We start from the raw sequence: 54,939 nt of genomic DNA, 5'->3' as shown, positions 1-54,939 counted from the left end.
GCGACGGCGCCTTCCTCGAGCGCCAGCGCCAGCTTGAAGATCTCGAGCGGCTGCTGGTCCCACTTGCTGCTGCGCTTGCGCGTGCGCCAGCCGGCATTGCCGATCGGGCGGAACCAGCCTTCCTCCGCGGTCATCGCCGCCTGCAGGGAAGAGAGGCTGTCGAGACCGATCTCGAGCGCTTCGGGCGCGTGCGTCACTCGGTAGGAGCGCAGCAGCGCCCAAGGCAGCACGCCGTTGCCGTAGCTCATCTGCGTCTCGAACCAGCGCCATTCCTCGTCCGAATGGCGGAGGAACGTATCGATCAGCTCGTCTTGAAAACGCACGACGTGCGTCTTGAGCTGTTCACGCCAGCCAGGCTTGAAGGAGATCGCGCCAAGACGCTCGCTTTCGAGCGCGTGCGCGCAGGCTGACAGCGCATATGCCTTTCCGCGCAGCGAGCCGAGTTGCCCGAGCGTCGGCATCGCGCATTCGAACATCGCTTTTGCAGTGTCCTTGTGCGAATCGGGCAAGCCGACCCAAGCGCTGACGCAAGCCCATATCGAGCGTCCCTGACAGTCGTACGAGACCGATTCGGATTCGGGGGAACGATCGTAGGCGACGTTGTTGTGCCACCAGCCGTCTTCCTTTTGCTGCCACAGCATGAACGATAAATAAATGGATGCCAGATCAAGCAACCGATTGCGATCGGCTTCGTTTACTTCCGAGCCGGGCACGTCCCGCAGCCATTCGGTGACAGCCCATAACGAACGCGCATTGTCGTCCGTCGTATAGCCTTCGCGTCTGCGGGGCGTCCGCCCAAGCGCATGCTCGAGCAGCCCCGTATCGTCCGTCATTCGGCGCAAATGGGTAAAAGAGGGCGGATGGCTCCGCCCCTTCGGGTTAGATAACATCGGCCATCCTCCAACGCTTCTCCGCAGCGGTGCGTTCTAGCAGCTGCAGGTATTCTTGGCCCACGACGGGCCATTGCATGCTTTTGCCGATCTCGGCTGCCGTTTTTTCGCACAGCTTGAGCTTCTCGGGGTACGAGAAAAGCTCGATCAGCTTAACGCCCCAAGCTTCGACATCGCCGTACGGCAACAGGAGCTCCTCGCAGCCTTGAAGCAGATCTTTCGCGTAAATATAAGGCGTGCTGAGCACGGGCCGGCCGAGTCCGACCGCATAAGCCAGCGTACCGCTCGTGATCTGCTGCATGCCCGGATACGGCGTTACATACAGATCGCAAGCTTGCAGCAGGGAAGCCAGCTCTTCCTCGGGAATATAACGATCGATCATGCGCACGTGGTGCTGCAGACCGAGTTCCTCGATGAGAGCGTTCAGCTCCTCGCGATAGGCTTCGCCCTCATGTCTGCGAACCTCGGGATGCGTCTGGCCGGCCAGCACGTAAAGAAGGTCGGGTACGGCTTTGACCGCGGCAGCCATGGAGCGGAGGATCAGCTCTACGCCTTTGCTGCGGCTCAGCAGGCCGAATTGAAAGACGACCTTGCGCTGCTCCCAGCCGTATTCGCTGCGCGTCCGGATCCGATCCGCCTTGCTCGGTACCGGCGTTCCGTGCGGAATGTAGGAGATTTTCTCCAGCGGGATGCCGAAGTTATCGTTCAAATAACCGATCGCTTTGCGATTCATGACGTGAATGCGGTCGCTTCGCTTCGCGATTTCGGCCTGAACGGCCGCATAGGGCTCTTGCGGATTTTCAAATACTGTGTGGAAGGTCGTGACGACAGGTTTGTTGAGACGGCTCAGCAATTCGAGCGCATAGGAGCCTGCCTCTCCGCCGAAAATCCCGAATTCATGCTGCAGCGAAACGATGTCAATCGCGCTTCGGTTCAAATAATCCGCCATCTTGCGGTATTCTTCTCTATCGTTTTTGAGAAGAGGATAGTGCCAGCTTTCATTATAGAGCTCCAGCTCGTCTTCGTTGCACATCGCGACGACCGGATCTGGAAAAATGCCGTTGTGCGCAGCGCGAACCGCATCCCGAAGATGATGCGTGTATGTGGCCAGGCCGCATTTCTTCGGTACGTAGGTGCTCACATAGGCGATTTGAAAAGTTTTTGGACTCATTAATGTCGCACCTCCAGCTTATTGTAGCTAATCTCATAACTCATAGAGAAGCTTCGGCGACTGTGGCGCCGGAGCCGGATACACGCTCGCTGAGCCGCGACGAATCGTTGACGACGGATCGCTCAGGAACGATCGTTCTCGAAATTCTCGCGCCTTGACCGATCGTACAGTAGGAACCGATGACCGTGTAAGGACCGACAATCGCTTTGTCGCCGATCCTGGCATAGTCGCCGATCACGACGGGAGGGACGAGCAGCACGCCTTTTCCGATGACCGCGCCTTTGCCGATCCAAATTCCTTGTTCGTTCATTTCCGTACCGCTGATCGAAAGCGGAAGCTTGCGGTCGAGCAGGTCCCAATGAAGCTGGACGTAGCTCTCGGGCGTAGTTGTCATCATGCAATAGGTGTCCGGTATGTAGCCGGAAATCTTGCTTCCATTGCCGATCAGGAGAGGAAATGTTTCGTTTTCCATTGAGACGCAGCGTCCCTCGGGAATTAGCGACAGCGCGGATTTACTCATCATATATACGCCCGAGTTGATAAGGATAGACGGCGCATTCTTGGGGCTTGGCTCCGGGACGAGCGTGAGAACGTCCGATTCTGTCCCGACCGTGGCCACTCCGTAAGGCGAGTCCCGTCCGCCGGGCGTCAGACAGATCGTTGCCATCGCTGCCCGGTTGGCGTGGGATGCCGCGAGATCGTCGAGTCGAAACGCGTGAACGGCGTCCGCATGCAAAACGATGAACCGCTCCTGCAGCAGCGGCTCGGCCAGCTTGATCGCACCTGCCGTTCCAAGCGGCTCTGAGCCGGTCAGGTATGCAATACGCATGCCGTAACGGGTTCCGTCTCCCAGCAAGCTTCTAAGGTCCGCTTCGTCCTGCAACCCTACGGCTACGACAAGGTCGACAATGCCCTGCTCGCGGCCTTGCGCAATCCAGTGCTCGATCCAGGGGCGATTGGCGATTGGGATCGTCCAGCCGCCCGGCAAGCCAGCCGCCGGATATGCGCCGAGTAACAATGCTTGCATGGACGTATCGACCTCCGAAACGGGTATTGCCATCGCGAATAAGGCGCAAGCGGCATGTTCTTAATTAACGCAATTCGGCCGCCATGAAACAGGAATTGTCAGAAAAACAATCTTTTCGCACAGCCTTTCCGAACGATAACGAGGGATGCGCACAACAAAACGGCAACCTTCTCGGAAAAATTCCGCGAAGGTTGCCGTCTGGCGATGCAAGCTATGCAGTCGACGATTTGAGACAAGCGCTTCATCTATAATGGCCTTATATTTGAAGCGTTAATCTATCGGCGACCGTTATAGATTCCGGCGACGGCCGAAGATGAGGGAGATGACGAACAGCACCAGGAACAGGAAGAAGAGGAATTTGGCTACGCCTACGGCTGCGCCGACGATGCCGCCGAATCCGAAGATGGCCGCGACGATGGCTACGAGCAGGAAAATAAATGCCCAGTATAACATAAGAACGCCTCCTAATTTGGATGATGGTCATACCTCAGCGGGATCGTGGCGGGTCGGGAAGGCCGAGCTTGTTCAATCGAACGGCTCTACCGCCTTGCCGAACGGGTGCGGTTCAAGTCCGCGGCGTTTTCAGATCGCCCTGTCGGCCCCGCTAGTTTCGAGCGTCGGTATGATCTTGCTGCATCCTTACCACTGCCCCAACCGGCTGAATCACCTTGGGATCGAGGCAAATTAATCCTACATTAACTTCATGATTTTAAACGCACGAGGGGTAAAAGCTTCGGCGCAGAGAGGCCCCGAACATCGTTTCGCGGCCAGGCGGCAAGGGTAATTGACGATATGCAAGAGAGATTGAAATTCCCCGAGAAAGGAAGGTGATACGCATGAGCAACCAGGCATTGATGGCTTGGAGCGTTGTCGTCGTCGCGATCAGCTTCGCCGCCCTCTGCGTATACTTGATCGTCACCTTGAAGGCGGCCAGGGAGACGCTGGTCTCCGTCCAAGGCACGATCAAGGAAGCGAACCAGACGGTTGGAATGCTGCATACCAAAGTCGAGGACTTGACCAACAACGTCAAAGTCATCTCGGAGGACGTGAAGAACAAGATCCGTTCGACGGACGACTTTTTCCAGGCTGCCCGCAATGCAGGAACGACGCTGAAGGAGACGACGGGAGCGGTAAGGGATATCTCGTCGACCTTGTCGCGGGCGGTAAGGCAGCAGGTGGCAGCGCTTGAGCCCGGCCCGGAGAATAAAAAGACGTGGACCGAATGGTTTAAGATCGGCATGAACGTCGTATCCGCCGTTCGCAGCGCCAAACAGCAGAGCAAGGAAGAAAAAGCGGTTCTTGCTGCCGAACAGCACGAAGAGGAGCACCGTTTGTACGACAGCGCCGCGTATGTGCCGGAACCGTTTCAACCGGGTTCGCACCGGGTATATAACGGTCACAGTCACAACTGAAATTTAAAGGAACGGAATAGTGCAATAACGCAGCCGATACAAGAAGAACGACAAGGAGGAATCTAACATGGATAGAGCGTACGCCAAGCTGGTAAACAACGGACTCGAAGCGTTTGACACGGTAAAGGATCTGCATCGCCAAGGCTACCGGGAAGAAGAAATTTACGTACTGGCGCACGGCGAGAGCCGCACGGACCGGATCGCGGACGTGTCGAACGCCAATACGATCGGCGCTTCCGAAGAAGGCGTCATTCAATCCGTGGCCAACTTGTTCAGGGATCGGGGCGACGAGCTCAGGTCGAAAATCAAGGCGCTCGGATTCGACGCCGACGAGGCGGAGCAGTACGAAGCGGAGCTCGATCGGGGCAAGGTGCTCGTTCTGGCGAAGCATTGAGCATTCTAACTGCGCGGATCGCTTTCCAAGGTTAGGGAAGCTGGGTGACGGGAATAAGGAATGAGAGGCTTTTGCCTGCTCATTCCTTATTCCCGTTTGCCGGCTTTGCTTTACAGCGACCATCGGCTGCGATAACTTTAACGTATGATACAGGCGAGGAGAATTGGACAAATGAGCATTTTGGTCGTAGACGACAATCCGATGAATGTGATGGTTGTCCGGGAGATGCTGAACCGGTCGGGATACGAGGATGTGCAGATCGCCTATTCAGCCGATGAGATGTTCGATATACTTAGGTCGGATAATCGCGGCGCTCAGGCGCCAACGTCGGTCAACCTGATCCTGCTCGACCTGATGATGCCCGGCATGGACGGAATCGAGGCATGCGGCTTGCTTCAGAAGGACGAACGCCTGCGAGATATTCCGGTCATCATGGTGACCGCGATCGGCGACTCCCGCAAGCTTGCGGAGGCGTTGGACGCGGGGGCGACGGACTACGTAACCAAGCCGATCAACAAGATCGAGCTGCTCGCGCGAATCAGGTCGGCCCTTCGCCTGAAGTCCGAGCTCGATTGGCATAAAGAGCGCGATCGAAGGCTGCATGAGGAACTGAGCCTGGCCAGGCAAGTCCAGGAAGCCGTCATGCCCAACGACGTCGATGGCGAGAATCTGAGCGTGGAGGCATATTTCCGGGCTTCCGAGGGATTGGCGGGAGACTTGTATGCCTGGCATGCGCTCGATTCCAAGCATTATATAATTGCCATCATGGATGCGATGGGACACGGGATCTCATCTTCGCTGATCAGCATGTTCACCGCGTCGGTGCTGCACGAAGCGATGCGCACGACCGTAACGCCGAAGCGGATCGTCCAGGAGCTCAACCGCCGCTTGCTGCAGCTGCAATACGAGAACGAGATGGTCCAGTACTATTGCACGGGCATTTGCGCCTGGATCGATTTGGAGAACGGAATCATCGAATACGTCAATGCAGGCCACCCGCCAGGGCTACTTGCGCGAGGCGACGGCGGTACGCAGCAGTTGAGCGCGACGGCGCCGCCGATCGGGATGTTCGAGCAGATGGACGTGCAGATGGAGACGGCGAACATTCGGACGGGAGATGTCCTTCATTTATTCACGGACGGCTTGCTCGATCTGTTCCCGGGCGACATGGAGCAGAGAATCGAGCAACTCATGGGTACCATTCTCGAAGCCGCGGGCGATCACAAAGCGCTCGAAGACTTGCTGGTCAGGGAGTCTCTGGACCGGCGGCCGGACGACCGCTGTCTGGTCCGAGTCGAGGTTAAGAAGGCGCTGCGTTAAAGCAGCATAGGATCACCGGCAAATCTACATAGCAAGCTAGTCCGATCAATTGCAAAGACGCTGTCAAAGCGAACGGCTTTTCTCAGCGGCTAAAGGTGCGTGGTATTACAATGACCGATTTTTTAGATATAAGTCCGTATGACGAGCGCCTGGAGAAAATAGAGATCGAAGGCCTTCTCGAAGCGTTGTTTAAGCGTTACGGATACGATTTCCGCAACTACGCCTATCCGTCGCTGCGTCGTCGAATCTGGCATCGCGCATCGATCGAGCAGCTCGATACGATATCTTTGCTGCAGAATCTGGTGCTTCACGATCGCGAGGCTTTTGAGCGGCTGCTGGCGGATCTGGTCATTCCGGTTACGGAAATGTTCAGGGATCCGGGGCTGTTCAAGGTTCTTCGAGCGCGCGTAATGCCGATCCTGAAGCAAGCCTCATTCATTCGGGCCTGGCATGCGGGATGTGCGACCGGCGAGGAAGCGTACTCGATGGCGATCCTGCTGGACGAGATCCAGATGCTGAACCATGCCCGCATCTATGCGACGGATATCAGCGAGGCAAGCTTGCAGCGCGCCCGGCAGGGCTTGATCTCGCAGGAGCGCATGAGCCTTTACGCGCATAACTACGAGTTGTCGGGAGGCAACGCACGGTTCGATTCCTTCTACGAGACGAATCACGGGCAAGCGATGCTGCATGCCAAATACCTCGAACGAATCGTCTTTGCCGAACACAACCTCGTGACGGATCGTTCGTTTAACGAGTTCCAGATCATTTTTTGCCGCAACGTCATGATTTACTTCGATGCCGGACTACGCGAGCGCGTCCATTCGCTCCTGTACGAGAGCTTGTCTCCCGGCGGTTTTCTCGTCTTGGGCAACAAGGAATCCGTCGCCTTCACGAGCTTCGCCGGACGCTACGAGACGTGGAACGACGAGTACCGAATTTATCGCAAACCGCGCTGAATACAGCCGCGATCGCGCTTGGCGAACGGTTCAAAGGGCCTTCCCTCGGGTAAAATTACAAAAAGGCGAAGGATTCGTTTGCCGCCTATAAGGAGGGAATGGCCATGGGAATCACGATCGGTATTTTTGAAAGTGAACAACGTGTCCTCGACGCCGTGGAGCTGCTGCGCGCGAACGGCGCGCATCAGGGCGATGTCCGCGTCATCGTCAAGAGCGAGGAGAACGTGCCGCTTCTGTCCGGCAGCGACGCGATCCAGGTCGAGAGCATCACCGGAATCAAGGAAGCCAGGGACCGCTCCTATGGCGACCGCGATGGCGACGGTTCTTGGGGCGACGAGGGCGTAGTTCCGCTTCCGGCAGCCGGCCTTCTGGCGACCCCGCAGGTCAGCGGAACGGGCGGATACGTAGGCGGCGTCATTCCGGCAGGCGTCGCGGCGGCGGGCTTTGCGGCTCCGTCCGGCGGATTGCTGGATTGGGACGGCGACGGTCCGGACACCGGCGACGTACTGTCGGATCTCGGCTTGCCGGACCGTGACGCGAGCCGGTTGGCCGGCGAGGTGAATGACGGCCGCTATCTTGTCGTCGTTGGCGAGCGTCCCGACGATCAAGCGAGCAGCTTGCTGAGTCAAGCGGGCGCTGTCGAAGTGCTCCATTGACAGCAAGCGCCATAAAAAAGAACCGGTCTGCGCTACTTTGGCAGACCGGTTCTTCGATTGCGGAGTCCGACGAGATCGTCCAGCGGATGCGCTATGCCCTGCACGGCGTCAAGCAGCACTTCGCTCGCGAGCATGCTGTATACGGCGCCGTTGCCTCCGTATCCCAGCGCCGCGTATCGTCCAGGGCGTTCGGGGTCTTCCCCGATCCAGGGCAAGTTGTCATTGGATTCGCCGAACGTGGCGTTCCAAGCGAATTCGGTTTCGAGCGAGAGTTCCGGAAACAGCTTGCGGGCTTCCTCCAACAGTTGCTTCGCATTCTTGTCCAGATCGCTCTGTGAGGTTACGGGCATTCGGATATCCTCGTCGAAGCCGCCGAACACGATGCGGCTGTCCCGCGTCGTCCTGGCATACAAATAAGGCCTTGCCGTCTCCCACAGCAGCCACCTTTGATGCCAATCCGCCAAGGAAGGCACGATTCGCGTCGCGATCGCGTAGGTGCGTGCGAGCTTGACGCCGAGGCCGCCGACTCCGGCGATCTCCGGTTGATAGCCGACTGCATAGATGACAGAGGACGCCTTAATCGTGCCGCCTGACGTGTGGCACAACAAATCGCCCTTCGGTCCTTCGACGGATCTCAGGGCTGTACGCTCGTAAACGCGCGCGCCTCTCCCCTCCGCTTGCTCGGCGAGTCTGATCGCCATTCGGTGGGGGTTCACCTCGCCGTCGCCGTTCGTCACGATGGCCGCAGGTTTGGCAAAAGGGAAAATGGCGCGAATGTCGGCCTCTTCCAGCCAATCGACGCTGAAGCCATTCGCACGGAGCGTTTCGTATTCTTTTTTGAGCTTCGGGACATCGGCGGCGGAGCTGGCAAAATAAAGACTGCTGCGCCTTTTAAACGCAACGTCCTCTGGGAGGGTTTCCGCAAGCTGGCACAGCCGCTCCACGGCGCTTTTGCAGGCGCTGTAAAATTGCACGGCCCGATTGTCGCCGAGCTGGGACAAGAGGTCCGTCAACATGATATCATTGGAATATTGAAGCAGGCCGGTGCTGGCAGCAGAACTGCCCGAGCCGATCTGTCCTTCGTCGATCAGGACGACAGACAAGCCGGCAGCTGCCAGAGCACTGCCGACGAGCGTACCGGTCAAGCCGCCGCCGACGATCAGAACGTCGCACCGCTCGGATGTGCCGGAGAAGGGCGGATACCGACCGGGCTCGCCGCCGGCGGACGGCCAGAGCAAGGAACCAAAGTGTAGCGGTAGCAATGGAACGCCTCCGTCATTAGGGATTCGTCCAAGTATGTCCGAAACTGTCTTGGGTTAGACGAGAGGCAGCAGGTAGTAAATAATCAAGTAGAGCACGCCGAAGAAAATAATCAAATATGCGGCATACTTGATAAAGGTCGACCAAACCATGCTGGAGTCCGACTTTTCTTGCACCTCGTGCCTTTCGATGTCGACGTCCTTGTTCATGATGTTCAGCTCCCTCGTGATAATTTTATCCAGCGTTGGGTTATGCTTCTTTACCCGGCCCCGGACGGCCCCAAACAACAGGTATTTCGCTTAAAAAAGCTGTTTCAATAGACAAGGTCGATGGGTAATAAAATTTATGAATAACGGAGAGGGGTTTCGTATGCAAAACGATAAATTGACTTTTCAAACAGAAAATCTTGACGGCCTTACCGTCGTTCGGATCGCAGGCGAGCTCGACCTCGAGGTTGCGTCGCAGATGAGATCCGTGATGGAGCCCTTGATGGAATTGTCCGACCGCAAGCTCGTACTTAATCTTCGGGATCTCAAATACATCGATAGTACCGGCATCGGCATTTTGATCAGCATCGTGAAGGCTCGCCATTCCCGCAATGCCCCGTTCGGAGTAGAAGAAGTGCCTTCGACGATTCAAAAATTATTCGACATGACGGGAATTACCCCGTTCTTGGCCGCTTCTCCCAATGCTTAACGCGAGCGAGCAATTACATTCCGAAGGGAACGAGGACGAAACAACGATGAGAAACGATGGGACAGTGACGCTTACGGTACCCGCCAAAGCCGAGTTCGTTGATATTATCCGATTGACCTTGTACGGCATAGCTGCAAAGATGAAGTTTTCATTCGAAGAGATCGAAGATATGAAGGTTGCCGTCTCGGAGGCTTGCAACAACGCCGTTTTGCACGCCTACGACCATTCTCAGCCGGGCCATATCGAGGTGTCTTTCACCATCATGAACGAAGACCGTCTTCAGATCGCGGTGAGCGATTCCGGCGTCAGCTTCGAACAGGTGACCGATCGGTCCACTTCCACCTTGCATGGAAAGTCCATCGATGAAATCCAGTCGGGCGGATTGGGACTTTACCTGATGCAAGCTTTGATGGACGAAGTGGAGATTCGAAGCAATCAAGGCACAAGCGTCATCCTAACAAAACGGCGGCTGGCGCAAGAAACGGTATGAGTCTTCAATCGAGCGCCCGTCTGCCCGACGACGCGATCTTGAAGCTGTTGGAATACCAAAAGACGCTGCGAAACGAACTGGCCGAAGAGCTGATACGGCACTACGAGCCGCTCGTTCGCATGGCTGCGCATAAAATGTCGCGCAGCCATCTGAGCTTGCAAGAGGATCTGTTCCAGGTCGGCCGGATGACGCTCTTCAGGCTGCTCAAGCAGTTCGACCCTGATCTGGGCATGCCGTTCGAACCATACGCGATGAAGAGCATCGTGGGACAGATGAAAAATTATCTCCGCGACAAGTCCTGGTACATTCAGGTGCCAAGACGCATCAAGGAAAAGGGACTCGTCGTACAGCAAGCGATCGACGAGATGACCGTACGCCTCGAGCGTTCGCCGAGCGTCGAGGAGATTGCCGAGTTCCTGGAGATGAGCGTCGAGGATACGCTTGAGGTGTTGGCCGGACGCGAGCTGCATCATTACGTTTCCCTCGACACCCCCGTTTCCCAGGAAGAAAATACGGCTACGCTCGGTGAATTGATCGGCTCAACCGCCGACGATTTTGCCGGCGTCGACCGCCGTATCGACCTGCAGGAAGCGATGATGAAGCTGAAGCCCGAAGAACGGCAGGTGCTGCTGCTCCTGTACGAAGAAGGGCTGTCCCAGCGGAGTGCGGCCGATCGGCTCCAGGTATCGCAGATGAGCATCTCCCGGATTCAGCGTCGCGCCATCGAAAAGCTGAAGGGCTGGCTTACCGAACCCGGCGAGGACGAAGACTCCGATTAATTTCCAACTCCATAGACTGTTTCTACCGTCCGTCCGCCGGGTAATAATCGGTAAGCTACACCATTCACTTCGCCGAAGGCGGTGGACATGATGACAGTCAAATATCGAATCGAATGCTTCGAATGCGACATCGTGGTCAGGCAAAAAGACGAGGCCCATACACTTAGCATCCAATCCCGCAAAACGCCACTTGGCAACGGCAACCGGTTAGCCGAATATGCATCCGAGCAAGAAGCTGTACATGCTGCAGATCAGCTCTGCCAGTCGTACACCATTGCGAGGGAATTCGGCTACCATCTCTCAGGAGGAGAATTCGTCAGAGACGGCGTTCCTTCCATCGAAGTCGTATCGCTGCTCAGTCAGGAGCTCGACGCATCCGATCTGAAGTCGCTTCTCAATAGGGAAGCCATCAAGCACGGCATTCAGGAGACAGGTTGAAACCGGTTGCAACATAAATGAGGGCCTCTGCGGAGGCCCTTTTTTAATGCTTTTCAGTCCATTTTTTAATCATTGTAAGGCTTGATTCCCTTGGCTCCCTTTTTAACCTGGGCGGCTGCGAATCGTGGCGGACAATAGCGCGTTCGAAGGGCTTGGGCTTTTAGGTGATTTGGCAGACCAAAAACCTGCATTTGTACATGTATTTTCAACCGATCCGTCGCATGGGATGAAATACATGCAAATATGCAGGTAAATTCAAAGCACAAGCCGGAAATCCGGCTCATTTAGGAAAATAACTGCGCTTTTGCAGTTATCGTATCCAAAAGGGACGACGCCGGCCCAAACAGATGTATATTTGCAGGTATTGTGACGCAAGAACGACACAGGCTATCATAGGCCAAACAATAGGGCTAAACCATGGCAACGGGTGTCCGAATGAATAGCCATCGACCGACGATTCGCGCAAATCCAGATTCGAATATCAGTCGTCAAAAGGCTGGGAAGGCAACGATCGCTTTAGCAGCCACGAAAAGGTCGCGAAGGCAGTCATTGAAGCGATCACTATAGCGGCTTCTCAGGCTTTCTCCTGGATCGGGTCGCTGACGAGGCCTTCCTCGCTCAGCTCGCTGCCGGTCTTGACGCGCTCCATGTCGCGTCCGAGCCGCTTCAGATCGTCGAAATCCTGGACCATCGAGCCGTTCATCGCTTCCTCGACCGGGCGCGTCTCGATCGGGCCGGAGGGCTCGCTGTCTTCTTCGGGCCGGTAAGCGACGCTCTCGCGTTCCGTCTTGTCAGGCTGGATGCCGGCGCCTGCCGCTACGTCTTCCCGTAAGTCAGGTTGTTTGGGTTCGTTCATCTCGATCGCCCCTTTACGAAAATTCGCACAGACAAAAGCCAATCCCGAGCGGGGCTCGGGGTTGGCTTTTGAAGGTTATTCAGTTCGGTTTAGTGGATTCCTGAAGGGACCCGGTAATGTCGTCCTTAGCGGAATTCATGCCGTCCTTCGCGCTCGACAGTGCCGACTTGGTCGAACTGATCATATCTGAAGCTTGCTGGCCGACTTTAGAGGCCAATTCTTGAGTCTTGGTTCCGGCTGTGGAAGCCCATTCCTTGGATTTATCCATGGACTTGCTGTATGCGTTCATCAGATCCTGGCGAGTCTCTTTACCTGGTTTCGGAGCCAGAAGCAACGCTGCCGCTGCGCCAACTACGCCGCCGATTACAACACCTTTTACCATCCCTGCCATGTGAATTCCTCCTTGTAATGGCATCGCCATTTTGTTATATGTGTTATCGTCCTGCATGAGCTTTTTTACCCGGGCGAGTAAGCACTGAATCATTGCGGACTTTCCGCAAGGCGTGCTTTAGACTACAATAGGTAGCAGATGATCAAAGAGGGCGAGGACGTTCATGGAATCACAAGAATACGGCGGCAGCCTGTCTTCGTACAGCTGGAGCCGCAGCGAATCCGAGCGGGACAGAAGGCCTTGGGGCAGGATCGATTTTATTCTGATCGGGATTCTGATGCTCGTCTCGGCCTGGTTGTCGCTTCACGACCTGGGCAACCGGCATGCGCCCCAGACCTTCTGGCGGCCCGACGTATCCGGAGAAGGCTTCGTGACAGACTTTGGAGAGACGCGCCAAGTCGGCCGCATCAGTCTGTACGAGGGACCGGGCGCCGCGGGCGAGACGCAGATCGAATCGTCTACCGATGGCATCAATTGGTCGCCTTATCTCACGGTCGAGCATAAGACCGGGCGGGTATTCACCTGGATGGCGGAGGACAAGCCCGTCAGCGCGCGGTATATGAAATTTACGGCCAAGCGCACCGGATACAGTCTTTACGAGGCCGGCTTTTTCGAGGCGGCTACGAAGGCGCGGATCGCCATCGCGAGTATCGAGCCTGCGGGAACCAAGGGAGAGACCTCGGCTGGCGGCGGCGAGCAGGTGTTCGACGAGCAGGACGAGGCGCCTTACCGGCCGGACTATCGCAACAGCATGTATTTCGACGAGATCTATCACGGTCGTACCGCTTATGAATTCATCCATGAGATCCAGCCCTACGAATGGACGCATCCGCCGCTCGGCAAATGGCTGCTCACGTTCGGCATCCGACTGTTCGATATGACGCCGTACGGGTGGAGGTTCATGGCGGCCGTGTGCGGCACGCTGATGGTGCCCGTGTTTTACGCGGCAGCCAGGGCGATGTTCCGCAGCACGAGGTATGCGTTCATCGCGGCGTTGCTGCTGGTGCTGGAAGGCTTCCATCTCGTCCACTCGCGGATGGCCAACGTCGACATTTTCGGCGTGACCTTCACGATTTTGATGTATACGTTTATGTACAAGTACGGAGAGAGAAAATGGGAAAGCGGCGGCTTCGGTCGAAGCTTCGGCTATCTGGCGCTGTCCGGCATTTTTTTCGGATGCGCTTCGGCGGTCAAGTGGAACTACATGTACGGCGGCGCCGGCCTTGCCATCCTGCTGTTCCTGGCGCTCTTCCGGCGTTGGCGCGAGTCCCGCTGGGAATATGGCAGCTCGTATCTCAAAAAACTAACGCTGACGCTGTTGTCGTGCGTGATCTTATTCGTGGTCGTACCGGCGGGGATCTATGCAGCTTCATACATTCCTTATGAGAAGGCGACCAAGGCGGACGACGGGCTGAAGGATCTGCCTCGCTACCAAAAGGATATTTACAACTATCATAAAGGCGTCAAGGAGAAGCACCCGTACTCGTCCAAATGGTATACGTGGCCCGAGATGCTGCGTCCGGTCTGGTACTACGGCGGCAAGGATCTGGAGAAGGGGGATGCGCAGAGCATCGCGGCCATCGGCAATCCGTTGATCTGGTGGGGCGGCTTGGCGGCCATGCTGCTTTCCTGGTGGCTGGGCGTGCGCAACAGGGACAAGGCGGTGCTGACGATCGCGGTCATGTATTTGTCGTTTTACGTGCCCTGGATGGTTTCGCCGAGGAGTATCACATTCCTGTACCACTACTTCCCGATGGTGCCGCTGCTGATCCTATCCATCGTGTGGATGCTCCGCTGGCTGGAGCAGCGCTGGTATTACGGCAGGACTTTCACCGTGCTCGTCGTAGCCGGCGCCGCCGTTTTGTTCGTCTGGTTCTATCCCGTCCTGACCGGCATGACCATCAGCCGCGAGTGGATGAACTTCGGCATACGCTGGCTGCCGAGCTGGGGATTCTGATCGATATTAGTCCTGAAGTTCAGGCAAGCTGAGGAGGAAACCGCATGGCTGCTGTGGTGACGCTGTCCGTCGTCGTCCCGATGTACAACGAGGAAGAGGTCATTGAGACCACTTACGGGAAATTGACCGAGGTGCTGGAGGCGACCGGGGAGAGCTACGAGCTCGTGTTCGTTAATGACGGCAGCCGGGACAGGACGGCCGCCATCGTACGCGGGATCTGCGCCCGGGATGCCAGAGTGAAGCTGCTGGACTTCGCCCGTAACTTCGGCCACCAGATCGCCGTGACCGCGGGGATGGACCACGCTTCGGGGCGAGCCGTCGTACTGATCGACGCGGATCTGCAAGACCCTCCGGCATTGATCCCGCAGATGCTGGCGCTCTGGCGCGAAGGCTATGACGTCGTCTACGGCAAGCGGATCTCGAGGCAGGGCGAGACATGGTTCAAAAAAACGACCGCCAAGTGGTTCTATCGCACGCTGGCGGCGATGACCTCGGTCAATATTCCGGTCGATACCGGCGACTTCAGGCTTATGGACCGCAAGGTTTGCGACGCATTGAGCGGCATGCGCGAACGGAGCCGTTTCATCCGGGGGATGGTGGCCTGGGCGGGATATCGCCAGATCGGTCTCGAATATGCGCGCGAAGAGCGTTTTGCCGGCGAGACCAAGTATCCGCTGCGCAAGATGGTCCGGCTGTCGCTGGACGCGATTACCTCCTTTTCGACCAAACCGCTCAAGCTCGCCGGCATCCTCGGGTTTCTGCTGTCGGCTGCGGGCTTCATCTACCTGATCGTCGTCATTTGCCAACGCATCTTTACCGACACGACGACTGCGGGATGGACATCGCTTATCGTCATCAGCCTGTTTTTTCACGGAATCACGCTATCGCTGCTTGGCGTGCTGGGCGAGTATATCGGCCGCATCTACGAGGAGTCCAAGCGGCGCCCGTTGTATCTGGTGGCGGACAAGCTGAACTTCGAGGGTGCGGAGGACGTTTCTCGCGCGCCTCGGGAGCTCACGCCTTACGAGCTGCGCAGGTGATTGCGCCGAAACCTATAAAAACGGGACATCGCGAGCGCTATACGCGCCGTCATGTCCCGTTTTTTTGCTTACTTATAGCGCTCTCTGGATGGCGTCATCGCCGTCTTGCCCGGCCGCTTCGCGCAGCAGCTCGATCAAATGGCGTATCGCGGGATCGCGCCATTTTTTGCGGTGTATGACGATCTGGGTATAGAAGGTGATGTCCGGATGCGAAAAAGGAAGCCGGATCAGCCTGCCATCCTCGAGCTCCCGCACGACTGCGATGCGCGGCAGCAAACCGATGCCGAGGCCGTAGGACACGCACTGCTTGATCGCCTCGAGGCTGCCGAATTCATGGTGCACGTCGTATGAGACGCCGTGCTTGCCCAACAGCTTTTCGAAGGCATTGCGATAAGTGCACGTATGCTCGGTCGCGATATAAGATTGGCCGTTCAAGTCTGCGGCGCAGATCTGGACGGCCTGCTGCAGCCGGTGTCCCGGGCTCGCGACGAGCACCAGCTCCTCCTCGCGCAGCTTGATCGTCTCGATGTCCTCTTCCTGGATCGGCTGGTCGAGGACGATGCCCAGGTCGATCTCGCCGGCCTTGATCAACTGCAGAATCTGGGTCTCCGTGATCGGATGCACCTGAAGATTGATCTCGGGATAGACGCGGCGGTATTGATGGAAGACCGGGGGCAGGAAGTAGGAGAAGAGCGATTCGATCGTGCCGATATCCAGATGTCCCTTGGCGGGCCTGGAGATCAGATGCTTGGAGCTCTCGTACAACGCCAGGATCTGCTCGAACGTATCGCGCAGCTGTTCGCCGGCCGAGGTCAGGCGCATCGATCTGCCGAATCGTTCGAACAGGACGACGCCGTACTCCTGCTCCAGCTTCTGGATGTGCGTCGTAACGCTGGACTGCACGTAGCCCAGATTCTCGGCCGCCTTGGTGAAGCTGTGGCAGCGCGCTACCTCGATGAACGACCGGATATAAATAAAGTCCACATTTGCCACCACCTGTCTGAGGGCGGATCAGTGCCTGTGCAGCGAGCCGAGCAGCATCAGCGCCAGCCAATTAGCCGGAGGCTTCGGGCGGGGGCGCTTCGTCTCGTGAGGTTGACGTTCGAATGCCCATCGCCGCTCGTATTCTTTGACCGCGTTATCCCATATTCTATAAGCCGCGTGGTCCTGGATCAACAACTAAATCGCCCCCTCGGTCTTTTGTTGAGGAATATCTTATCATCCTCGCGGGACCGTGGGTTATCGAGCGATTTGCATGCCGATTATCGATAATATCGATGGAAACGCCATCATTGGGCGATACCGATACGCGCAGTGCCGCACCGGCTCGAGTCAGGCAAGTCAGGGGAGGGCAGGCAGGGCAGGGCAGGGTAGCGCAGGCAGGACAAGTCAGGGCAAGTCAGGGCAGGATAGCGCAGGCAGGCAGGGCAGGGCAAGGCAAGGCAAGGCAAGGCAAGGCAAGGCAAGGCAAGGCAAGGCAAGGCAAGTCTGCTCAGGAACGCAATGTATCCGTCCGGTAGCCCGTCGGCGTCGCGCCGAAAGCGCGTCTGAACTGCTTGGAAAAATACAAGGCGTCTTGAAACCCGACGGAGGAGGCGACCTGCTCGACCGTCAGCTCGGGCCGCTCCCGCAGAAGGCGTTTGCCGCGGTCGATCCGGATGCGCGTCAGAAAAGCGATCGGCGTCACGCCGGTATGCCGCTTGAACAAGCGGGACAGATAAGCCCGGTTGTAGCCGAGCGTCTCCGCCATCGACTCGATCGACACCGGCTCGGCGTACTGGGTGGCGAGATAGCCGATCACCTGGCGGACGAGCTCTTCGCCGTGCGTGTCTGCCATCGGCGGCTGCTCGGCACGCTCCGCTCCTGCCGTCATCAAGGAAGCGAGCAGGAGATGAAGCAGGCCCGCGGCTTCGAGCGATGCCGAAGCACTACGCGCGCGGAAGGAAGCGTAAATCTCTCGGCATCGCTCCGCGGGCGTCCGCGAGTCGCCGCTGTCGACGACGAGGCGTTCCGTGCCCAGGCCGGCCTCGGCCAGCAGTTGCTCCGCCCGGTCTCCGGCGAAGGCGACCCAGCGGTAGCGCCAAGGATCGTCCGAGTCCGATTCGTAGCTGAACAGGCGTTTGGGCCGAATCAGGAATGTGTGTCCGGGGCCGAGCGCGTGAGCGCGGCCTTCCGTCTCGAAAATGCCGTGTCCGGAAATCACATGGTGCAGCAGGTAATAGTCGACGACCTTCGGACCGACGCGATGCGTAGGCCGGGTCTGGCTCTCGCCGGCGAAAAGAGCGGCAAGTCCCTGCGGAAGCGTAGGCGCGGGATTGGAGGCCACGCGGTAGTCGGGCGCTTGGGTCATTGGGATCCGGTCTCCTTGTTGTGCATCTATTCGCGATTGTACCTCACAAAGTCACATTTCTCCATAGAGACCGCATTTCAAGCCATTTCCCGTTCGCGCCTTCCGGCGTTATACTGATAGTAAATCGCAGCCCTAATTCAGGAGGAATCCCATCATGCCTCATTATCCGACGCTTCGCGAACAATTCATCACCCGCCTCGGCGAGGGCGAGTCCGACATCCGCATTTTCGCTGCGCCGGGCCGCGTGAACCTGATCGGCGAGCATACCGATTACAACGGCGGTGCCGTCTTCCCGGCCGCGCTGACGTTCGGCACGACGCTGCTGATTCGGCCGCGCGAGGACCGTCAGCTGCATCTGGCGTCGACGAACTTCCCGCAGTCGCGGCTCGTCCCCGCGGACGATCTCGTCTTCTCCGAAGAGGACGATTGGACCAACTATCCCAAAGGCGTCGTCTGGGAGCTGGCACAGCGAGGCATCTCGCTGTCGCGGGGCTACGACATTCTCTTCCATGGCGAGATTCCGAACGGTGCGGGGCTGTCCTCGTCCGCTTCGATCGAGGTCGTTACCGCGTTCGCGCTGCTGACGCTCGAAGGCCGCAAGACGGATACGGTGGAAATCGCGCTGTGGTCGCAGCATGCGGAGAACGAGTTCGTCGGCGTAAAGTGCGGAATCATGGATCAATTCGCGGTCGCCAACGGGCGCAAGGATCATGCCATCCTGCTCGATTGCGACACCTTAAAATACGAGCTCGTTCCATTCGAGTCGGGCGACTACAAGCTCGTCATCGGCAACACGAACAAGCGCCGAGGACTCGTGGACTCCGCTTACAACGAGCGGCGGGCGCAGTGCGAGACTGCAGTCGCCGATCTGAAGGCGGCGTTCCATGAACTGACGCTGCTGGGGCAGCTTACGCTCGCCCAGTTCAATGAGCATGCGCATCTGATCGCCGACGAGACGGTCAGAAGACGCGCGCGGCACGTCGTAGAGGAGATCGACCGCGTCGGCCGCTCCGTGGAGGTGCTTCGCCAGGGCGATCTGGCCGCCTTCGGGCAGTTGATGAACGCGTCTCACGACTCCCTGCGAGACCTGTACGAGGTGACGGGCGCGGAGTTGGACGCCATGGTGGCAGCGGCGCGCGAGGTGCCGGGCGTGCTCGGCTCCCGCATGACGGGCGCAGGCTTTGGCGGCTGCACGATCTCGCTAGTGCACAAGGATCAGGCAGAGCGCTTCATCGCCGAGGTCGGCGAAAAGTATAAGGCGGCGACGGGATTGACGGCGGATTTTTACGTATGCGACATCGGCGACGGCGTGCACGAAATCAAGGAGGCGAACTGATATGGCGGTATTGGTGACGGGCGGAGCGGGCTATATCGGCTCCCATACGGTTGCGGCGCTGCTGGACAAGGGCGAAGAGGTCGTAGTACTGGACAATCTGTACCAAGGGCACAAGGAAGCGCTGCTCGGCGGCAAGCTGTACGAGGGCGACCTGCGCGACGAAGCTGTGCTGGACCGGATTTTTTCCGAGAACGAGATCGACGGCGTCATCCACTTCGCGGCCAACTCGCTGGTCGGCGAGAGCATGACGAATCCGGGCAAATACTACCATAATAACGTATACGGAACGCTCGTGCTGCTGGAGGCGATGAAGAAGGCGGGCGTCTCCCGCATCGTATTCTCCTCGACCGCGGCGACGTACGGCGAGCCGGAGAAGGTGCCGATCGACGAGTACGACCGCACCAAGCCGACCAACGCCTACGGCGAGACGAAGCTGGCCATGGAGAAGATGATCTCCTGGTTCGACGTCGCGCACGGCATCAAAAACGTCTCGCTCCGCTATTTCAACGCGGCGGGCGCCCATGAGAGCGGCAAGATCGGCGAGGACCATACGCCCGAGTCTCACCTGATCCCGCTCGTGCTCCAAGTCGCGCTCGGACAGCGCGAGTTCATCTCCGTGTTCGGCGACGATTATCCGACGGAGGACGGCACTTGCATCCGCGACTATATCCACGTCAGCGATCTGGCGGACGCGCACATCCGCGCCCTGGAACGGCTGCGCGGCGGCGGCGAGAGCGCGATCTACAACTTGGGCAACGGTACGGGCTTCTCCGTCAAGCAGGTGATCGACGTTTCCCGCGAGGTGACCGGCCATGCGATTCCCGCCAAAATCGTGCCTCGCCGCTCGGGAGATCCTGCGGTGCTGATCGCTTCGTCGGAGCGGGCCCGCGCGGAACTCGGATGGACGCCGAAGTTCGCCGATCTGCGCCCGATCGTCGAGAGCGCCTGGGCTTGGCATTCGGCGCATCCGAACGGGTACGGCAAATAAATGGCTGTCGGCGGCGCGTAGCGTGAGGCGATTGGACGTAAGGCGAGTGCATATATCGAGCGAGTGCAAATCGATTGACTGCATACCGGGCGAATGCATACCGGGCGAATGCATACCGATCGAGTGCATACCGGGCTAGTGCAACGTCTCGCGTAGCGCATGGCGCCAGGCAACAAGCGAAGCTATAGCAGACGAAGGGATGACGAGATATGAGCATCAAGGGCGAGACCGCGGACGGGAGCGGCATGACGGAGGCGAGCAGGGACGAGGTCGGTTCGTTAATTCGCAGATTGGTGCGCTTCGCGCTGAGGCGCGGCATGATCGGCGAGCTGGACGAGGACTATGCGCAAAACGCGCTGCTGGATTTGTTCGGGCTGGCGGGACCTGCGGGCGGACCGCTGCCGGAGGAAACGCTGGATAGCCCGATGCCCGTGCTGGAGCCGCTGCTGGACGCGGCCGCCGCGCTCGGCCTGATCCCGGACGACACGACGACGCAGCGGGACCTGTTCGACGCCCGGATTATGGGGCTGCTGATGCCCCGTCCTTCGGAGGCGTTGGCGGCGTTCGACCGGCTGTCGGCCGCGGACGGCGTGCGCGCGGCGACGGATTGGTTTTACCGGCTGAACATCGACTCCAACTACATCCGAATGGACCGGATCTCAAAAAACGGCTATTGGCTGCATCCGACGGACGACGGCGAGCTGGAGATCACGGTCAACTTGTCCAAGCCGGAAAAGGACCCGCGGGAGATCGCGCTGCTGCGCAGCCTGCCGCAGACCAAAGCCGAATACCCGAAGTGCCTGCTCTGCCGCGAAAACGTCGGCTATGCGGGCAGGCCCGATCATCCGGCAAGGCAAAACCTGCGGATTCTGCCGCTGGCGCTGCGGGGCGAACGATGGTTTTTCCAGTACTCGCCTTACGTGTACTACAACGAGCACAGCATCATCCTGCGCGGCGAGCACGTACCGATGCGGATCGTGCCCGAGACGTTCGAGCGGCTGCTGGACTTCGTGGACGCGTACCCGCACTACTTTGTCGGCTCGAACGCGGACCTGCCGATCGTGGGCGGCTCGATCCTGAACCACGATCACTTTCAGGGCGGCAGACACGTGTTCCCGATGGAAAAGGCGGGCGTGGCGGCGTGGGCGACGCACGGTGCGGAGCGCGCTGTACGCGGAGGCATCGTACAGTGGCCGATGTCCGCGCTGAGGCTGCGCAGCAAGGACAGGGCGGCGCTGCTGCGCACGGCCAACCGGGTGTTGGCCGACTGGCGCGCTTATAGCGATCCGTCCGCCGAAGTGTACGCGGCGAGCGGCGACGTGCCGCACAATACGATCACGCCGATCGCGAGACGCGCGGAGGGCGGCGAATACGAGCTCGACCTCGTACTGCGCAACAATCGTACGAGCGACGAGCACCCGGACGGCATCTTCCATCCGCACCGGGAACTGCATCATATCAAGAAGGAAAACATCGGCCTGATCGAAGTAATGGGCCTTGCTGTGCTGCCGGGACGTCTGGATGCGGAGCTGTCCCGGATCGCGATGCTGCTGACTGGCGAGACTGCCTACGATGCATCGGCAATCGGCGGCGGTCAAGGCGATGAGGCTTCGCATCCGCTCGCGAAGCATGCGGACTGGATCGCGGAGCTCGTCGCCGCGCACGGCACGGCGATGGCGCCGGACGCCGCGCGGGCCGCGCTGCAGGCGGCCGTGGGCGACAAGTTCCACGCCGTGCTGCGCGACGCGGGCGTGTTCAAGCAGGACGCCGCGGGCCGGGCGGCGTTCGGCCGGTTTCTGGCGTCGGCAGGCTTCGAGCCCGGCGGCGCGGAGTAGGCTGTATGCGGCTTCGAGCGTAGCAAAAACGCCTTTGTTGCCTGGCGGCGACAAAGGCGTTTTTTTGCTGTAAGGTGCTGGCTGTTCGGCCTGTACGGCACGCAATAATAGTCATCGACACTACGCTCAAAGCCTCGATAGTCTGCGAATAAGGATGTGCGGCATCGTTATTGCGCCCGGATCGTCCGTATGCTGGCGAATAAGGAAGTGCGGTTTCGTTATTGCGCCCACATAGCTCGATTGCTTGGGGGGGAGAGTCTGGCTCAACTCTACTGCATGCACACTATCCGTTTCCTACGAATAAGCGTTTGGAACATCTCTACTACGCCCGCTTTTTGTATCCGCCTGTTATCCGCCAGTCATCCGCAGCCCAAGACACGGCCCCATTTAACCCCGCAGCTTGCCGAGCTCCGACACGAGCGCTTCGACCTCGCTGATGCTGAACCGGTCCTTGGAGGCGACCATATCGTAAATATCCTTGAGATCCTCGTAGCGATCGGCATTGAAGTGCGACGCCTGCATCGCGGCCCCCGAAGCCATCCGCAGCTTCGTCTTGATCGCTTCGATCATATATTCTACGTTCTCTTGTGTCGGCTTGGTAAGATCCATTCCCGCAGCATCCTCTCTCGATATAAGCTCATCCCATTGTATCACAGCGGAGCCCGCTCCGCGCTGGCATAACCGGACGGCGCATGATACGCTGTAACCTGAAGAAGCCATCATCGAAAGGAGCAGGACGATGACCGCGAACCGCGTCCCAGGCGCATCGCCTCTATTTTTTGCAGCCTCCGGCGCGCAGGAGCTCGAGCGCTTTTTTCGAAGCGCGTTCGAACGCCATCCCGGCGAGCCGATCGTTTTTCTCTGCATCGGCACGGACCGCTCCACCGGGGACAGCCTCGGTCCGCTGGTCGGCACGATGCTAGAGGAGCGCGGCGTAAGCGGCGTGATTGGGACGCTGCGCGAGCCTTGCGACGCGGACAGGCTGGGATACGAAGCTTCCGCGCTGCCCGCGGATGCCGTCGTGATCGCGATCGACGCTTGTCTCGGACGACCGGAGAACGTCGGCAGGTTTCTGCTGGGACAAGGACCGCTTCAGCCGGCAAGGTCGGTTGGCGGGGCGCTACCGCCGGTCGGGGACTATAGCGTCGCGGCCGTCGTGGGCGAATTCGGTCCCAAACCTTATATTACGCTCCAGACGACCTCGCTGTACGCCGTGATGGAGATGGCGAAACGGATCGCCGATGCCGCAGCAGCCGCGCTTTACGGCGTTCGTCCCGAAGCATTCGGCGCGCGCGAAGCCGCAAGAGGCGCGGATGCATTTGAGTTCAATAACGATCGTTCGTTAAAATAAAATAAAAAAAACGGCGGAAGGATGTGCGCGATATGGCTCGCAACCGATTGACATTAACAAACGGGCTCGAAGTCTCGTATTTGGACGAGGGACGGGGCGTTCCTTTACTGCTGCTACACGGCTATTGCGGAAGCGCTGGTTATTGGGACGACGTGCTGCCCCTGCTGACGGCCCATGCGCGGGTCATTGCTCCAGATGCGAGGGGCCACGGAGAGACTGCGGCGACCGAAGGGACGTACTCGATGGAGCAGCTCGCGGGAGACGCGTTGCAACTGCTGGACGCTTTGAATATCGGGCAAGCGTTCGTGCTCGGTCATTCGATGGGCGGCTATACGGCGCTGGCGTTGGCCGAGCGCGCATCGGACCGGCTGCTGGGTCTGGGCTTGCTGCATTCCACGACATTTGCCGACGACGACAATGGCAAGGCGAACCGGGAAAAGGTGGCGGCGCGCATCTCCCGGGAAGGCATGCAGGGACATATTCGCGATCTCGTGCCGAAGCTGTTCTCGCCGGATAACCTGGCTCCGCTGCAAGCGCAGGTCGACCGGGCGCTGTCGATCGGCTGGGGCACATCCGCCGAAGGCGGCATCGGAGCGGCACTCGGCATGAAGGAGCGTCCCGACAGGCGCGGCGTACTCGAAGCGCTCGAGGCGCCGATTTTGCTGCTCGCGGGCGAGTCCGACAACGTGATAGGGCCGGACAAGCGGTTTCCGGTCGACGGCCCGGGCGTGACGCACCGCTTGCTCGAAGGCGCGGGGCATATGGGCATGATGGAGCAGCCGGCTGCCTTCGCGGAAGCGATCCTGGCATTCGTCGCCGCAGCGAAGCGAGGAGATGCCGATGTTTGATCGCGACTATTTCATGCGCATGATCAATCAGATGTCGGTCGCCTTCGGCGCGTTGATGGGACTCAAGCAGCAAGGCAAGCATGAAGAAGCGCTGCTGATGATCGACGAGTTCATGAGCAAAGAATTGCGCATGCGGGCAAGGCTGGCGCTCGGATTGTCGGATGCGGATCTGATCGCGATGTTCGGCGGCGGGGGACGCTCGGATGCCGAGGCGATCGGGGCGATCGGCGCCTTTTTGCAAGAAGAAGGCGACATTCTGGCGGACATGGGGCGCGAAGCGGAGAGCCTGCAGCGTCTGGAAAAAGCATTGCGCCTGATCGGTTACGTGCTGCGCACGCACGGCCCGGTCGAAGGTCTCGATTTGGAGCGGCGGATGGAGCAGCTGGTCGAAGGACCGGCGCGGCTGGACGGTTCTGCGCTGACGCTGCGCGCAGCCTGGGAATGGCAGGAGCACGACGGACGTTATGCGGATGCCGAAAACAGCCTGTACGAACTCTTCGACGCCGGCAATGCCGGAACGGAAGAAGGTTTGTCCTTCTATGATCGGCTGCAGACGCTGGATGACGAGGCGCTGGGGAGCGGCGGACTCTCGCGCGACGAGCTGCGCGAAGGCGTCCGTCAATGGAACAATCTGACGAAGGAGACGGCATCATGAGCGCGGAGACGATAACGGAGGAATTGAACGTCCTCGTCCGGGGAGCGATCCAAGAGGGCAAGCTGATCCAGGCGACCGTCAGCCAGCCCCGCAGCAAGACGGAGGAGACGCGAAAGATCGCCGTCCGCCCCGTCCTGCTGAAGGGCGAGCTGCATTATCAGTTCGAACGGTTCGCCGGCGCGAAGGCGCTTCATCAGAACCTGGCGCCCGGCGAAGCGGCGGACGAGCTGCTGCGCCTCGTCGAATGCGATTACCGGCAGGCGTTGCTGAAGACGCCTGAGAATGACATACAGATTCTCGTCAACAAAAAAGGCAAAGCCGCCGTTCTCCGCGGCGCGCCGACGGCCAAAACGGCGGGGGGCGGTGGCGTCCTTGCGTCGCCGCCTTCGCACAACCGGACCAAAACGTATGTGCTTCCCGAGGGAGAGCCGGTGCCTTTCTTGGAAGCGCTCGGCGTCATGACGCCAGAGGGACGGGTGATCAAGGCGAAATACGATAAGTATAGGCAGATTAACCGTTTTCTCGAGATGGTATCCGACGTCATCTCGCATTTGCCGGCAGACAGAGAGCTGACGATCGTCGACTTCGGCTGCGGCAAGTCTTATTTGACGTTCGCGCTGTATCATCTGCTTGCGATCAAGGAACGTCTGCCCGTGCGGATCATCGGACTCGATCTAAAAGCCGACGTCATCGAGGACTGCGCGAAGCTGGCCGACCGGCTGGGGTGGGACCGCTTGCGATTCGCGGTTGGCGATATCGCGGATTATGCCGACGCGGACCGTTTGGACATGGTCGTGACGCTGCATGCCTGCGATACGGCGACGGACGCCGCGCTGCTCAAGGCCGTAGGGTGGCAGGCTTCGGTCATCTTGTCGGTGCCTTGCTGTCAGCACGAGCTGATGCGCCAGATCGAACAGCCGGTGCTGAAGCCGCTGCTGCGGCACGGTATTTTAAAGGAACGATTTTCCGCACTCGTCACTGATACAGTGCGCGCTCAGCTGCTTGAGGTATCGGGCTATAAGGTTCAAATGCTGGAATTCATCGATTTGGAGCATACGCCCAAAAATTTGCTGATCCGTGCCGTTCGCAGCGATTCGCCGGTCTCCGCGCAAGCTTTGCAGGATTACGAAAAGTTCCGGGATTTCTTATCCATTTCGCCTTATATGGAAAATAATATGGAATTTAAGCAGGAAACGAAATAAATTAAAAATGTTATATTTACAAAGTTTGCCATTCATCTTGTCGGCAAATTCCCGGCTATGTTAGAATAAATCAATTGCCCCGGGTTAAAGGGTTAGTCCTTCCATGAAAAGGTGAGCCGATTGGAATTTCTACGGCCAGACTTTCTGTTATTCGTTTGTCTGTTTGTGCTGCTCGGCCTTTTCATTGCCTTGAATCCGATTTCCAGAACGCACAAGGCTTATCTGGCATTTCATTTTATTATGATGCTCTGGCCGCTCGGACAGGTCGGCGTGCGTTCTACGGACATCCCCTCCTACCAGCATTTCTACTTGACCGTATCCTTTGTCGCGCTTAGTTTGCTGGGGCCGGGCTGGCTCGCGTTCGTGCTGTTCCTCACGAGGCGCACGCATTATTTGCGAAGGCCGCCCCGTTTGCTCGCGTTTCTCATGCCAGCGTTTCTCTGCGCGGCGTCCGCGATCGTCAATCCGTTCGGCCAATTCCTGAGGCCGGAGGACGGGCAGTACGGAGACCGCGAATACGGTCCGCTTTTTTGGATCATGACTTTCGTTCAATTCGCGTATTTCTTTATCGCGCTTCTTCATATGTTCAACGCTCACCGGACGGTGCGCTCGCTCAACGAGCGCAAGCAGCTGGCGACATCCTTGCTCGGCATGTTCGTGCTGACGGTATTCGCGGTGCTCGATCTGCTGTTCAACGTCGTGCTGTCGCCTTGGCTAGGCGTGGTTCAAGGCCTTACCTCGGCCGGCATCGTTTTGTCGGACATCTGCTTCGTCATTGCCATCTACCGGTACGGCGTGTTCGATCTGGTCGATACTGCGAAGCACAAGATTTACGAGCAGGTAGAAACGGGAATCATCGTTATCGACGAAGGCTGCAAGGTATTGGACTTCAACCGCAGCGCCGTCGGCTTCGCGCAGCCCGTGAAGGGAGAGACCTTCGATCTGGAGCGCTTCTTGATGTCCGGGCAGCCTGCGAACGACGTGAGCGATTTTCTGTTCAGATACAGGCATCACCCCGAAGACAGAATTCGCACGGAGATTTTGTTGACGGACGGTCCCTACAGATCGGTCTCCCTGCAAATATCGCCGCTGCTGGATCAATTCAAGAGTTTGCAGGGACGGATCGTCGCCTTCTTCGACGTCACCGAACAGCGCAAGCTGATCGACGAGATGAACGAGAAGAACGAGGCGCTTCACGAGCGGAACCTGGAGCTGATCGCCATGCAGGACGAGCTGTACCGTGTCAACAAAAAGCTGGAACAGGCTGCGATTACGGACGGTTTGACCGGGTGCTACAACCGTACCTTTTTCCAGCATTACGTCGAGCACGAAGCCTTTCTATGCAAGCAGCGCAACGTTCCTTTTTCCATCCTGCTGTTCGATATCGACCACTTCAAGCAGATCAACGACCGGTACGGCCATCTCACCGGCGACGAGGTGCTCCGCGCGACGGCCGAAGCCGTACGCTCGACGCTCAGAAGTTTCGACCTGCTGGCGCGCTACGGCGGCGAAGAGTTTACCGTCTTTCTACCACAGACAAGTCAGGACGAAGCGCAAAAAGTGGCGGACCGCATCATGGCTTCCGTGCTTAACAACAAAGTGCGGGTTGCCGGCGAGACGATATGCGTCACGATCAGCATGGGGATCGTTACAGACGAGAACGATGAAGAGGCCGCTGCGGCTTCGGATAACTGCACGGGCTCCGCTGACATCGGAGGCGTTTTGCAAGCGTTATTTTCCAAGGCGGACGTGGCGCTCTACAAAGCCAAAAACGAAGGGCGCAACCGGGTCGTCGTCTCGTAATACCATGAGGCTGTGGGAAGGAGCGATCGGCAAATGGATCATCGCGGACTCCTGACCGGACTGGCCGCCGCTGCACTGGTAAGCGCGGCCGTCGGCGCGGCGGGATTGGCACAACGGTATTTGGCATCGACCGGGAACTACGCGTTGTGGGAAGCCGCAGGCTTCGCGCTCGTCCTGTTCCCCGCCTTCGGCTTGCTTGGCAGACGATACGACCGGTTGAAGCGGCGCGCGGACCGCGACGGCTTGACCGGCTTGTGGAACCGCAGCTTCGCGCAGCGCTGCATCGGCGGCCTCCTGAAGCAGGCCGAGGCGCGGCGCAAGCGTCTGGCGGTCATGCTGATCGATCTGAACGATTTCAAGCTGATCAATGACGGACTCGGGCATGCCGAAGGCGACAGAGCGATCTCGATGGCAGCCGCCGCGCTGGAGGACGCTGCCGTCCGCGGCGAGATCGTTTGCCGCTGGGGCGGCGACGAATTTTTGTTGTTATGCCCTTATGCGGACCCGCAGGAAGCGGGCGCTCTGAAGCGCGCGATCGACGAGCGCATGGAGAGCTTGTCCCTGCACGGCGGGTTCCGCTTATCGGCGTCTAGCGGGTATGCCTTCTATCCGGATGACGGCACCACACTGGCAGAGCTGTCGGATTCGGCGGACCGGCGATTGTATGACAGCAAGCGTCAAGCGAAGCTTCAGCCGGAGCCGCGCAGGCTCGAAGCGTAAATCATGGCCCCAGATTTTAGGCGGTGCAGCTTATGCCCTTTTCGTAGACGGCAATCGTCCGTCACCGGAAGGGGTTATTCGCATGCGCGAGGGCCGGAAGGGTGGCCGTGCTTGCGGCCGGCCGGCAAAGCCGCTACGCTAGAGACATGACGCTGACCGAAGCGGGGACTTTCCATGATCTATAAAGGTTTGTTGCGGCTGTCGACCATGCTTGCCGGCGGCCTGCTCTTTGCTTTCTATTTATGCTGGGCGGCATACAAGCAGGGACTGTTCTACGATGCCGACTTGTATGGCGCAGAGGCGGCACTGATCGTCTTGGCAGCCGTGGCGGCTGTCGTTTCGGCGATCGGGTTCGGACGAGCCCTTCCATGGTGGGCGCTGGCACCGCTGGGTCTGGCGGCCGCCTACGGCTGCGCCTGGCTGGCGGGTCCGGCGTCCGTCAAGGGGACGGCGGACAGCCTGCTGAGATGGTGCGCATACGGCGCCTGGCTGACGCTGTCGGCGCTGCTTGCCGCAAGGCGCGGCGGAAGAGCGGCGGGCCACGCTGCCTTGCATGCCGCTGGCCTATTCTTCGTATGGGGCGGGCTGGCAGGCTGGTACGGATGGATTCGCTATCCGGACATCGTCTACCGGTCATCGGATGCCGCTCTGTCGATGACCGGCGCGCGGCTGGCCGGTTTCCTTCAATATCCCAACGCCTGCGGCGTCGTTGCTGCTTTTTTCTCAATTGCCCTATGGCAGCTGCTTAACCGGCCTGGACGCGCGGCAAGCGGTTTTGCGGCCGTCTCTTTCGTGCCGGCATTAACCGCGTTGCTGCTGACCGAGTCGCGCGGCGCCATGCTGGCGCTTGCCGCCGCAGGGGGCGTGTCGCTGATCGCGGCATATCGCAGGGGCAGCCGAGGCTATGGCCTCGCGGTCGCGGGAGTTGCCTTGTTGTGCGCAGCGATAGCCGCCAGGTTCGCATTCGATGCGATGGAGGCGGGGACGCCGGGAGAAGGCATCTGGGCGCTTATCATTTCGGCGGCGGTATTCGTTGTGACGGTGTTGGCGCTGCGTTCGCCGGAGTCGCACCGCAAGTCGGAGGGCGTAGCTGGACTGCGCCGGTTGCTTGCCGGGACATGGGGCGGATCGGCTGTTTTTGCGATTTGCGCGATAATCGCATATCTGCTGCTTGCTTCCGGCAGCGGCTCGGGCGGACGCGCGGAAGGCAACCTGGAGACGGCCGGCGCACGCACGCTTTATTATGCGGACGCGCTTCGCATGTTCGCCGACCGTCCGCTGCTGGGCGCGGGAGGAGAAGCCTGGCGCATGCAGGTGGGCTTGTACCAGAGCGGACCGTATATCGGAAACGAGGTGCACAGCGGCTACCTGGAAGTACTCATAGACGCGGGAGCGGTCGGCTTTGCCGCGTTGCTTGTCATGCTGGCCGGCTTTGCGGTTATCCTTTGGCGGCGTATGGGAGCCAGGCAAGCGTGGGGACCCGCAGCGGTTCTGCTGCTGCACGCGGGCGTCGATTTCGATTGGTCGTATGCTTATATTTGGCTGCTGCTGCTCTTCTGGCTGGCGCTGCATTTGTCGCTCCCGGCGCGGGAGCCAGCGCCTGCGCGACCGCTGGCGTCCATTCGCGCCGGTGTCGCCTTTAAGAAGATGCGCGCCGTTGGGCTGGCCGTTCCGGCGCTGCTGCTGCTTGCAGTAGCGATCGCCGTCGCGGCGCCGGCCATCCGCTACAAGTCGGCGGCCGGCGCATACGCGGCAGCGCAAACGGCCAGAGGCGACGCGGCGAAGCTTGCGCTGCTCCGCGAAGCCGAGCGGCACAACCCGCCTTGGAACCGGCCGCGCCTTGAAGCATCGCAGCTGCTGCCCGCGGCCGAACGGGCAGATTGGCTGCTGGACGGGCTGCGCTATGAGCCGGATTCGCCGAATGTGCATTACGCGCTCGGTATGGCATTCGCGGACGCGGGCGAGGTTGGGGAGGCGGAGGCGCATTTACAGGAGGCGCTGCGCCTTGCGCGCTTCGACCGCGATTCGCAAAATGCGGTCATCGCCAGATTCGCCAATCTTGCGCAGCGGCTGAAGGACGAAGGAGACGGCGAAGGCGCGTATCGCGCGGGACTCGCGGGCATCGGCTTTTTTGAAAGGTACGAAGCGCTGTACGCGCGGCAATATGCCGGCAAGTCCAATCCTTGGTCCGGCACGGATCTGTTCGTCTCCGCCAAAGTCAACGCCGCTAGATGCGCCATATTGGCCGGTCGCCGCGATGAAGCGGAGCCATGGCTGCAGGAGGCGCTGCAGGATGGAGACGCGGATTGGCAAAGAGAGGCGAAGGCCTTGCTTGATACCGATTCCGAAGGCAATTAAAATAAGGCCCGGCAGCATCCGCATCGTTTTCGACGCGGCGTTGCCGGGCTTTTATCTGCTGACATGGCCGGAGCTTAACCGCCGAACGCGTCACGAAACGCCCGGACGAGACGCTCTTGGTCGAGTTCCCACAGGCTCGCGATATCGGAGGCCACTTCGGTTTCCCACCAGTCCGCCAGCTTTTTGCGGTCGCTGCGGTGCTCGTGAATCCACAGCAGATTCAGCATCACGCGACGGACGTACAATTCCTCCGCTTCCTTCAATTTGGCGTCAGGCACATATGCCTTGAGCCGCTTGACGGTCCGGTACAGTTCATTGCCGCACGCGCGCCTGATGACCCTGGCGGTAGGCAGCGAGCCGGCATGCTTGCCCAAGTCGTTTTTCATGCGGAAGCGCTCCTCTCCGCGTTAATCTATGCGGAAGAGGAGCGCGGGGTTACGAGGCTGCCAGCTTTGCGGCGGACGATCGCGACGTTTATTGAACGACGAGATATCCGACCATCGGGACGCCGTCCTTCGGATCGCTATGCGTCTCGCAGACGATGGCATAGGTGCCGGCTTCCTTGGGCGTAAAGCGGACGATCGTCGTTTTTCCTTTGTTCACGGTCGCCTTGACGCCGAGTCCTTCGATGGTGAAGGGATGCGATTGGCCGTTGACGCCGGTGATCCGAAGCTCGACGGGCTGTCCTTTCTTGACCGGGATCGTGCCGGGATCCCAGCGATACGCCTCGATCTCCTGCCCGCTTTCCGTTGTCGAATTGAATTCGGTCGTTACGATGTAACGGACCTGCACGTCAGACGGCGGCGGCGCGGAAGCCGCCTGCGTCCGGTGCCACCCCGCGTAGGCTGCGCCAAGCACGACGATGGCCAATGCTGCGATGTACCACTGAATTCTTTTTTTGCTGATAAACATGACTCTGCTCATATCCGTTCGCTCCTCTTCGGCTTTGTCCTATTGAATTTGTATGCACGGGCCCGTCCCCGCATGACATCGTTTCTACCGGGACCCCGGCCAAGTAGAATCGGGATGCGCGGATATGCTAGAATAAAAAAGGTTCCGGCCCCTACTTATATCGCGTTTGTCCCACGACGCAAATACGATGAAGAGAGCAGGTACATAAGATGGATACGATTCACGAATGGCTTAACCAGTTGCTGCAATGGATTGAAAGTCTCGGATATTTCGGCATCGTGATCGGGCTCGCCATCGAGGTCATCCCCAGTGAGATCGTGCTCGGCTACGGCGGTTACCTGGTCTGGAAAGGCGACGTCAATTTCTGGGGCGCAGTCGCCTGCGGCGTAATCGGGGCGCTGATCCAACAGTGGATTTTGTACGCAATCGGACGTTACGGCGGCAGACCGATCGTGGACCGCTACGGCAAATTCTTGCATCTGAAGCCCAAGCACGTCGACAAATCGGAGCAGTGGTTCCAGAAGTACGGGCCGATTATCGTGTTCACCGCGCGGTTTGTGCCTGTCATGCGACAAGTCATCTCCATCCCGGCGGGCATGGCCAGGATGAATCTGGCGTTGTTCAGCGGCTTGACGCTGCTCGCGTCCATTCCTTGGTCGATTTTGTTCGTCTGGCTGGGCAAGTCGCTTGGAGACAACTGGGAGCAGATCGACGAGAAGGCCGCGCCTTACGTTCGTCCGATTATTCTGATCGCGCTAGCGGCACTGATCGTTTATTTCGTTTATATCTTTTTGCGCAAGCGGGGCAAATCCATTTAACGGATTTGCTTTTTTTTCTTTCGCAAGGTTTTCCTTTTGACGCTGGGATTGCTACAATAGGATCAAGTTCATTCATGTTGTCGAAACGAGGGATATCGCATGAGCCAACAGCTCGCACACAAGTTTAACCAGGGCATCTCGCCGCGCGCTTTTATGGACGGGATGGAGAAGAACAAAGAAGACTTTAATGCCAATTACGACAGCTTCACATGGCCGGACGCGAAGAGCCAGGCGTATTTCGAATCGCTTAACAACCGCGACGACCTTCGCGCCATGATCATTACCGCGGATTGGTGCGGCGACGCGCTGCGCAGCGTGCCCGTCGTGTTCCGCGCATTCGAAACCGCAGGCATCCCGACCGAGGTCATGATTATCGAGCAACACTTCGATCTGATCGACCAGCACCTGACTTTGGGCGGACGTTCGATTCCGATCGTTCTCGTCACGGACACGGGCGGCGCTCTTCTGGGCAAGTGGGGACCCCGTCCGCAGCATGTCCAGGACGTCATGATCGCCTTCAAGGAAGCGAACCCGGACAATCAGGCATCTACTTATCAGGACAATCTGTCCGTCGCGCGCAAAGAGATCGTCAAGCAATACGGCGATGCTTCCGAGTACACGCCTGTTATCCTTTGGGAGCTGCAGGACGTGCTCGAGCGCGTCTAAGGGAGTATCGCGATGCTGACTTTTCAAGCCTTTCCGCTCGGTCCGCTCCAGACCAACGCTTACGTGGTTGTCGACTCGGCGCGAACGCGGGCAATCGTGATCGATCCGGGCACTGCGGATCCGGCGCTTTTGCGCAAGGTCGCGGGTCTTAAGGTCGAAGCGATTTTGCTCACGCATGCGCACTTCGACCATATCGGCGGCGTGGACGAGCTTCGTGCAAAGTGGGGCTGCCCCGTCTATCTTCACCCGTTGGAGAAGGATTGGCTGACCGATCCGGCTAAAAACGGCTCCGCCCGTTGGAGCGACGTAACCGCGCCGGTCAAGAGCGGTCCGCCCGATCATACGCTCGAGGACGGGCAGAAGCTGCAGCTGATCGGCGAGACGTTCGAGGTGCGCCATACGCCCGGGCATTCGCCGGGGAGCGTCAGCTTTGTGTGCGGGGATCTGCTGTTCGCCGGCGATGCGCTGTTTCGGCGTTCCGTCGGACGTACCGATTTGCCCGGCGGCCATCAGGATACGCTCACGAAGTCCATTCGGGGCAAGCTGTACTCGCTCCCGGACGATACGCTCGTATTGCCCGGACACGGTCCAGAGACGACGATCGGAGAAGAAAAGCGGGAAAATCCGTACGTTCCGGCGCTGTCTTAAGCGACGATTTTTCCTGGATTTCCCGGGAAATTGTCGAACAATGGAAAAAAGGGGTTTACAACTCCTGCATTCCTCTGCTATATTGGCGGTACGAAGATATATGTTATAGCAACGGCTGCGAAGAACGCAGGCGACAGAGAGCTAAGTCTCTCTTGCGCCTGCGTTTTTTTGTTTGCCGTCGTCAAGGGAGGCTAGTCGTTTGAACAGAGGGAGACAGATCCGAATCAGCGTTTCCGCGGCCGTACTATCCGCCTTGCTTGTCTACGGCGTTTATATGCTGCAGATGAGACAGATCAGGCTGACGGAGACGACGGAGGTTGTCGTGCCGAAGCAGTTCGTGCCCGCCGGTACGTCGCTGGGCCGGGAGATGCTGACGAAGCTTCGCTTGCCTAGCGGCGCAGTTACCGATGAGATGATCGTCGCCATGGACGATGCGGACGGGCTGGAATCTTCCGTCCCGCTGGGCGGCGGAGAGCCGCTGCTCAGGTGGAAGCTGGACAAGTTCCGGCTGCTGCCGCGAGTCGGCGAGGCGACCTTTCAGGTGCCGCGGGACTACGTAAAGTCCGTATCAAGCGGCATCAGGGCGGGCGACCGGGCGATCGTGTACTTGTCGGCGGAGGGCGGCGCTTCGCGGAGGTTGTTCGCGGAGCCGGTCGTCGTGGCGGCGGTCAAGACCGCTTCCAATCAAGAGATCGACAACCCGAAGAGCTCGAATCTGCTGTCCATGGCCGAGGGGGACAAGGAGCGGATGTATGCTTCCAGGCGGGATGCGAACGGCAGCATCGACGCCGTCAACCTCAATTTGACCGAAGCGCAATGGCTCGAGCTGGACACCGCATGCAAGGACGGGAAGTCCAAGCTGATCGTCGCCTTCGACGCATCGTCGTTCGAGTCGGGGGAGGCGTCCGGTTCATGAGCGGCCAAGGGGGATCGCTGATCGCGTTCGCGGGGTCGACGCCGAATATCGGCACTTCGCTCGCGGCTTTCGGAACCGCATACCGGATCGCTTCGGTGACGGGCAAGCGTGTAGGCTATCTGTGCTTGAACTTGAAGAGCGCCAAGACGCATCTTTATCTGGGTATCGATCGGCCCGAGATCACGCTTAGCGGCATGCGGCCGGAGCTGAAGTCGGGCACGCTGACGGGCTCGAAGCTCAGGCAGTACGCCTTCGCGCCTTCGAGGCTTGAGGGCCTGCACGTGCTGTTCGGCAACCTGGCGCGGGACCAGGCCGAGTATTATGAGCCCGAGCAGATGGATGCGCTGCTTGCGGCAGCGCGAGACGCATTCGATGTGACGGTAGCGGACGTGAGCGCCTATTGGGACAACGCCGCGACAGTATGCGCCATGCGGGCCGCCGAGCACCGGTGTCTGGTAACGACCGGCAGCCTGACGCACTTCCAGGAAGACGTGAACCGGTGGACGGGGCAGGTCGGCTCGCAGTTCGGGCTGTCGCTTGCGAACTATCATTTAGTGCTGATGCAGAACAAATACAGGCGCGCGGGAGGGTTTGGAATGAAGGAAATTCGCAAGGAAACGGGAGTCATTTCACTATCCGAGCTGCAGCTTGCCGAGAGCGTGCATTTGCAGCTCGACAGCGGGCGTCTGGACGAATGGCTGGCGGCGGACGAGCGCCATGCCTCCGCGTTCGATCCGGTCGCGGGCACGCTGCTGCGGCAGTTGAATTGGGAAGAACGGTTAAAGCGAACGGATCGGCCTTGGCTGCGCAGGCTGCTGCAGCACAGGAGCAGAAGCCGATGACGACTGTTTATCCACAGATCGACGAGGAACAGGGCGAAGGGCGGCCGGATGCATCGGCCCGCTTCTCAGCGGCGGCTTATGCGGCGCAGCTGCAAGAGGGCAAGCAAGGTCTCGTGCCTTACGGCCCCTTGGAGGAGGTCGGCCCCCCGGGCTCCGGCGGTCAAGACTTAGGGGCTTTGACGGAAGAAGCGCGGCACATGCTGGCGGCGCCGCGAGGCTTCAGCGAAGAGGATCGAAGACGGTACGCGGAAAAGCTCAATCGGGCCGTAATCGGATTTCCGCAGGAACGTCAGGAGCTGCTGGCCATTTTGTCCGACTGGATCATTAAAAAAAGACTGCAGCATGCCAGCTTCGGTCCGCTGCCGTACGGCTCGCTCGCCGAAGCGCTGTTCGCGGAGGTCATCGGCCTGAACGTGCTTGAACTCGTCCTCAAGAACCGCAAAGGGCTCGAGGAGGTGCAAGTCGTCGGCACGCGCATTTTCGAGGTGAGGGACGGCGTTGCGTCTCGTTCCCCCTTCAGCTTCAGCTCGATCGCGCAGGTGGAGCGGATCCAACAGAATCTGGTGCTGTTCAACGACGATTCGATTAGCCCACGCAAGCGGTGGGCGGAGGTGCTGCTCCAGGACGGCTCGCGGGTGACGATGACCGGCTTCGGGTTTACGGCGCAGCCCTCGCTCACGATCCGTTTTTACACGGTCAGGCGCTTCGATCTGCAGACGCTGCTCAGACCGGAGTATCGCTCGATTGACGAATCCGTGTACAGGCTGCTCCACTGCATCGTGAAGTCCCGCTTCAACATGGTCGTGATCGGGCCAACCAATACGGGAAAAACCCATCTGATTAAGGCATTGATCGCTGCGATGCCCGACGAGGAGCGGATCGTAACGATAGAGGGAAGATACGAGCTGCGGCTGCAGCGGGATTTTCCCGACAAAAACGTCATCGAATACGAGGCGGACGAGGATGATCCGCAGCACGGCCCGCAGCAGGCATTTAAGCTGGCGCTGAGGCAGTCGCCGCAACGTATCTGTCACGCCGAGATCCGGGACGCGGATGCCAATATTTATGTTCGCGCCTGCACGCGGGGACACGAAGGGAGCATCACGTCCGTCCATGCGAACAGTCTTGAGGACGTGCCGGACGCGATCACGGACATGTGCATGCAAGATGGCAGGGCCATGAATGCAGCAAGGTTAACCCGAAGGGTCGCAGAGCATGTCACGCAGATCGGGTTTGAGATGCGGATGGTCGGCGGCAGCCGCAAGCTGGTTAGAATCGGGGAGTACGTCTGCAGCGGCGACGCGTTCGAGGTTCGGGATTGGGCGCGTTACGACGAAGCACGGGATGTTTGGCTGCTGAAGGCGGAGTTATCGGAGCGGGCTTGGGTACGGATCGGCAGGCTCGATCCCGAGAGCTTGGCCTGGCTTCGCAACGAACGAGAGGCGAATTCGTGTTGACGGCGTGGCTCTGGACGGCGGGCTGCTTGTTATTTTTGCTGCTCTTCGCCGCGCTGAGGGCAATATTTGCTCTGGCTGAGGACAGCCACAGCCGTACAAAGCGGCTTGGAAGGGACGAAACGGCGGATCTTCCCCTAGATACGAGCATCGTATGGCTTCGGCCGTTGTTCATGCACTTGGGGGACATTCTCTCGGCGTCCGGATGGCGGATCAAGCCGAACGCTTTTTGGAAAATGGCCTTTGGGCTTGCGCTAGCGGGCCTCTCGGGAGGCGCTATCGTTTTCCAATCCTTTCTCTCCGCCGCACTGCTGGGGGCGATGCTCGCTGTGCTGCCGTACAGTTTCTTGCGGATGTCGCTGATCAACCGGCAGCTTTCCGCCAGGCTTAATTTTTTGCCTGCTGCCGAACTGTTTTATCAATGCTACCTCGTGAACGGCTCCCGGCACGTTCGCACCGCGCTGCAGCGGATGGTCGAGGAGAGGCAGCTGCCGGGCGATACGCAGGCCATCTTCGAAGAACTGTATCGTCAGCTGAACATCCACCACGATGACGAACGCACCTTAAGGCGGTTTTCGATGTCTATCGGGCATATTTGGGCGGATTATTTCTCGAGCCTGCTAGGCGTCGCTTTGAGCGAAGGCAACAACATTGCGGACAATTTGCGGGAGCTCATAGACGATATGCGAAAGGCGCGCATGGACGATCATGCGGAGCGCCACCGGCTGCTCGAGATCCGCTTGGCCAATTTTACGCCCGTATTTTTCCTTGCATTGTTCTTAGCGATCAATTTTCGGCTGAATGCCGAAGCCAGCACGCTATATTACTTGTCCGACCCTGGCGGACGAAGCATGCTGCTGAATGCCTTGGTGCTTATTTTCGGATCGTTTCTTATGGGGCTGTACTTGTCGAGGCGGAAGATGTGAGGGCGGATCGCCTTATCTGTTCATGAAAAGGCGCTGTATTCCGCAGTGGGATGGAGGTGGACAAGGTTGGCGGGAGTGAGTCAGACCATTTACGAAGCCGTGTTATGGCTGGTCCAATTTTTAGCGGGCGCCGTCGGCGTTGCATATGTATTGCAAGCACTCACTTACCGCAAGCCTCGTTGGCGCGTCTCATTTGCCAACTGGCGAAAGCGCGGCCCGCCGCAGTGGTGGCTTCGGGCAGCGGGTTGCGGAGCCGAGAGCTCCGCCCTGCAAGAAAGACGACTGCTGCTCGCCGGCTGCGGCATTCGAATCGATCCGGCTATCTATTTGGCAGCGCGAAGGAGCCTCATTTTCGTTTGTGCGATGGCGGCGGGAGGATCGGCTGCCTGCGGAACAATCGGCCTGCTATCCGGCATCTCGCTCTGGAAGGCAGTGCCCATTATCGCGGTGCCGGCAATCGTGTCGACGTTCGACAAGACGTTGCTGGATTCGTTCAGGCGCTACCGGAGCGACCGGATCCGCCGGGAGTTGATCGCCGTTATGAACCAACTGATCTATTACATGGGCTCCCGTCTGCACCTTCACGGCAAGCTCATGCGGTGCATGTCCTATACCCGGATCATCCGGGGAGATTTTCAACTGCTGCTGAACGAATGGTACTACGATGCGGACAAGGCGCTCCTTCGCTTCAAGGAGAGGCTTGGAACCTCCGAGGGCTACAGCTTCGCCGAGACGATGCGATCGATGCGGCTGCATGAGAGCGACGAAGTATACCGGATGCTTCGCGACGTGCTGGCCGAGTATAAAGCCGGAATCGAGCTTGCCAAAGCGGGGAGAAAAGAGACGGCCTCGTACGCGCTGTTCGTGCTGGCGGGCCTGCCGATCCTATATACCTTTCAAATCTTTCTGTATCCTTGGGTCCAGGAGTCTCAGAAGCTGTTTGAAGTGTTGAAACCGTAGCGCATGCTAGGACGCTGCCCGGCAAAGAAGGGAAAGGAGGTGCTTCTATAATGCGGAATATCCTGATCACTGTCATGATGCTGATCGTAGTCGCTTTGATGTTCAACGGCATCGTCGCCAACGATTCGACGGGCACGAGAGCGCGTATCGAGACGCATGGCACGACTGCCAACACGACGCTTGGATCGATGGAGCCTTAAGGAGCTATGCCCCGGGGCAAGGAGGAGTTCATCATGAGACAGCTGCTGATGACCGTGATGCTTATCCTGACCGTCGCGCTCATCTATATGAACGTAGCGGAAGGGCATGAAGGCACCAAAGCCACGCTTCGCGATTCAGGCGCGGGCATGGCCGGCGCGATCGCGCGAATTAGTCCATGAAGCAGTTGCTCGTCTTTGTATTGTTCGCGACATTGTTCTGCTGGCTGATGTTCTCTCCGGTCTACAAACATGTGGTCGTGCTTCGACAGTCGCTGCTGCAGCAGGAAGTCGATTATATGCTCGAGGTCGGAGCGAGCGGGCGATACGGATATATCGATGCGACCATGATCGGCGACTCGCGTACGCGACTGTCAGGGTACGGATTTAAGCCCGAGATTCTCGAATACCAGGTGACGACGACAAGCGGCATGCCCGGGACGGATCCCGCGTCGCCGCTCGAAAGGGGCGACGGTCTGCGGCTTGTCATCCGTTACCCGTACGACGGTCTGATGGACATCGACCGGCTCATCGGCGTGGCTCCGCCTTCCGGCACGGCCCGAATGGCGGCTGCGGGCATGAAGATGAGCGAATTCGTGCCTTAATGCGAAGGGAGAGCTTCGCCTGTGCATAAGTTGTTTTTCAGCTTCCTTATGATCGTTCTCTGGTGGCTGCTGCACGCCATGCAGCTTGAAGAGGAAACAGCGCTTGGCACGTTGCACGAAGGAAAAAGGGCCGTCGACAGAGCGGCGCATGCGGCAGCTCAGCAGGTGGACGAGCCGAGTCTGGAGGCGGGCACGCCTTCCATCGATCCGGTGCGCGCGGAAGCGGCGGCACGCGCGTATCTGGCAGCCAACCTGCGGCTCGCGTCCGATTTGTCTCCCCTTAATGGGGGATGGTTGGAGTCGGCGCCCGAAATCGTCGATTTCGCCGTGATCAATGAACGCCATGCCTTCCCTTATACATATCGCAATGAGGCTTACGATTACGAGGTTACGCTTCGCCGGCCAGGCGTCGTTATGATCGTTCATCTCTCCTGTCCGCGCATCTTCGGGGTCATCGATCCGATCGAATGGGATTTAAAAGGGGCGGCTGAGCTTGTCTTCGCTTGAGCGTGAACAAGCACCCGTATGTGATAAACTAGAGAAAAGCACATACGATAGGGGCAATCCGATTTGAGCGAGACAACGCATCGCTTGGCTGATGAGCTATTGGAGAGACGTCTCCGTCTTCAACGGCAGATGAACGCAGAGGGCCTGCAAGCTTGTTTGATCACACAGAACGTAGGTATGTATTATTGGTCCGGCTCGATGCAGACCGGTTATTTATTGATTCCCGCGCAGGGCGAACCGACTTATTATGTCCGTCGCAGCTTGAACCGGGCGATCGGGGAAGCGACCGTCAAGACCGTGCCGCTAGGTTCGTTTCGCGCGTTTGGCGACACGCTAGCCCGCGATTACCCGGAACTGTTCGCGGATGGCCGCCGTCCGACGGTTGGCGCAGACCTGGACGTGCTTCCGGCACAGACGTATCTGCGGCTGCAAGAAGCGGCTCCGAATGTGGAGCTGCGCGACGGATCTGCCGTGATGAGGCAGGTCCGCTCGGTCAAGTCGGCTAGCGAGATTGCGATGATCGAGACGTCGGCCAAGGCTGCCGCGGCTGCGCTCGATCTGGCGCTCGGTCTCATTCGCGAAGGCATGACGGAGCTCGAGGTCATGACGATTCTGGAGGGAGAGATGCGTCGGCACGGGCACATCGGTCTCATGCGAATGCGCGGCTACAATCAGGAAATTATGACGGGGATGGTCGCGGCGGGAGAGGCGGCTGCCGAGCCCTCTTACTTTGACGGGCCTGCCGGGGGCAGGGGCTTGACGCCGGCAGCGCCGCAAAGCGCAAGCCGAAGGCCGATCGGAACGGGCGAGCCGATATTGCTCGATATCGGATGCTGCATCGACGGCTACACGATCGACCAGACCCGGACGGCAGTCATCGGCGAGCTGGACGACGAGCTTTCACGCGCGTATGAAGTCTCGGTGCGCATCCTGAGGCATACAGAATCGCTGCTGCGCCCAGGCGCGTCACCGGAATCGCTGTATGCGGAGGCTCTACGGCTGGCGGACGAAGCAGGATTGGCGGCGCATTTTATGGGCTTCGGCGCGGATCAGGTCCGCTTCCTCGGCCACGGAATCGGACTTGAGATCGACGAATGGCCCGTCCTCGCCCACGGGTTTTCAGATCCGCTCGAACCGGGCGTCGTGCTCGCGATCGAGCCCAAGTTTACGTTCCCCGGCCGCGGTGTCGTTGGCATTGAGAACACTTACGCGATTACCGCCGACGGCTTTCGAACGCTGACGGCGTCGCCTGAACGGTTGTATCGGCTTCCTCTCCACCCCTGACAAGTCTATTGCTCTTGGACAATCACTGCGTTATCTAGTAGGATAGTAGGATAAGCAGCTACGATTTATGTCCGCTTGATCAGGGGAGGGAGAAACGGCATGCTGAAGCTGGGGGAGAAGATCATCATCGTAAACGACCGTTTCGAGCAGAATATGCCCGTCGGCGAATACGGCTATGTCATCGCCTATGACCGCAACAACGACAGCGCCTTCGACTATATCATCCGGGTTCCGAATGCGAACCGTCAATATTACGTGCCGGCATCCGACGTCGAGTTGGAGGAAGTGCTGCTCGAGCTTGAAGCGGAGCGGATCGGCCGCGAGGCGCTCATCGACTATGCGCTGGCAACGCACAACGCAGAGTTGTTCAAGCGCATTATGAACGGCGAGCTTGAAGATGAGACCGAGGAAGAGGCGCCGCGCGAGGTGCAAAGCCGCGAGGAGTTCATTCGGCTCGTCAACCTTAAGGCGTGGATCTAACTGCCCTAACCGCAAGAAAAGAAGCTTCCGAATTCGCCCTGGCGAATTTCGGAAGCTTCTTTCATAATTTGCGTATGACGCTCGTGTTCATCGCTGCGGCGCGGCCGATTTGATCTCGACGTCGATATCGCCGCGGGTCGCTCTGGAGTAAGGACATACTTGATGCGCTTCGTCGGCCAGCTGCTGAGCCTGGGCCGCATCGACGCCGGGGATGGACACGTTAAGCGTGACGGAAAGTCTAAAATCCGCGCCGTCCCCTTTGAACAGGGATACCTCGGCAGCTACCTCAGAGCCTTCCGTCTCGATTCCTTTATTTTTGGCGATCAGCTTCAGCGCGCTGTGAAAGCAGGCTGCGTAACCTGCAGCGAACAATTGCTCGGGATTCGTCGCGCTGTCGGCGGAAGCCGACGGCTGGGACAGCTTTAAGTTGAGCTTCCCGTCGGACGATTTGACGAAGCCTTCGCGGCCGCCTCTCGAAGTCACTTGTGCCGTGTAGATTTTGTTCATTTTCACATCGCTCCTTTAATGGTTAATGACGGCTCAGACGGAAACGGTCGAAGCGGTTCGCTCGAACCTGACCGGCATCGGAACGGGGGACGGGCGGCCGAACAGATAGCCCTGCATGAGCGGTACGCCCGCCTCCCGCAGATAGCGCCATTCTTCCTCGCGCTCGACGCCCTCGGCCAGCACGACGCCGTGGAAGCGGGAAGCCCGCTCCAGCACATCCTCGATCCGGCGCTGCTTGTCCGCATCGCCGTCGCAGCCCGCGACCCACTTGCGGTCAAGCTTGATGTAGTCCGGCTGCAGCTGCTCCATCGCTTCGACCGTGGCGAATTCATCGCCCAAATCGTCCATCGCAAGGCGGATGCCCATGTTGCGGTATGCCGCAAACACTTTATTAAGATGCTTTACATCGTCCAAGCGCTCCGTCTCCACGACCTCGAACACGAAGTCGGCCGGATCCATGCCGCTCATAATGATGCGCTCGAAGGTTTGCTGCAGGCATTGGTCCGGGCGGTAGATCGAAGACGGCAAAAAGTTGATGAACTTCTTGACGCCTGCCGGCAACTGCCGCGAAGCGACCCGGATGGCGCTATTCCGCGCCTCGCGGTCGAGAAAGGAGTGCAAGCCGGCTTCGCGAGCCGCCTCAAACAGCTCCGACGGCCGGAACGGCGGCTGTTCGGGCAGCGGACGCAGCAGCATTTCATAGCCGATGGGCTTGCCGCTTAATTGCACGATAGGCTGCATATAGCTTGAAAATCGCCGGTTCGCGATATAATCGACGACGCGATGGGAACCGAACCCGGTTAGCAACCTCGCCGCTTGTACCCATCCGTCGCTCTCGTCCGTCCCCGACGGTTCTGAAGGTTCTTCGTAGAAAATTCTGCATTCCACCGATTGCTTCTGCGCGTCCGTCAGTTTGCGGTCCGCGGCGTTAAGCAACTGAAGGAGCTGCTGGTATTGGTCGTATCGGACGCTCCAATAGCCCGCTTCTCCCGGAGGACCGAGCAATTCCGTCAACGTCCGGACAGCGCCTGCATCGCCGTCCGCTTTAAATTCGACGTAGCCGCTGTCGCGCAGCGGCGCCTGCCGTTCGAAGGCTTGACGAGTCAACATCAAGACAACCTCCCTATTTTTATAAATGCGATTAACTCCCGACTACCCGCCTATTCGATCTAAGTATTTCCCCGATTATCGCTCTTATGAAACAATTCGGAATGCCCGCGCGCATTGAGTTCCCCCGGCATGTCCGATATAATAATGAGAATTGAAAGGGTATTGAAGCAAAGGAGAGAAACGGCCTATGAGCATCACCACGAAGGACGTCGAACATGTCGCCAACCTGGCGCGCTTGACGCTTACCGACGATGAAAAAGAGCAATTTACAGGACAATTGAACGCCATCCTTAAATATGCCGAAAAGCTGAACGAGCTCGACACGGCCGGCGTCGAACCGACAAGCCACGTTTTGCCGCTCTCGAACGTTATGCGCGAAGACGCGCCCAAGGCTTCTCTGCCGATCGAAAAGGTGCTGCGCAACGCGCCGGAAGCCGAAGACGATCAATTCAAGGTTCCGGCCGTACTGGAATAGAACAACTCCGAGGAGGAAGCTGCATTGTCGCTGTTTAACCTGAGATTGTCCGAAGTGCACGACAGGCTTCATCATAGAGACTTATCCGTTCAGGAGCTCGTCGAGGCTTCCGTCGCCCGGATTTCCGAGACGGACGCGAAGGTCGGCGCGTTTCTGACGCTGAACGAAGAGGGCGCGCTTGCCCAGGCCAAAGCGATGGATGCCTCCGGCGAGACCGAACGAGGGCTTCTTTACGGTCTGCCCGCCGGGATCAAAGATAATATCGTCACCGAGGGACTCCGCACGACTTGCGCGAGCCAATTCCTGTCCAACTACGATCCGATCTACGACGCGACGGTCGTTGAGAAGCTGAAGGCTGCTCAGTCCGTCACGATCGGCAAGCTGAATATGGACGAATTCGCCATGGGCGGCTCCAACGAAAACTCTTCGTTCCAGCTGACGCGCAACCCATGGGACTTGGATCGCGTGCCCGGCGGTTCAAGCGGCGGCTCCGCGGCTTCCGTGGCAGCCGGTCAGGTTTATTTCTCTCTCGGCTCCGATACCGGCGGCTCGATTCGTCAACCCGCGGCTTATTGCGGCATCGTCGGCCTGAAGCCCACTTACGGGCTCGTCTCTCGTTACGGCCTGGTCGCGTTCGCGTCGTCGCTCGACCAGATCGGGCCGCTGACCAAGAACGTTGAGGATTCGGCGTACGTCCTGCAGGCAATCGCAGGCCACGACAAGCGCGACACGACGTCGGCCAACGTCGAGATTCCCGATTATACGGCAGCGCTGACCGGCGACATTAAGGGACTTCGCATCGGCGTCGCCAAGGAATACCTCGGCGAAGGCATCGATCCGCAGGTCAAGGCGCGCGTAATGGAGGCGCTCAAGACATTTGAATCCCTCGGCGCCATATGGGAAGAAGTGTCGCTGCCGCATACCGATTATGCGATCGCTACTTATTATCTGCTGGCTTCGTCCGAAGCATCCTCGAACCTCGCCCGGTTCGACGGCGTCCGATACGGCGTCAGGGCGGAGGATCCCGCCAATCTGTTGGATCTTTACAAGAAGTCCCGCAGCGAAGGCTTCGGCCCCGAAGTCAAGCGGCGGATCATGCTGGGCACGTACGCGCTCAGCTCCGGCTATTACGATGCTTACTATAAAAAAGCTCAGCAGGTTCGCACGCTCATCAAGCGCGATTTCGACCAAGCGTTCGAGCGGTTCGACCTCATCGTTGGACCGACGGCGCCTACGACGGCATTCCGCATCGGCGAGCAGGTCGGCGATCCGCTTACGATGTACCTCAACGATATCTGCACCATTCCGGTAAGCCTTGCGGGCGTGCCGGCGATCAGCGTCCCCTGCGGTCTGGCGGACGGCCTGCCCGTCGGTCTTCAGATCATCGGCAAGCCGTTCGACGAGTCGACCGTGCTGCGCGCGGCCCACGCCTTCGAAGGCATGACACAATTCCACAAGCTGCGCCCGGCGCTCTAATAGGAGGAACAACCACTCATGTCCACCGTATCCCCATACGAGACGGTCGTCGGCCTCGAAGTGCACGTGGAGCTGCACACGAAGACGAAGATCTTCTGCGGCTGCGAGACCTCGTTCGGGGCGTCGCCCAACAGCCATACATGCCCCGTGTGTCTTGGCCATCCGGGCGTGCTCCCCGTACTGAACCGCCAGGCGGTCGAATACGCGATGAAGGCCGCTATGGCCATCAACTGCGAGATCGCCGATTGGTGCAAGTTCGACCGCAAAAACTATTTTTATCCCGATTCCCCCAAAGCTTATCAGATCTCCCAATACGACGAGCCGATCGGCTCGAACGGCTGGATCGACATCGAGGTCAATGGGCAGACGAAGCGGATCGGCATCACCCGACTGCACTTGGAGGAGGATGCGGGCAAGCTGACGCATATGGACGGCGGCCTCGGCTCGCTCGTCGACCTCAACCGCGTCGGCACGCCGCTCGTCGAGATCGTCTCAGAGCCGGACATCCGCTCGCCCGAAGAGGCGAAGGCATACTTGGAAAAGCTGAAGGCGATCATGCAATATTGCGACGTGTCCGACGTCAAGATGGAGGAAGGGAGCCTGCGGTGCGACGCCAACGTCAGCATCCGCCCTTGGGACCAGGCGGAGTTCGGCACGCGCGCCGAGCTCAAGAACATGAATTCGTTCCGGGGCGTGCAGCGCGGCCTCGAGTACGAGGTCATGCGCCAGTCGGACGTGCTGGACAGCGGCGGCAAGGTCGTGCAGGAGACGCGTCGCTGGGACGAGTCGCAGGGCAAGACGTTCAGCATGCGCTCCAAGGAAGAAGCGCACGACTATCGTTACTTCCCGGATCCGGACCTTGTGCGGGTGCAGATCGACGCGGACTGGAAAGATCGCGTGCGGGCTTCCATTCCCGAGCTTCCGGACGCGCGCCAATCGCGTTATACGCAGGAGTACGGACTGCCGTCTTACGACGCCGGCGTCATTACGTCGTCGATGAAGCTGGCCGACTTCTTCGAAGAATCGCTTAAATATACCGACGATGCCAAAGCGTCGGCGAACTGGATCATGGGCGATCTGCTCGGCTACTTGAATGCGAACAATCTGGAGATCCAGCAGGTGCCGATCACGGGCCAAGGACTAGGCGAGATGATTCAGCTCATCGCCAAGGGCACGATCAGCTCAAAGATCGCCAAGACCGTCTTCAAGGCGATGCTGGAATCGGGCAAGCTGCCGCAGCAGATCGTCGAAGAGCAAGGGCTCGTGCAGATTAGCGACGAAGGCGCCATCCTGGCGATCGTCGACCGGATCGTCGAAGCCAACCCGCAATCGGTCGAGGATTTCCGCGGCGGCAAGGACAAGGCCATCGGCTTCCTCGTCGGGCAGATCATGAAGGAGACGAAGGGCAAGGCCAACCCGGGCCTTGTCAACAAACTGCTCATGGATCGTTTGAAGAATTCATAAGAATGGCTAGAGGAGGCGGCATACCCGACAGCAGGGAGGCCGCCTCTTTTTAAAGTCTTCATGAGGAGCTGGAGCGATGCCAACGATTGAGCGGCTGGACTTGACCAGCCTGGACAATGCCAGCGATCTCTGGCGTCTTCAGCATGCCGCTTACCGGATCGAGGCCGAGCTGATCGGCGTGCCCGACCTGCCTCCCCTGCACGACACGACCGCCTCCCTGCAAGCGTCGGAGGAGACGTTCTGGGGGTGCAGAGACGAGGACGGGGAACTGATCGGAGCGATCGCGGCGGAGCTTGCCAAGGACGGCTCAGGCGTCATCAGCCGGATGATGGTGAATCCGGACCATTTGCGCCAAGGAATCGCAGGAGCGCTAATCTCGCATATGATGCAAGCATGGAATGAAGTGAGGGCATGGGAAGTCACGGCCGAGGCGCGCAACCTTCCCGCAATCGCGCTGTACGAGCGCCACGGTTTTCAGGCGGCGGATACCTTCCATCCCCGCGAAGATATTACAATGATCACCATGAAGCTGCGGGCCAAGACCTAAGTCGGGCATCCCTCCCCGACGGGAAGCCGTTGCCGCTGCAGGCGATCCGCAAGTAAAATGTGACTTATAAGGCGTGATACTTACTTGGACAATCCATGGGTTATCGATGATTGGCATCTGATGCTTCGTCTCCTGCTGTCCGTGCTGCTCGGCGCCTTGATCGGCTACGAGCGCGAGCGCAAAAATCATGCTGCAGGCTTGCGGACGCATACGCTCGTCAGCTTGGGTTCCTGCTTGATCATGCTGCTCTCGATTTACGGCTTCTCCGAATTTACCGGTCAGTACGGCGTGAACCGAGACCCGGCGCGGCTTGCCGCGCAGGCGATCACGGGTATCGGCTTTCTGGGCGCCGGCACGATTTTGTTCACGGGCAAATCGATCAAAGGCTTGACGACGGCCGCATCGCTGTGGGTCGTCATGGCGATCGGGCTTGCAGTGGGAGCCGGCTTCTACTTGGGCGCATCGTTTACGGTTTTTTTGGCGCTTGCCGTGCTGTGGGGGCTGAACGTCGTCGAAAAGCGCTACGTCGCCCATCCCAGAGAGTTCGTGTTCACCATGGCGGCGCAAGCCGACCGGGAGCTCACGGAGCCGATTCGTATGCTGCTGGAGACGAAGGAAGCCAAGCTGATCAAGGTTCAATTCGACGAGAGTGCGTTTGAGGTCAGAGGAGAGAGCAGTATCCGGATCCGATTGACGATTCGGCTCGGCGATCCGCTGCAGGCGGTATCACTCGCGGAGCAGCTGCGCAGGCTCGAGGGCATCCGGACCGTGTCCGCGGAGTAGCGCCAAAATTGATGTCGGGGGATGAATGATGAATAACGAGAACAATGATTGGCAGCAGCCGCAGGGACAGCCGTCCGATGCCTCGCAGGGTCCCTCCGGGGAGACAGTCTGGACCGATTCGGGCACGCTGCCGTATCCGCCCGGCTACGACCAAGGCGCAGCGTCTTCGGCACGCAAAAAGAAGAGCAAGTTCCTGGCGGGATTATTCGCATTTATTTTTCCGGGAACCGGCTACATGTACTTGGGCCTTATGGGAAAAGGCGTCATGATGATGCTGCTTCTCGCGCTCAACATTTGCGGTGTCGTCTTCGTTGTCCAGGAGATGGAGGGGAACGTGCTGACTGTCGTGCTCGTTAGCCTGCTCCTGCCGATCATCTACTTGTACAATCTGTTCGATACGCTGCAGAGCGCCGAAGCCGTGAACGAGCGGATCGCCTCGGGCGGTTACCCCTACCGTCAGCCGCCGTTCGGCTGGGACGGGCGTCCAGCTTCGCGTGCCGAAGGCGAATCGCGCGCTTTTCCCGCGCTAAGTCTCGTGCTGCTGGCTGCAGGTGCGGCGATCCTGCTCGGCTCCTCGAACATTCGCTGGCTGTTCCATTCGGCAGGAGCGATGATCGGCGCAATCGTATTGATCGGAGCCGGCGCTGCGCTCTGGTTATGGGAAAATCGCGGCCAACAGGGCCGCAAATCTTAAATTTTAAGCAGAGCCGTCACGATCGTGGCGGCCTTTGCCATTGACAGCGCCTTTTTAAACCGCTTAAAATATAGTTTAACCCGAAGGAAAGGCTGTGAGGAGCATGGAAACCCGGATCTATCATGCCGTGGACCAGCTCAAATCCGGAGGCGTCCGGATGACGCCGCAGCGGTACGCGATTTTAAAGTACTTGATGGAGTCTACCTCTCATCCGACGGCCGACGATATTTTCAAGTCGTTGTCCCCGGCCTATCCCAGTTTGAGCGTAGCTACCGTTTATAACAATCTGAAGCTGTTCGTCGACGCCGGATTGATCCGGGAGTTGACTTACGGCGACGATTCCAGCCGATTCGATGCGGACTTGTCCGATCATTATCATGCCATTTGTACCGGATGCGGTGCGATGGTCGATTTCGATCACGATCCGGTCGTAGAGGTCGAACGTGCGGCAGCGGAGCGTACGGGGTTTCTCGTGCAAGGACACCGTATGGAGATTTATGGCCTGTGTCCTTCTTGCCGTGGGCTGGTATCCTGACTTTTCTATCAACTTGACGAATACGTGCATAGATCGCGCCGGGCATCCGGCGCGTTTGTCATATCGCGGGAAAATATTGGTCGAAACCTCCGAAGCCTTTCTTTCGTCCTTTTATAGAATAGAAATAGGAGAGTGAGAGATTGCAGACGACGATGATAGGCGGACGCGGCAGACGGCGTAGAAAATGGACGCCGATTTTAGGCCTCTTGCTGCTGTTTTGCCTTTCCGCCGCCGCGGCGGCGTTCGCATGGTGGTCATCCCAACCGAACCGGGATCACGAGAAGCCCGATTATATGGCTCAGTCGCATCCGATCATGAGCAAGGGTGATTGGACCGGCGATTACGCGTTGGGCGAAGGAGAAGGATTATGGATTCCGCTTCCGCTCGCCAAGGAGTTGATTGGAGACGGCGTGCGGTATGAGACAGAGACCGAGTCCGTTATACTGACCTCGGATACGAGCGTGCTTCATTTTACGACGGGCAAGCTGAGCGCGACGCTCAATGCAAAGCCTTTTAATATGAGCTTCGGCGCCAAAAAAGCGGAAGATGGGACGCTTTATCTCCCGTTCGCGCCGCTCCAGCAGCTTTTCGGATTAACGGCAGTGACGGATGCAAGTACGGGCATCGTTACCCTTAACCAGCCGGGGCTGGCGATTCAGAAAGGCGAAGTGCCGGCGGAAGGCAAGGGCGCCAAACTGCGCAGCGGCGCGGGCAAGTCGAATCCGATCGTGGAGGATTTGCAGGCCGGCCAGCGCGTTATCGTATGGGGAGAGGAAGCGGGCTGGTATCGCGTCCAGTCCGCCGCCGGCTACCTTGGCTATGCGAGCAAGCGCGACATTGCGCTGATTGGCGTAGAAGAGACGGCCTCCGGCGCAGTCACCGAACAGGGAGAGCCGTACGTGCCGTGGAAGGTGACAGGCAAGCGAATTAATCTGACGTGGGACGCCATTTATAATGTAATGCCGGATCCGGCCAAAATCGGGGACTGGAGCGGCGTCAATGTCGTGAGTCCGAGCTGGTTTTCACTGACGGACGGCAAAGGCAACATTCGCAGCAAGGCCGATGCGGCATATTCCGCTTGGGCGCGCAACAAAGGCATGCAGGTATGGGCCATGTTCGGCAACTCGTTCGAACCCGATATTACGCATGAAGCGCTTTCCTCCTTTGCGACCCGCAATTTAATGATTCAGCAATTGATCGCATACGCGCGAACCTTCAGAGTACAGGGCATCAATCTGGATTTCGAAAACGTCTATACCAAAGATAAAGACAATTTGATTCAATTCGTCCGCGAGCTCACGCCTATTATGCATGAACAGGGCTTGTCCGTTTCGATCGACGTAACGCCAAAGTCCAATAGCGAGATGTGGTCGGCATACCTGGACCGTGGACGCCTTGCCGCTGCTGTCGACTATTTAATTCTCATGGCTTACGACGAGCATTGGGCGGCAAGCCCGGTGTCAGGCTCCGTCGCGTCGCTGTCGTGGACGGAAAATGCGATTACAAAAATTTTAAAGGAAGATGGCGTAGCTCCGGACCAACTGATTTTGGGCGTTCCGTTCTATACGAGGGTATGGACTGAAAAGACGGATGATCAAGGAAAGGTCGAAGTTTCGTCCAAAGCGATCGGCATGGACGCCGCGCAACAGCTTATTAAGGACAACAAATTAACGCCTGCGTTATCCGAAGAGACGGGGCAGCACTACGTCGAGTTTAAAACCAACGGCGTATTGCAGCGCATCTGGCTCGAAGACGAAGCTTCGATTCAAGCAAGAGTTCAGCTCATCAAAAAGTATAAGCTGGCGGGCGTAGCTTCCTGGAACCGCGCATTTGCCTCGAACGGCATTTGGAGCTTGCTTGATAAGGCACTTCAGAGTTATCCGTAAATGTATGCGAGACGTTTTATTGCAACAGAAAGGCGCTTGCCGCGAATGCGGCGAAGCGCCCTTTTTTATACCGTCGTCGGAGTGGATTCGTGTTCCTTAGCGATCGAAGCGTTCGTCGCTTGCGAGGCATCCCACGTTAGAATCGTGTGGCAATACATGCAACGGTCGGTTTTGCCGAGCATTTTCGTGCGTTTGCCGCATTCCGGGCACTCGATAACCGGTGCGCTCGTCGATAACATTCCGACCCAGAAATAGATGAACATGCTCGCTCCGCAAGTGAGAATGCCGATGACCATAAAGATCGCGGCGATGATCTTCCCGACTTGTCCGAACAGGATGATGCCGCTTGTCCCGAGAACCATGAGCCCCATCCCGCCGAGCACCAGCAGCAAGCCCCAAGTACGCATCGTCGATATTTTGCTGGCCTTCATTTTCATTGCCCGATTGCCCCCATGATCTTAATTCGCCTGTCGGCAGGAAACTTGCGCCCGGCGTAGAATTAAAATTAATTATCAAGCTTTTCCTCGAATAGAGTTATCTCATTATAGCCTACAAATAGCAGGCAAGCCACTTCAAAGCCTGACTACGGTGGTGAAAATTCTTGAAGCGTCTCGAAGACACCAATCTATTTTATACGGCACTGTTCGGCTCGGACGAGCGGCTTTGCGGGCTTCTGCTCGTGAAGAACCTCGAAGGCTCCCCTTCCTTTATCGACGGAATGGATCGATTGATCCTTGCTTTGTACGACGACGGGTACATCGAAGGCAAAGCGTCCGCTGAACACTGGAAGTGGGGAGATATGACGATACTGGTACGAAGGTCTACGCCCGAGCGGATGAGCGCCTGGATTGCGGGCGCAGCGCATTGGCAGCCGTTCTTTCAATGGCTGAACAACGGCGAAGTGCTGCTCGACAGGGACGGCTACCTCGCCAACACGAGGAACAAGCTCGACCGGTGGCCCGAACAACTGCGCGAGAGACGTCTTATCAGCGAGTATTCGCGATTTTTGGGCGCCTATTTGCAGGCCAAGCAGAACTTGAAGGATCAACACGCGATGGATGCGTATACGAATATATTGGCGGCGCTTAATCATTGGGCTCACATCGCTGTTATTGAAGAGACGCTTCACCCCGAGCCGAGCTTGTGGGAACAGGTAAGACGCGTGAATCCGGGAATATTTAAGCTTTATGACGAATTGACCTCGAGCGGAGAAACGATGGAGCAACGGGTGAATCTGGTCATCCTTGCCGTAGAGTTTGCCGTTCTAACGAAAATGAAATCTTCGTCGTCGCTGCTGCTGCGCATTTTGCAGAGCCGTCCGGAGCCTTGGAGCCTATCCGAGCTGCAAAATCATCCGGCGCTCTCGGGTCTCCATCTGGAACTATCGCCATTGCTCCGCAAGCTTGCGCACAGAGGATACGTGGCGGAGATCGCGAGAGGGGTCAAGGAACACGGGCTCCATTTGCTCGATCTGCGTTATACCGCGTCGGGCTTCGAATAATCGCCATTTTCTGCGCGGAGTCCTCTTCGGAGGGCTCTTTTTAACGATAGGCGTATTTTAGAATACCGCGGCTTTTTGGCGTGCGCGTTCCTTCAATGACGATATCCCTTATTTCTTACAGCTTGCGGTACGGGGAGCGGGAAGCTATAATCATCTTTATTGATAACGATTATCATTATCGGAATTTGAGGAGCGATTATAGATGTCTCGAAACCCATCCCCTATGGAACATTTGCTATTTCACCAGTCCGCGGTTCGAACGCTGGACGATCGCAAGCTGCTCATTTCTCCTGCAGGCCGGGGGCTTTGGAGGTCTTCCGAAGAGGGTGGATGGGAAGCGTTCATGGAAGGCATACCGTCAAAGGTGCACGTTAACCGTCTCGAGCCGGTTTTGGGTGGTCCGATCGTCGCCTGTACGAACCATGGACTATACAGTCTCAGCAGCGGCCGCTGGTCGGATATGCGACTGCCCTTTGTCTGTTATGCATACAAAGAAATCGGCAGCATCGGTTTTGCGGCGACGGAACGCGGGCTCTGGTGCAGAACCCAGAAGGGGTGGAAAAACATCGCATCCACCGAAAATCCGGTATACGACTTGTTTGCTACACCTCATTTTATTTTTCTGGCTCTGCCTTGGGGAATTGCCATGTACGATCGCTTAACCTGCGCCTGGGAGCAGTTTTCGCTTAAGACGTCGATCGTGCGATTGGCTGCGATGGATGGCGCGCTCCTTGGAATCGCGGAGAGCGGAGAGATCGCATTAGGGGATCTTAAAGGCGGTTTCGATAAGATTCGCATGCCCGGCATTTTTGCGTTTAATGCAATTCGACTAGGGCAGAGCCTTTACTTCTGCACGGATCGCGGCTTGTACAGGGCGGCCAAGATTCGCGGTCAATTCTCGCTTGTATCCGTATCGCTGGGGTGTCCGGTGACCGATGCAGATATGAGGGAAGGGCAGCTGCACATGGCTACGCTTAACGAGGGCATTCAGACCATTCCGTGGAATTAAAACAAAGCTCGAAAAAAATCGAGAATTGCTGTTGACGAGGCCTGTACATCTGTGATAAATTAGTTCTCGCCGCCTTCGACAGAAGGATACGGCGAACGGCAGCAAAAAAGAAAATGACGAGCGGTTGAAAAAAAGTGCTTGCATTGAACTGGGCTGCTGTGATATATTATAAAAGTCGCCGCTGAGAGGTCGCCAAGAAAGAGGCCGAAAGCAAACGACATGATTGCTCCTTGAAAACTGAACATCGAGCGTTAAAACAAACGGACGCTGAAGCCTTTCGGAGCTGAAGCAAAAGTTATACCAGCATTGAATTGAGCAAGTCGAACTACCCTTTATGGAGAGTTTGATCCTGGCTCAGGACGAACGCTGGCGGCGTGCCTAATACATGCAAGTCGAGCGGATTTAGTTTGTAGCTTGCTACATACTGAGTTAGCGGCGGACGGGTGAGTAACACGTAGGCAACCTGCCCTGAAGACCGGGATAACATTCGGAAACGAATGCTAAGACCGGATAGGCAACGAGATCGCATGGTCTTGTTGAGAAACACGGTGCAAG

The 54,939-nt window shown here is 58.4% G+C and carries 62 protein-coding genes and 1 rRNA gene (1 of these 63 only partly in view); 46 read left to right on the top strand and 17 right to left on the bottom strand.

All coding sequences use genetic code 11. The annotated features are described in order from the left end of the window. The 4 genes from ACFOTD_RS13800 to ACFOTD_RS13785 all read right to left on the bottom strand — a co-directional run. Positions 1-890, bottom strand: the 5' portion of a protein-coding gene (locus tag ACFOTD_RS13800) for a hypothetical protein (protein WP_378119629.1). Its footprint begins 454 nt before the window's first position; the window shows 890 of its 1,344 coding nt (coding positions 1-890); it begins with the start codon at positions 888-890; the stop codon falls past the left edge of the window. Continuing rightward, positions 880-2,061 (bottom strand): glycosyltransferase family 4 protein, encoded by a 1,182-nt coding sequence (locus tag ACFOTD_RS13795; RefSeq protein ID WP_378119628.1) that lies wholly within the window; start codon positions 2,059-2,061, stop codon positions 880-882. The genes ACFOTD_RS13800 and ACFOTD_RS13795 overlap by 11 nt, the downstream gene beginning before the upstream one ends. A gap of 40 nt (positions 2,062-2,101) precedes the next feature. Beyond that, entirely contained in the window at positions 2,102-3,088 is a 987-nt protein-coding gene (locus ACFOTD_RS13790; protein WP_378119627.1) for a nucleotidyltransferase family protein, read from the bottom strand. A 288-nt stretch (positions 3,089-3,376) separates the two neighbouring features. Continuing rightward, complete coding sequence (locus tag ACFOTD_RS13785) at positions 3,377-3,541, bottom strand: DUF1328 domain-containing protein (RefSeq protein ID WP_378119625.1); 165 nt, start codon at positions 3,539-3,541, stop codon at positions 3,377-3,379. Positions 3,542-3,924: 383 nt separating this feature from the next. Between ACFOTD_RS13785 and ACFOTD_RS13780 the strand changes: the two genes are divergently transcribed. The 5 genes from ACFOTD_RS13780 to ACFOTD_RS13760 all read left to right on the top strand — a co-directional run bounded on the left by ACFOTD_RS13780 (position 3,925) and on the right by ACFOTD_RS13760 (position 7,829). Further along, positions 3,925-4,500 (top strand): DUF948 domain-containing protein, encoded by a 576-nt coding sequence (locus ACFOTD_RS13780; protein ID WP_378119623.1) that lies wholly within the window; start codon positions 3,925-3,927, stop codon positions 4,498-4,500. Positions 4,501-4,567: 67 nt separating this feature from the next. Beyond that, positions 4,568-4,894 (top strand): YflT domain-containing protein, encoded by a 327-nt coding sequence (locus ACFOTD_RS13775; RefSeq protein WP_378119621.1) that lies wholly within the window; start codon positions 4,568-4,570, stop codon positions 4,892-4,894. 171 nt (positions 4,895-5,065) lie between these two features. Next, entirely contained in the window at positions 5,066-6,214 is a 1,149-nt protein-coding gene (locus ACFOTD_RS13770) for a PP2C family protein-serine/threonine phosphatase (RefSeq protein WP_378119619.1), read from the top strand. A gap of 110 nt (positions 6,215-6,324) precedes the next feature. Continuing rightward, complete coding sequence (locus ACFOTD_RS13765) at positions 6,325-7,173, top strand: CheR family methyltransferase (RefSeq protein ID WP_378119617.1); 849 nt, start codon at positions 6,325-6,327, stop codon at positions 7,171-7,173. A gap of 104 nt (positions 7,174-7,277) precedes the next feature. Then, positions 7,278-7,829 (top strand): hypothetical protein, encoded by a 552-nt coding sequence (locus ACFOTD_RS13760; protein ID WP_378119616.1) that lies wholly within the window; start codon positions 7,278-7,280, stop codon positions 7,827-7,829. A gap of 32 nt (positions 7,830-7,861) precedes the next feature. On the opposite strand, the gene ACFOTD_RS13755 is transcribed toward ACFOTD_RS13760, so the two are convergent. Together ACFOTD_RS13755 and ACFOTD_RS13750 are read right to left on the bottom strand one after the other, a co-directional pair. Further along, positions 7,862-9,091 carry an NAD(P)/FAD-dependent oxidoreductase gene (locus tag ACFOTD_RS13755; protein ID WP_378119614.1) on the bottom strand — a complete coding sequence of 410 codons (1,230 nt, stop codon included), beginning with the start codon at positions 9,089-9,091 and terminating at the stop codon, positions 7,862-7,864. Between the two features lie 54 nt (positions 9,092-9,145). After that, positions 9,146-9,298: a hypothetical protein gene (locus ACFOTD_RS13750; protein ID WP_277532908.1), complete on the bottom strand. Its 153-nt coding sequence runs from the start codon at positions 9,296-9,298 to the stop codon at positions 9,146-9,148. Positions 9,299-9,458: 160 nt separating this feature from the next. Between ACFOTD_RS13750 and ACFOTD_RS13745 the strand changes: the two genes are divergently transcribed. The 4 genes from ACFOTD_RS13745 (at position 9,459) to ACFOTD_RS13730 (ending at position 11,492) form a co-directional block, all read left to right on the top strand. Continuing rightward, positions 9,459-9,785, top strand: a complete 327-nt coding sequence (locus ACFOTD_RS13745) for an STAS domain-containing protein (protein ID WP_282910340.1) — start codon at positions 9,459-9,461, stop codon at positions 9,783-9,785. A gap of 46 nt (positions 9,786-9,831) precedes the next feature. After that, positions 9,832-10,275, top strand: a complete 444-nt coding sequence (gene rsbW, locus ACFOTD_RS13740) for an anti-sigma B factor RsbW (RefSeq protein WP_217595408.1) — start codon at positions 9,832-9,834, stop codon at positions 10,273-10,275. Continuing rightward, entirely contained in the window at positions 10,272-11,054 is a 783-nt protein-coding gene (locus ACFOTD_RS13735; protein WP_378119612.1) for a sigma-70 family RNA polymerase sigma factor, read from the top strand. Before rsbW ends, ACFOTD_RS13735 begins: the two co-directional genes overlap by 4 nt. Positions 11,055-11,141: 87 nt before the next feature. Then, positions 11,142-11,492 carry a hypothetical protein gene (locus ACFOTD_RS13730; RefSeq protein ID WP_378119610.1) on the top strand — a complete coding sequence of 117 codons (351 nt, stop codon included), beginning with the start codon at positions 11,142-11,144 and terminating at the stop codon, positions 11,490-11,492. Between the two features lie 574 nt (positions 11,493-12,066). Here the strand turns inward: ACFOTD_RS13730 and ACFOTD_RS13725 are convergent. Together ACFOTD_RS13725 and ACFOTD_RS13720 are read right to left on the bottom strand one after the other, a co-directional pair. Beyond that, positions 12,067-12,348: a hypothetical protein gene (locus ACFOTD_RS13725; protein ID WP_378119608.1), complete on the bottom strand. Its 282-nt coding sequence runs from the start codon at positions 12,346-12,348 to the stop codon at positions 12,067-12,069. A gap of 79 nt (positions 12,349-12,427) precedes the next feature. Then, positions 12,428-12,739, bottom strand: a complete 312-nt coding sequence (locus tag ACFOTD_RS13720; protein ID WP_378119606.1) for a YtxH domain-containing protein — start codon at positions 12,737-12,739, stop codon at positions 12,428-12,430. A gap of 163 nt (positions 12,740-12,902) precedes the next feature. On the opposite strand from ACFOTD_RS13720, the gene ACFOTD_RS13715 reads away from it, so the two are divergent. Both ACFOTD_RS13715 and ACFOTD_RS13710 read left to right on the top strand, forming a co-directional pair. Beyond that, positions 12,903-14,696, top strand: coding sequence for a glycosyltransferase family 39 protein (locus ACFOTD_RS13715; RefSeq protein WP_378119605.1), 1,794 nt, complete (start codon positions 12,903-12,905; stop codon positions 14,694-14,696). A 44-nt stretch (positions 14,697-14,740) separates the two neighbouring features. After that, positions 14,741-15,736, top strand: coding sequence for a glycosyltransferase family 2 protein (locus ACFOTD_RS13710; RefSeq protein WP_378119603.1), 996 nt, complete (start codon positions 14,741-14,743; stop codon positions 15,734-15,736). 72 nt (positions 15,737-15,808) lie between these two features. On the opposite strand, the gene ACFOTD_RS13705 is transcribed toward ACFOTD_RS13710, so the two are convergent. The 3 genes from ACFOTD_RS13705 to ACFOTD_RS13695 all read right to left on the bottom strand — a co-directional run bounded on the left by ACFOTD_RS13705 (position 15,809) and on the right by ACFOTD_RS13695 (position 18,086). Beyond that, positions 15,809-16,720, bottom strand: a complete 912-nt coding sequence (locus ACFOTD_RS13705; protein WP_378119601.1) for a LysR family transcriptional regulator — start codon at positions 16,718-16,720, stop codon at positions 15,809-15,811. Positions 16,721-16,747: 27 nt separating this feature from the next. Then, positions 16,748-16,915 (bottom strand): hypothetical protein, encoded by a 168-nt coding sequence (locus tag ACFOTD_RS13700; RefSeq protein ID WP_378119599.1) that lies wholly within the window; start codon positions 16,913-16,915, stop codon positions 16,748-16,750. 313 nt (positions 16,916-17,228) lie between these two features. Continuing rightward, positions 17,229-18,086: an AraC family transcriptional regulator gene (locus tag ACFOTD_RS13695; RefSeq protein WP_378119597.1), complete on the bottom strand. Its 858-nt coding sequence runs from the start codon at positions 18,084-18,086 to the stop codon at positions 17,229-17,231. Positions 18,087-18,240: 154 nt separating this feature from the next. Here ACFOTD_RS13695 and ACFOTD_RS13690 point away from each other — a divergent pair, with 154 nt between their 5' ends. The 3 genes from ACFOTD_RS13690 to ACFOTD_RS13680 all read left to right on the top strand — a co-directional run bounded on the left by ACFOTD_RS13690 (position 18,241) and on the right by ACFOTD_RS13680 (position 22,245). Beyond that, positions 18,241-19,422 (top strand): galactokinase, encoded by a 1,182-nt coding sequence (locus ACFOTD_RS13690; RefSeq protein WP_378119595.1) that lies wholly within the window; start codon positions 18,241-18,243, stop codon positions 19,420-19,422. A 1-nt stretch (position 19,423) separates the two neighbouring features. Further along, on the top strand, positions 19,424-20,410 hold the full coding sequence (galE, locus tag ACFOTD_RS13685) for a UDP-glucose 4-epimerase GalE (protein ID WP_378119593.1): 987 nt from the start codon (positions 19,424-19,426) through the stop codon (positions 20,408-20,410). A gap of 209 nt (positions 20,411-20,619) precedes the next feature. Continuing rightward, positions 20,620-22,245 (top strand): UDP-glucose--hexose-1-phosphate uridylyltransferase, encoded by a 1,626-nt coding sequence (locus tag ACFOTD_RS13680; protein ID WP_378119591.1) that lies wholly within the window; start codon positions 20,620-20,622, stop codon positions 22,243-22,245. A 387-nt stretch (positions 22,246-22,632) separates the two neighbouring features. On the opposite strand, the gene ACFOTD_RS13675 is transcribed toward ACFOTD_RS13680, so the two are convergent. After that, positions 22,633-22,854 carry a DUF1128 domain-containing protein gene (locus tag ACFOTD_RS13675; protein WP_277565820.1) on the bottom strand — a complete coding sequence of 74 codons (222 nt, stop codon included), beginning with the start codon at positions 22,852-22,854 and terminating at the stop codon, positions 22,633-22,635. 130 nt (positions 22,855-22,984) lie between these two features. On the opposite strand from ACFOTD_RS13675, the gene yyaC reads away from it, so the two are divergent. The 7 genes from yyaC to ACFOTD_RS13640 all read left to right on the top strand — a co-directional run bounded on the left by yyaC (position 22,985) and on the right by ACFOTD_RS13640 (position 31,182). Then, complete coding sequence (yyaC, locus tag ACFOTD_RS13670; RefSeq protein ID WP_378119589.1) at positions 22,985-23,596, top strand: spore protease YyaC; 612 nt, start codon at positions 22,985-22,987, stop codon at positions 23,594-23,596. A gap of 32 nt (positions 23,597-23,628) precedes the next feature. Then, positions 23,629-24,444 (top strand): alpha/beta fold hydrolase, encoded by an 816-nt coding sequence (locus tag ACFOTD_RS13665; protein WP_378119587.1) that lies wholly within the window; start codon positions 23,629-23,631, stop codon positions 24,442-24,444. Beyond that, complete coding sequence (locus ACFOTD_RS13660; RefSeq protein ID WP_378119585.1) at positions 24,437-25,099, top strand: DUF6483 family protein; 663 nt, start codon at positions 24,437-24,439, stop codon at positions 25,097-25,099. The genes ACFOTD_RS13665 and ACFOTD_RS13660 overlap by 8 nt, the downstream gene beginning before the upstream one ends. After that, positions 25,066-26,301: a class I SAM-dependent methyltransferase gene (locus ACFOTD_RS13655; protein ID WP_378119583.1), complete on the top strand. Its 1,236-nt coding sequence runs from the start codon at positions 25,066-25,068 to the stop codon at positions 26,299-26,301. Before ACFOTD_RS13660 ends, ACFOTD_RS13655 begins: the two co-directional genes overlap by 34 nt. Before the next feature lie 120 nt (positions 26,302-26,421). Further along, a complete protein-coding gene (locus tag ACFOTD_RS13650; RefSeq protein WP_378119581.1) occupies positions 26,422-28,104 on the top strand; it encodes a histidine kinase N-terminal 7TM domain-containing diguanylate cyclase in 1,683 nt (560 codons plus the stop codon). 33 nt (positions 28,105-28,137) lie between these two features. Then, the gene (locus ACFOTD_RS13645; protein WP_378119579.1) at positions 28,138-28,824 is read left to right on the top strand and encodes a GGDEF domain-containing protein; all 687 of its coding nucleotides are present in this window, start codon (positions 28,138-28,140) and stop codon (positions 28,822-28,824) included. A gap of 174 nt (positions 28,825-28,998) precedes the next feature. Further along, complete coding sequence (locus ACFOTD_RS13640) at positions 28,999-31,182, top strand: O-antigen ligase family protein (protein WP_378119577.1); 2,184 nt, start codon at positions 28,999-29,001, stop codon at positions 31,180-31,182. A 74-nt stretch (positions 31,183-31,256) separates the two neighbouring features. Here the strand turns inward: ACFOTD_RS13640 and ACFOTD_RS13635 are convergent, their stop codons facing one another. After that, positions 31,257-31,568 carry a dehydrogenase gene (locus ACFOTD_RS13635; RefSeq protein ID WP_378119575.1) on the bottom strand — a complete coding sequence of 104 codons (312 nt, stop codon included), beginning with the start codon at positions 31,566-31,568 and terminating at the stop codon, positions 31,257-31,259. 88 nt (positions 31,569-31,656) lie between these two features. Further along, positions 31,657-32,106 carry a cupredoxin domain-containing protein gene (locus tag ACFOTD_RS13630; protein ID WP_378119573.1) on the bottom strand — a complete coding sequence of 150 codons (450 nt, stop codon included), beginning with the start codon at positions 32,104-32,106 and terminating at the stop codon, positions 31,657-31,659. Positions 32,107-32,303: 197 nt separating this feature from the next. Between ACFOTD_RS13630 and uptA the strand changes: the two genes are divergently transcribed. The 14 genes from uptA (at position 32,304) to ACFOTD_RS13560 (ending at position 42,397) form a co-directional block, all read left to right on the top strand. Then, positions 32,304-32,912: an undecaprenyl phosphate transporter UptA gene (gene uptA, locus ACFOTD_RS13625; protein ID WP_378119571.1), complete on the top strand. Its 609-nt coding sequence runs from the start codon at positions 32,304-32,306 to the stop codon at positions 32,910-32,912. 99 nt (positions 32,913-33,011) lie between these two features. Next, positions 33,012-33,578, top strand: coding sequence for a thioredoxin family protein (locus ACFOTD_RS13620; RefSeq protein ID WP_378119569.1), 567 nt, complete (start codon positions 33,012-33,014; stop codon positions 33,576-33,578). A gap of 12 nt (positions 33,579-33,590) precedes the next feature. Then, positions 33,591-34,226 carry an MBL fold metallo-hydrolase gene (locus tag ACFOTD_RS13615; protein WP_378119567.1) on the top strand — a complete coding sequence of 212 codons (636 nt, stop codon included), beginning with the start codon at positions 33,591-33,593 and terminating at the stop codon, positions 34,224-34,226. Positions 34,227-34,425: 199 nt separating this feature from the next. After that, a complete protein-coding gene (locus ACFOTD_RS13610; protein WP_378119565.1) occupies positions 34,426-35,142 on the top strand; it encodes an SAF domain-containing protein in 717 nt (238 codons plus the stop codon). Next, the gene (locus ACFOTD_RS13605) at positions 35,139-35,984 is read left to right on the top strand and encodes a CpaE/TadZ family protein (protein ID WP_378119564.1); all 846 of its coding nucleotides are present in this window, start codon (positions 35,139-35,141) and stop codon (positions 35,982-35,984) included. Before ACFOTD_RS13610 ends, ACFOTD_RS13605 begins: the two co-directional genes overlap by 4 nt. Beyond that, positions 35,981-37,441, top strand: a complete 1,461-nt coding sequence (locus ACFOTD_RS13600) for an ATPase, T2SS/T4P/T4SS family (protein ID WP_378119562.1) — start codon at positions 35,981-35,983, stop codon at positions 37,439-37,441. Before ACFOTD_RS13605 ends, ACFOTD_RS13600 begins: the two co-directional genes overlap by 4 nt. After that, positions 37,435-38,364: a hypothetical protein gene (locus ACFOTD_RS13595; protein WP_378119560.1), complete on the top strand. Its 930-nt coding sequence runs from the start codon at positions 37,435-37,437 to the stop codon at positions 38,362-38,364. The genes ACFOTD_RS13600 and ACFOTD_RS13595 overlap by 7 nt, the downstream gene beginning before the upstream one ends. 75 nt (positions 38,365-38,439) lie before the next feature. Further along, positions 38,440-39,324 carry a hypothetical protein gene (locus tag ACFOTD_RS13590; RefSeq protein WP_378119842.1) on the top strand — a complete coding sequence of 295 codons (885 nt, stop codon included), beginning with the start codon at positions 38,440-38,442 and terminating at the stop codon, positions 39,322-39,324. 50 nt (positions 39,325-39,374) lie between these two features. Further along, the gene (locus tag ACFOTD_RS13585; RefSeq protein ID WP_378119559.1) at positions 39,375-39,524 is read left to right on the top strand and encodes a hypothetical protein; all 150 of its coding nucleotides are present in this window, start codon (positions 39,375-39,377) and stop codon (positions 39,522-39,524) included. A gap of 33 nt (positions 39,525-39,557) precedes the next feature. Continuing rightward, the gene (locus tag ACFOTD_RS13580) at positions 39,558-39,704 is read left to right on the top strand and encodes a hypothetical protein (RefSeq protein WP_378119557.1); all 147 of its coding nucleotides are present in this window, start codon (positions 39,558-39,560) and stop codon (positions 39,702-39,704) included. Beyond that, positions 39,701-40,126, top strand: a complete 426-nt coding sequence (locus tag ACFOTD_RS13575; protein WP_378119555.1) for a hypothetical protein — start codon at positions 39,701-39,703, stop codon at positions 40,124-40,126. Before ACFOTD_RS13580 ends, ACFOTD_RS13575 begins: the two co-directional genes overlap by 4 nt. 21 nt (positions 40,127-40,147) lie before the next feature. Further along, on the top strand, positions 40,148-40,633 hold the full coding sequence (locus ACFOTD_RS13570) for a hypothetical protein (protein WP_378119553.1): 486 nt from the start codon (positions 40,148-40,150) through the stop codon (positions 40,631-40,633). Between the two features lie 63 nt (positions 40,634-40,696). Next, the gene (locus tag ACFOTD_RS13565; RefSeq protein WP_378119551.1) at positions 40,697-41,917 is read left to right on the top strand and encodes a M24 family metallopeptidase; all 1,221 of its coding nucleotides are present in this window, start codon (positions 40,697-40,699) and stop codon (positions 41,915-41,917) included. 99 nt (positions 41,918-42,016) lie between these two features. Beyond that, positions 42,017-42,397, top strand: coding sequence for an ATPase (locus ACFOTD_RS13560; protein ID WP_378119549.1), 381 nt, complete (start codon positions 42,017-42,019; stop codon positions 42,395-42,397). 87 nt (positions 42,398-42,484) lie between these two features. On the opposite strand, the gene ACFOTD_RS13555 is transcribed toward ACFOTD_RS13560, so the two are convergent. Together ACFOTD_RS13555 and ACFOTD_RS13550 are read right to left on the bottom strand one after the other, a co-directional pair. Further along, positions 42,485-42,904, bottom strand: a complete 420-nt coding sequence (locus ACFOTD_RS13555) for an organic hydroperoxide resistance protein (protein WP_378119547.1) — start codon at positions 42,902-42,904, stop codon at positions 42,485-42,487. Between the two features lie 33 nt (positions 42,905-42,937). Next, positions 42,938-44,014: an EAL domain-containing protein gene (locus ACFOTD_RS13550; RefSeq protein ID WP_378119545.1), complete on the bottom strand. Its 1,077-nt coding sequence runs from the start codon at positions 44,012-44,014 to the stop codon at positions 42,938-42,940. 187 nt (positions 44,015-44,201) lie between these two features. On the opposite strand from ACFOTD_RS13550, the gene gatC reads away from it, so the two are divergent. The 8 genes from gatC to ACFOTD_RS13510 all read left to right on the top strand — a co-directional run bounded on the left by gatC (position 44,202) and on the right by ACFOTD_RS13510 (position 51,874). Then, positions 44,202-44,489 carry an Asp-tRNA(Asn)/Glu-tRNA(Gln) amidotransferase subunit GatC gene (gene gatC, locus ACFOTD_RS13545; protein ID WP_378119543.1) on the top strand — a complete coding sequence of 96 codons (288 nt, stop codon included), beginning with the start codon at positions 44,202-44,204 and terminating at the stop codon, positions 44,487-44,489. Positions 44,490-44,513: 24 nt separating this feature from the next. Beyond that, on the top strand, positions 44,514-45,965 hold the full coding sequence (gene gatA, locus ACFOTD_RS13540; protein WP_378119541.1) for an Asp-tRNA(Asn)/Glu-tRNA(Gln) amidotransferase subunit GatA: 1,452 nt from the start codon (positions 44,514-44,516) through the stop codon (positions 45,963-45,965). An 18-nt stretch (positions 45,966-45,983) separates the two neighbouring features. Then, a complete protein-coding gene (gatB, locus tag ACFOTD_RS13535; protein ID WP_378119539.1) occupies positions 45,984-47,429 on the top strand; it encodes an Asp-tRNA(Asn)/Glu-tRNA(Gln) amidotransferase subunit GatB in 1,446 nt (481 codons plus the stop codon). Positions 47,430-47,505: 76 nt separating this feature from the next. After that, entirely contained in the window at positions 47,506-47,976 is a 471-nt protein-coding gene (locus tag ACFOTD_RS13530) for a GNAT family N-acetyltransferase (protein WP_378119537.1), read from the top strand. Positions 47,977-48,060: 84 nt separating this feature from the next. Then, entirely contained in the window at positions 48,061-48,759 is a 699-nt protein-coding gene (locus ACFOTD_RS13525) for an MgtC/SapB family protein (RefSeq protein ID WP_378119535.1), read from the top strand. Positions 48,760-48,787: 28 nt separating this feature from the next. Beyond that, on the top strand, positions 48,788-49,453 hold the full coding sequence (locus ACFOTD_RS13520; RefSeq protein WP_378119533.1) for a hypothetical protein: 666 nt from the start codon (positions 48,788-48,790) through the stop codon (positions 49,451-49,453). A 103-nt stretch (positions 49,454-49,556) separates the two neighbouring features. After that, a complete protein-coding gene (locus ACFOTD_RS13515; RefSeq protein WP_282910295.1) occupies positions 49,557-49,988 on the top strand; it encodes a Fur family transcriptional regulator in 432 nt (143 codons plus the stop codon). A gap of 140 nt (positions 49,989-50,128) precedes the next feature. Further along, positions 50,129-51,874, top strand: a complete 1,746-nt coding sequence (locus ACFOTD_RS13510) for a glycosyl hydrolase family 18 protein (RefSeq protein ID WP_378119531.1) — start codon at positions 50,129-50,131, stop codon at positions 51,872-51,874. 65 nt (positions 51,875-51,939) lie between these two features. Here ACFOTD_RS13510 and ACFOTD_RS13505 read toward each other — a convergent pair whose 3' ends face one another. Further along, positions 51,940-52,311 carry a DUF2614 family zinc ribbon-containing protein gene (locus ACFOTD_RS13505; RefSeq protein WP_378119529.1) on the bottom strand — a complete coding sequence of 124 codons (372 nt, stop codon included), beginning with the start codon at positions 52,309-52,311 and terminating at the stop codon, positions 51,940-51,942. 164 nt (positions 52,312-52,475) lie between these two features. Here ACFOTD_RS13505 and ACFOTD_RS13500 point away from each other — a divergent pair, with 164 nt between their 5' ends. The 3 genes from ACFOTD_RS13500 to ACFOTD_RS13490 all read left to right on the top strand — a co-directional run. Beyond that, positions 52,476-53,375 carry a nucleotidyltransferase-like protein gene (locus tag ACFOTD_RS13500; RefSeq protein WP_378119528.1) on the top strand — a complete coding sequence of 300 codons (900 nt, stop codon included), beginning with the start codon at positions 52,476-52,478 and terminating at the stop codon, positions 53,373-53,375. 202 nt (positions 53,376-53,577) lie between these two features. Further along, positions 53,578-54,384: a hypothetical protein gene (locus ACFOTD_RS13495; RefSeq protein WP_378119526.1), complete on the top strand. Its 807-nt coding sequence runs from the start codon at positions 53,578-53,580 to the stop codon at positions 54,382-54,384. Positions 54,385-54,715: 331 nt separating this feature from the next. Continuing rightward, a 16S ribosomal RNA gene (locus ACFOTD_RS13490) occupies positions 54,716-54,939 on the top strand; the annotation flags it as partial.

Source organism: Cohnella sp. GCM10012308 (assembly GCF_042649185.1).
Classification (GTDB): Bacteria; Bacillota; Bacilli; order Paenibacillales; family Paenibacillaceae; genus Cohnella.
The sequence above is the reverse complement of the archived record's forward strand: the minus strand, read 5'-3'. Positions and strand labels throughout refer to the sequence as shown.

Coding starts and splice junctions, on each gene's coding strand:
- ACFOTD_RS13795 (WP_378119628.1), bottom strand. CDS start 2,061: ATGAGTCCAAAAACTTTTCAAATCGCCTATGTGAGCACCTACGTACCG.
- ACFOTD_RS13790 (WP_378119627.1), bottom strand. CDS start 3,088: ATGCAAGCATTGTTACTCGGCGCATATCCGGCGGCTGGCTTGCCGGGC.
- ACFOTD_RS13785 (WP_378119625.1), bottom strand. CDS start 3,541: ATGTTATACTGGGCATTTATTTTCCTGCTCGTAGCCATCGTCGCGGCC.
- ACFOTD_RS13780 (WP_378119623.1), top strand. CDS start 3,925: ATGAGCAACCAGGCATTGATGGCTTGGAGCGTTGTCGTCGTCGCGATC.
- ACFOTD_RS13775 (WP_378119621.1), top strand. CDS start 4,568: ATGGATAGAGCGTACGCCAAGCTGGTAAACAACGGACTCGAAGCGTTT.
- ACFOTD_RS13770 (WP_378119619.1), top strand. CDS start 5,066: ATGAGCATTTTGGTCGTAGACGACAATCCGATGAATGTGATGGTTGTC.
- ACFOTD_RS13765 (WP_378119617.1), top strand. CDS start 6,325: ATGACCGATTTTTTAGATATAAGTCCGTATGACGAGCGCCTGGAGAAA.
- ACFOTD_RS13760 (WP_378119616.1), top strand. CDS start 7,278: ATGGGAATCACGATCGGTATTTTTGAAAGTGAACAACGTGTCCTCGAC.
- ACFOTD_RS13750 (WP_277532908.1), bottom strand. CDS start 9,298: ATGAACAAGGACGTCGACATCGAAAGGCACGAGGTGCAAGAAAAGTCG.
- ACFOTD_RS13745 (WP_282910340.1), top strand. CDS start 9,459: ATGCAAAACGATAAATTGACTTTTCAAACAGAAAATCTTGACGGCCTT.
- rsbW (WP_217595408.1), top strand. CDS start 9,832: ATGAGAAACGATGGGACAGTGACGCTTACGGTACCCGCCAAAGCCGAG.
- ACFOTD_RS13735 (WP_378119612.1), top strand. CDS start 10,272: ATGAGTCTTCAATCGAGCGCCCGTCTGCCCGACGACGCGATCTTGAAG.
- ACFOTD_RS13730 (WP_378119610.1), top strand. CDS start 11,142: ATGATGACAGTCAAATATCGAATCGAATGCTTCGAATGCGACATCGTG.
- ACFOTD_RS13725 (WP_378119608.1), bottom strand. CDS start 12,348: ATGAACGAACCCAAACAACCTGACTTACGGGAAGACGTAGCGGCAGGC.
- ACFOTD_RS13720 (WP_378119606.1), bottom strand. CDS start 12,739: ATGGCAGGGATGGTAAAAGGTGTTGTAATCGGCGGCGTAGTTGGCGCA.
- ACFOTD_RS13715 (WP_378119605.1), top strand. CDS start 12,903: ATGGAATCACAAGAATACGGCGGCAGCCTGTCTTCGTACAGCTGGAGC.
- ACFOTD_RS13710 (WP_378119603.1), top strand. CDS start 14,741: ATGGCTGCTGTGGTGACGCTGTCCGTCGTCGTCCCGATGTACAACGAG.
- ACFOTD_RS13695 (WP_378119597.1), bottom strand. CDS start 18,086: ATGACCCAAGCGCCCGACTACCGCGTGGCCTCCAATCCCGCGCCTACG.
- ACFOTD_RS13690 (WP_378119595.1), top strand. CDS start 18,241: ATGCCTCATTATCCGACGCTTCGCGAACAATTCATCACCCGCCTCGGC.
- galE (WP_378119593.1), top strand. CDS start 19,424: ATGGCGGTATTGGTGACGGGCGGAGCGGGCTATATCGGCTCCCATACG.
- ACFOTD_RS13680 (WP_378119591.1), top strand. CDS start 20,620: ATGAGCATCAAGGGCGAGACCGCGGACGGGAGCGGCATGACGGAGGCG.
- ACFOTD_RS13675 (WP_277565820.1), bottom strand. CDS start 22,854: ATGGATCTTACCAAGCCGACACAAGAGAACGTAGAATATATGATCGAA.
- yyaC (WP_378119589.1), top strand. CDS start 22,985: ATGACCGCGAACCGCGTCCCAGGCGCATCGCCTCTATTTTTTGCAGCC.
- ACFOTD_RS13665 (WP_378119587.1), top strand. CDS start 23,629: ATGGCTCGCAACCGATTGACATTAACAAACGGGCTCGAAGTCTCGTAT.
- ACFOTD_RS13660 (WP_378119585.1), top strand. CDS start 24,437: ATGTTTGATCGCGACTATTTCATGCGCATGATCAATCAGATGTCGGTC.
- ACFOTD_RS13655 (WP_378119583.1), top strand. CDS start 25,066: ATGGAACAATCTGACGAAGGAGACGGCATCATGAGCGCGGAGACGATA.
- ACFOTD_RS13645 (WP_378119579.1), top strand. CDS start 28,138: ATGGATCATCGCGGACTCCTGACCGGACTGGCCGCCGCTGCACTGGTA.
- ACFOTD_RS13640 (WP_378119577.1), top strand. CDS start 28,999: ATGATCTATAAAGGTTTGTTGCGGCTGTCGACCATGCTTGCCGGCGGC.
- ACFOTD_RS13635 (WP_378119575.1), bottom strand. CDS start 31,568: ATGAAAAACGACTTGGGCAAGCATGCCGGCTCGCTGCCTACCGCCAGG.
- ACFOTD_RS13630 (WP_378119573.1), bottom strand. CDS start 32,106: ATGAGCAGAGTCATGTTTATCAGCAAAAAAAGAATTCAGTGGTACATC.
- uptA (WP_378119571.1), top strand. CDS start 32,304: ATGGATACGATTCACGAATGGCTTAACCAGTTGCTGCAATGGATTGAA.
- ACFOTD_RS13620 (WP_378119569.1), top strand. CDS start 33,012: ATGAGCCAACAGCTCGCACACAAGTTTAACCAGGGCATCTCGCCGCGC.
- ACFOTD_RS13615 (WP_378119567.1), top strand. CDS start 33,591: ATGCTGACTTTTCAAGCCTTTCCGCTCGGTCCGCTCCAGACCAACGCT.
- ACFOTD_RS13605 (WP_378119564.1), top strand. CDS start 35,139: ATGAGCGGCCAAGGGGGATCGCTGATCGCGTTCGCGGGGTCGACGCCG.
- ACFOTD_RS13600 (WP_378119562.1), top strand. CDS start 35,981: ATGACGACTGTTTATCCACAGATCGACGAGGAACAGGGCGAAGGGCGG.
- ACFOTD_RS13585 (WP_378119559.1), top strand. CDS start 39,375: ATGCGGAATATCCTGATCACTGTCATGATGCTGATCGTAGTCGCTTTG.
- ACFOTD_RS13580 (WP_378119557.1), top strand. CDS start 39,558: ATGAGACAGCTGCTGATGACCGTGATGCTTATCCTGACCGTCGCGCTC.
- ACFOTD_RS13575 (WP_378119555.1), top strand. CDS start 39,701: ATGAAGCAGTTGCTCGTCTTTGTATTGTTCGCGACATTGTTCTGCTGG.
- ACFOTD_RS13560 (WP_378119549.1), top strand. CDS start 42,017: ATGCTGAAGCTGGGGGAGAAGATCATCATCGTAAACGACCGTTTCGAG.
- ACFOTD_RS13555 (WP_378119547.1), bottom strand. CDS start 42,904: ATGAACAAAATCTACACGGCACAAGTGACTTCGAGAGGCGGCCGCGAA.
- ACFOTD_RS13550 (WP_378119545.1), bottom strand. CDS start 44,014: ATGTTGACTCGTCAAGCCTTCGAACGGCAGGCGCCGCTGCGCGACAGC.
- gatC (WP_378119543.1), top strand. CDS start 44,202: ATGAGCATCACCACGAAGGACGTCGAACATGTCGCCAACCTGGCGCGC.
- gatB (WP_378119539.1), top strand. CDS start 45,984: ATGTCCACCGTATCCCCATACGAGACGGTCGTCGGCCTCGAAGTGCAC.
- ACFOTD_RS13530 (WP_378119537.1), top strand. CDS start 47,506: ATGCCAACGATTGAGCGGCTGGACTTGACCAGCCTGGACAATGCCAGC.
- ACFOTD_RS13520 (WP_378119533.1), top strand. CDS start 48,788: ATGAATAACGAGAACAATGATTGGCAGCAGCCGCAGGGACAGCCGTCC.
- ACFOTD_RS13515 (WP_282910295.1), top strand. CDS start 49,557: ATGGAAACCCGGATCTATCATGCCGTGGACCAGCTCAAATCCGGAGGC.
- ACFOTD_RS13505 (WP_378119529.1), bottom strand. CDS start 52,311: ATGAAAATGAAGGCCAGCAAAATATCGACGATGCGTACTTGGGGCTTG.
- ACFOTD_RS13495 (WP_378119526.1), top strand. CDS start 53,578: ATGTCTCGAAACCCATCCCCTATGGAACATTTGCTATTTCACCAGTCC.